General features: G+C 37.0%; 47 protein-coding genes, 1 tRNA gene and 1 rRNA gene (1 of these 49 cut by a window edge). 15 read left to right on the plus strand and 34 right to left on the minus strand.

Annotated elements, in window-relative coordinates; translation table 11 throughout:
- From H8B04_RS04455 to H8B04_RS04465, 4 genes are all read right to left on the minus strand, one after another.
- Nucleotides 1-74: the 5' portion of a mechanosensitive ion channel family protein gene (locus H8B04_RS04455; protein ID WP_190301582.1), read on the minus strand. The gene continues 1,240 nt to the left of window position 1, outside the view; only the first 74 of its 1,314 coding nucleotides appear in the window; it begins with the start codon at nucleotides 72-74; its stop codon lies beyond the left edge, outside the window.
- A gap of 147 nt (nucleotides 75-221) precedes the next feature.
- Nucleotides 222-989, minus strand: a complete 768-nt coding sequence (locus H8B04_RS17240; protein WP_262891405.1) for a dicarboxylate/amino acid:cation symporter — start codon at nucleotides 987-989, stop codon at nucleotides 222-224.
- Nucleotides 986-1,453 carry a dicarboxylate/amino acid:cation symporter gene (locus tag H8B04_RS17245; RefSeq protein WP_317170640.1) on the minus strand — a complete coding sequence of 156 codons (468 nt, stop codon included), beginning with the start codon at nucleotides 1,451-1,453 and terminating at the stop codon, nucleotides 986-988. The genes H8B04_RS17240 and H8B04_RS17245 overlap by 4 nt, the downstream gene beginning before the upstream one ends.
- A 210-nt stretch (nucleotides 1,454-1,663) precedes the next feature.
- A tRNA-Arg gene (locus H8B04_RS04465) sits at nucleotides 1,664-1,735 on the minus strand.
- Between the two features lie 195 nt (nucleotides 1,736-1,930).
- Here H8B04_RS04465 and H8B04_RS04470 point away from each other — a divergent pair.
- The 6 genes from H8B04_RS04470 to H8B04_RS04495 all read left to right on the plus strand — a co-directional run bounded on the left by H8B04_RS04470 (nucleotide 1,931) and on the right by H8B04_RS04495 (nucleotide 8,013).
- Nucleotides 1,931-2,563 carry a peroxiredoxin gene (locus H8B04_RS04470; RefSeq protein WP_165290390.1) on the plus strand — a complete coding sequence of 211 codons (633 nt, stop codon included), beginning with the start codon at nucleotides 1,931-1,933 and terminating at the stop codon, nucleotides 2,561-2,563.
- 61 nt (nucleotides 2,564-2,624) lie between these two features.
- Nucleotides 2,625-2,939, plus strand: a complete 315-nt coding sequence (locus tag H8B04_RS04475) for a thioredoxin family protein (protein ID WP_165290391.1) — start codon at nucleotides 2,625-2,627, stop codon at nucleotides 2,937-2,939.
- Nucleotides 2,920-3,177 (plus strand): DUF6952 family protein, encoded by a 258-nt coding sequence (locus H8B04_RS04480; protein WP_165290392.1) that lies wholly within the window; start codon nucleotides 2,920-2,922, stop codon nucleotides 3,175-3,177. The genes H8B04_RS04475 and H8B04_RS04480 overlap by 20 nt, the downstream gene beginning before the upstream one ends.
- A 340-nt stretch (nucleotides 3,178-3,517) precedes the next feature.
- The gene (locus H8B04_RS04485) at nucleotides 3,518-5,986 is read left to right on the plus strand and encodes a PIG-L family deacetylase (protein ID WP_190301583.1); all 2,469 of its coding nucleotides are present in this window, start codon (nucleotides 3,518-3,520) and stop codon (nucleotides 5,984-5,986) included.
- Between the two features lie 14 nt (nucleotides 5,987-6,000).
- Nucleotides 6,001-6,195 (plus strand): hypothetical protein, encoded by a 195-nt coding sequence (locus tag H8B04_RS04490; protein ID WP_165290394.1) that lies wholly within the window; start codon nucleotides 6,001-6,003, stop codon nucleotides 6,193-6,195.
- A 105-nt stretch (nucleotides 6,196-6,300) separates the two neighbouring features.
- Nucleotides 6,301-8,013, plus strand: coding sequence for a sodium:solute symporter (locus H8B04_RS04495; protein ID WP_190301584.1), 1,713 nt, complete (start codon nucleotides 6,301-6,303; stop codon nucleotides 8,011-8,013).
- Here H8B04_RS04495 and H8B04_RS04500 read toward each other — a convergent pair.
- The 8 genes from H8B04_RS04500 to H8B04_RS04535 all read right to left on the minus strand — a co-directional run bounded on the left by H8B04_RS04500 (nucleotide 8,010) and on the right by H8B04_RS04535 (nucleotide 14,036).
- Nucleotides 8,010-8,942, minus strand: a complete 933-nt coding sequence (locus tag H8B04_RS04500) for an N-acetylmuramoyl-L-alanine amidase (RefSeq protein WP_223815271.1) — start codon at nucleotides 8,940-8,942, stop codon at nucleotides 8,010-8,012. The two genes, H8B04_RS04495 and H8B04_RS04500, sit on opposite strands and share 4 nt — an antisense overlap.
- 11 nt (nucleotides 8,943-8,953) lie before the next feature.
- Nucleotides 8,954-9,943, minus strand: a complete 990-nt coding sequence (locus H8B04_RS04505) for a DUF3078 domain-containing protein (protein WP_190301585.1) — start codon at nucleotides 9,941-9,943, stop codon at nucleotides 8,954-8,956.
- An 11-nt stretch (nucleotides 9,944-9,954) separates the two neighbouring features.
- Nucleotides 9,955-10,716 carry a hypothetical protein gene (locus H8B04_RS04510; protein WP_190301586.1) on the minus strand — a complete coding sequence of 254 codons (762 nt, stop codon included), beginning with the start codon at nucleotides 10,714-10,716 and terminating at the stop codon, nucleotides 9,955-9,957.
- Between the two features lie 55 nt (nucleotides 10,717-10,771).
- A complete protein-coding gene (locus H8B04_RS04515; RefSeq protein ID WP_190301587.1) occupies nucleotides 10,772-11,626 on the minus strand; it encodes a glucosaminidase domain-containing protein in 855 nt (284 codons plus the stop codon).
- Between the two features lie 24 nt (nucleotides 11,627-11,650).
- The gene (locus tag H8B04_RS04520) at nucleotides 11,651-12,154 is read right to left on the minus strand and encodes a glucosaminidase domain-containing protein (protein ID WP_165290399.1); all 504 of its coding nucleotides are present in this window, start codon (nucleotides 12,152-12,154) and stop codon (nucleotides 11,651-11,653) included.
- Between the two features lie 22 nt (nucleotides 12,155-12,176).
- Nucleotides 12,177-12,812 (minus strand): O-methyltransferase, encoded by a 636-nt coding sequence (locus H8B04_RS04525; RefSeq protein ID WP_190301588.1) that lies wholly within the window; start codon nucleotides 12,810-12,812, stop codon nucleotides 12,177-12,179.
- A gap of 153 nt (nucleotides 12,813-12,965) precedes the next feature.
- Nucleotides 12,966-13,595, minus strand: coding sequence for a GTP cyclohydrolase I FolE (gene folE / locus H8B04_RS04530; RefSeq protein ID WP_165290401.1), 630 nt, complete (start codon nucleotides 13,593-13,595; stop codon nucleotides 12,966-12,968).
- A gap of 27 nt (nucleotides 13,596-13,622) precedes the next feature.
- Entirely contained in the window at nucleotides 13,623-14,036 is a 414-nt protein-coding gene (locus H8B04_RS04535; protein ID WP_165290402.1) for a 6-pyruvoyl trahydropterin synthase family protein, read from the minus strand.
- 53 nt (nucleotides 14,037-14,089) lie between these two features.
- On the opposite strand from H8B04_RS04535, the gene mqnB reads away from it, so the two are divergent.
- From mqnB to H8B04_RS04550, 3 genes are all read left to right on the plus strand, one after another.
- Nucleotides 14,090-14,698: a futalosine hydrolase gene (mqnB, locus tag H8B04_RS04540; RefSeq protein ID WP_190301589.1), complete on the plus strand. Its 609-nt coding sequence runs from the start codon at nucleotides 14,090-14,092 to the stop codon at nucleotides 14,696-14,698.
- 125 nt (nucleotides 14,699-14,823) lie between these two features.
- Nucleotides 14,824-15,810, plus strand: a complete 987-nt coding sequence (locus H8B04_RS04545) for a pyruvate dehydrogenase complex E1 component subunit beta (protein ID WP_165290404.1) — start codon at nucleotides 14,824-14,826, stop codon at nucleotides 15,808-15,810.
- A gap of 113 nt (nucleotides 15,811-15,923) precedes the next feature.
- Nucleotides 15,924-16,676 carry a DUF6263 family protein gene (locus H8B04_RS04550; protein WP_165290405.1) on the plus strand — a complete coding sequence of 251 codons (753 nt, stop codon included), beginning with the start codon at nucleotides 15,924-15,926 and terminating at the stop codon, nucleotides 16,674-16,676.
- Nucleotides 16,677-16,733: 57 nt separating this feature from the next.
- On the opposite strand, the gene gcvH is transcribed toward H8B04_RS04550, so the two are convergent.
- Nucleotides 16,734-17,114 carry a glycine cleavage system protein GcvH gene (gene gcvH, locus H8B04_RS04555; RefSeq protein WP_190301590.1) on the minus strand — a complete coding sequence of 127 codons (381 nt, stop codon included), beginning with the start codon at nucleotides 17,112-17,114 and terminating at the stop codon, nucleotides 16,734-16,736.
- Nucleotides 17,115-17,187: 73 nt separating this feature from the next.
- Between gcvH and H8B04_RS04560 the strand changes: the two genes are divergently transcribed.
- Entirely contained in the window at nucleotides 17,188-18,384 is a 1,197-nt protein-coding gene (locus H8B04_RS04560; RefSeq protein WP_190301591.1) for an anhydro-N-acetylmuramic acid kinase, read from the plus strand.
- Here the strand turns inward: H8B04_RS04560 and H8B04_RS04565 are convergent.
- The 13 genes from H8B04_RS04565 to gcvP all read right to left on the minus strand — a co-directional run bounded on the left by H8B04_RS04565 (nucleotide 18,381) and on the right by gcvP (nucleotide 33,891).
- Nucleotides 18,381-19,961, minus strand: a complete 1,581-nt coding sequence (locus H8B04_RS04565) for a calcineurin-like phosphoesterase C-terminal domain-containing protein (RefSeq protein WP_190301592.1) — start codon at nucleotides 19,959-19,961, stop codon at nucleotides 18,381-18,383. The genes H8B04_RS04560 and H8B04_RS04565 overlap by 4 nt on opposite strands.
- 21 nt (nucleotides 19,962-19,982) lie before the next feature.
- Nucleotides 19,983-20,645 carry a DUF2461 domain-containing protein gene (locus H8B04_RS04570; RefSeq protein WP_190301593.1) on the minus strand — a complete coding sequence of 221 codons (663 nt, stop codon included), beginning with the start codon at nucleotides 20,643-20,645 and terminating at the stop codon, nucleotides 19,983-19,985.
- A 1-nt stretch (nucleotide 20,646) separates the two neighbouring features.
- Complete coding sequence (locus H8B04_RS04575) at nucleotides 20,647-21,447, minus strand: phosphatidate cytidylyltransferase (RefSeq protein ID WP_190301594.1); 801 nt, start codon at nucleotides 21,445-21,447, stop codon at nucleotides 20,647-20,649.
- On the minus strand, nucleotides 21,437-21,661 hold the full coding sequence (locus H8B04_RS04580; RefSeq protein WP_190301595.1) for a putative signal transducing protein: 225 nt from the start codon (nucleotides 21,659-21,661) through the stop codon (nucleotides 21,437-21,439). Before H8B04_RS04580 ends, H8B04_RS04575 begins: the two co-directional genes overlap by 11 nt.
- Nucleotides 21,642-22,574, minus strand: a complete 933-nt coding sequence (locus H8B04_RS04585; RefSeq protein WP_190301596.1) for a CPBP family intramembrane glutamic endopeptidase — start codon at nucleotides 22,572-22,574, stop codon at nucleotides 21,642-21,644. The genes H8B04_RS04580 and H8B04_RS04585 overlap by 20 nt, the downstream gene beginning before the upstream one ends.
- 66 nt (nucleotides 22,575-22,640) lie before the next feature.
- On the minus strand, nucleotides 22,641-25,934 hold the full coding sequence (locus H8B04_RS04590) for a S41 family peptidase (protein WP_190301597.1): 3,294 nt from the start codon (nucleotides 25,932-25,934) through the stop codon (nucleotides 22,641-22,643).
- A 134-nt stretch (nucleotides 25,935-26,068) separates the two neighbouring features.
- Nucleotides 26,069-26,803 carry a zinc ribbon domain-containing protein gene (locus H8B04_RS04595; protein WP_165290414.1) on the minus strand — a complete coding sequence of 245 codons (735 nt, stop codon included), beginning with the start codon at nucleotides 26,801-26,803 and terminating at the stop codon, nucleotides 26,069-26,071.
- Nucleotides 26,803-27,900, minus strand: a complete 1,098-nt coding sequence (locus tag H8B04_RS04600) for a Nif3-like dinuclear metal center hexameric protein (RefSeq protein ID WP_190301598.1) — start codon at nucleotides 27,898-27,900, stop codon at nucleotides 26,803-26,805. The genes H8B04_RS04595 and H8B04_RS04600 overlap by 1 nt, the downstream gene beginning before the upstream one ends.
- A gap of 11 nt (nucleotides 27,901-27,911) precedes the next feature.
- On the minus strand, nucleotides 27,912-28,373 hold the full coding sequence (locus tag H8B04_RS04605) for a hypothetical protein (RefSeq protein ID WP_165290416.1): 462 nt from the start codon (nucleotides 28,371-28,373) through the stop codon (nucleotides 27,912-27,914).
- A 2-nt stretch (nucleotides 28,374-28,375) separates the two neighbouring features.
- The gene (locus H8B04_RS04610; protein ID WP_165290417.1) at nucleotides 28,376-29,125 is read right to left on the minus strand and encodes an alpha/beta hydrolase; all 750 of its coding nucleotides are present in this window, start codon (nucleotides 29,123-29,125) and stop codon (nucleotides 28,376-28,378) included.
- 18 nt (nucleotides 29,126-29,143) lie between these two features.
- Complete coding sequence (locus tag H8B04_RS04615) at nucleotides 29,144-29,854, minus strand: SAM-dependent methyltransferase (protein ID WP_190301599.1); 711 nt, start codon at nucleotides 29,852-29,854, stop codon at nucleotides 29,144-29,146.
- Nucleotides 29,855-29,900: 46 nt separating this feature from the next.
- A complete protein-coding gene (locus H8B04_RS04620) occupies nucleotides 29,901-30,914 on the minus strand; it encodes a PorP/SprF family type IX secretion system membrane protein (RefSeq protein ID WP_190301600.1) in 1,014 nt (337 codons plus the stop codon).
- Nucleotides 30,915-31,026: 112 nt separating this feature from the next.
- Nucleotides 31,027-33,891, minus strand: a complete 2,865-nt coding sequence (gcvP, locus tag H8B04_RS04625; protein ID WP_190301601.1) for an aminomethyl-transferring glycine dehydrogenase — start codon at nucleotides 33,889-33,891, stop codon at nucleotides 31,027-31,029.
- A gap of 317 nt (nucleotides 33,892-34,208) precedes the next feature.
- Between gcvP and H8B04_RS04630 the strand changes: the two genes are divergently transcribed.
- From H8B04_RS04630 to H8B04_RS04650, 5 genes are all read left to right on the plus strand, one after another.
- Nucleotides 34,209-35,123, plus strand: a complete 915-nt coding sequence (locus tag H8B04_RS04630; RefSeq protein ID WP_190301602.1) for a dimethylarginine dimethylaminohydrolase family protein — start codon at nucleotides 34,209-34,211, stop codon at nucleotides 35,121-35,123.
- The gene (gene ctlX, locus H8B04_RS04635) at nucleotides 35,123-36,040 is read left to right on the plus strand and encodes a citrulline utilization hydrolase CtlX (RefSeq protein ID WP_190301603.1); all 918 of its coding nucleotides are present in this window, start codon (nucleotides 35,123-35,125) and stop codon (nucleotides 36,038-36,040) included. Before H8B04_RS04630 ends, ctlX begins: the two co-directional genes overlap by 1 nt.
- A gap of 99 nt (nucleotides 36,041-36,139) precedes the next feature.
- Complete coding sequence (locus H8B04_RS04640; RefSeq protein WP_190301604.1) at nucleotides 36,140-37,075, plus strand: hypothetical protein; 936 nt, start codon at nucleotides 36,140-36,142, stop codon at nucleotides 37,073-37,075.
- Between the two features lie 88 nt (nucleotides 37,076-37,163).
- On the plus strand, nucleotides 37,164-37,535 hold the full coding sequence (locus H8B04_RS17415) for a ribosomal maturation YjgA family protein (protein ID WP_190301605.1): 372 nt from the start codon (nucleotides 37,164-37,166) through the stop codon (nucleotides 37,533-37,535).
- A 173-nt stretch (nucleotides 37,536-37,708) separates the two neighbouring features.
- A complete protein-coding gene (locus tag H8B04_RS04650; protein ID WP_190301606.1) occupies nucleotides 37,709-37,948 on the plus strand; it encodes a hypothetical protein in 240 nt (79 codons plus the stop codon).
- 18 nt (nucleotides 37,949-37,966) lie between these two features.
- Here the strand turns inward: H8B04_RS04650 and bshC are convergent, their stop codons facing one another.
- From bshC to rrf, 8 genes are all read right to left on the minus strand, one after another.
- The gene (gene bshC / locus H8B04_RS04655; protein ID WP_190301607.1) at nucleotides 37,967-39,556 is read right to left on the minus strand and encodes a bacillithiol biosynthesis cysteine-adding enzyme BshC; all 1,590 of its coding nucleotides are present in this window, start codon (nucleotides 39,554-39,556) and stop codon (nucleotides 37,967-37,969) included.
- Between the two features lie 160 nt (nucleotides 39,557-39,716).
- Nucleotides 39,717-41,030 (minus strand): nicotinamide mononucleotide adenylyltransferase, encoded by a 1,314-nt coding sequence (locus H8B04_RS04660; protein WP_190301608.1) that lies wholly within the window; start codon nucleotides 41,028-41,030, stop codon nucleotides 39,717-39,719.
- 68 nt (nucleotides 41,031-41,098) lie between these two features.
- Nucleotides 41,099-41,641 (minus strand): NUDIX hydrolase, encoded by a 543-nt coding sequence (locus H8B04_RS04665; protein WP_190301609.1) that lies wholly within the window; start codon nucleotides 41,639-41,641, stop codon nucleotides 41,099-41,101.
- Nucleotide 41,642: 1 nt separating this feature from the next.
- Entirely contained in the window at nucleotides 41,643-43,382 is a 1,740-nt protein-coding gene (locus H8B04_RS04670) for a phospho-sugar mutase (protein WP_190301610.1), read from the minus strand.
- Between the two features lie 90 nt (nucleotides 43,383-43,472).
- On the minus strand, nucleotides 43,473-44,111 hold the full coding sequence (locus tag H8B04_RS04675; RefSeq protein WP_190301611.1) for a hypothetical protein: 639 nt from the start codon (nucleotides 44,109-44,111) through the stop codon (nucleotides 43,473-43,475).
- Between the two features lies 1 nt (nucleotide 44,112).
- Nucleotides 44,113-44,982, minus strand: a complete 870-nt coding sequence (locus H8B04_RS04680) for an SDR family oxidoreductase (RefSeq protein WP_165290431.1) — start codon at nucleotides 44,980-44,982, stop codon at nucleotides 44,113-44,115.
- A 2-nt stretch (nucleotides 44,983-44,984) separates the two neighbouring features.
- Nucleotides 44,985-45,752, minus strand: coding sequence for an enoyl-CoA hydratase/isomerase family protein (locus H8B04_RS04685; protein WP_190301612.1), 768 nt, complete (start codon nucleotides 45,750-45,752; stop codon nucleotides 44,985-44,987).
- 507 nt (nucleotides 45,753-46,259) lie between these two features.
- Nucleotides 46,260-46,369 (minus strand): 5S ribosomal RNA (rrf, locus tag H8B04_RS04690).
- Nucleotide 46,370 lies beyond the last annotated feature (1 nt).

The raw sequence follows: 46,370 nt of genomic DNA on the forward strand, positions 1-46,370 counted from the left end.
GCAAGTTCAAATGTCCATTGGTAAATCTGACTGGTTGTCTGTTCGGTCGTGTTAATGATGTTTGTTTTTTCCATATTAACAAACAAATGTACAAAAAATAAACTAAATGGGGCTAGATAGGCTTCTAATGGGTACACAGCCCCTATTTTATCTTTTGCTTTTCCCTTAGTGATCCGGTATAGTTGTTGCTCCTTATAGCTCCTTTTCGTCCATTTCTACTGCTATTTATCGCCAATTTGCGGGGGATTGGCCTTAGCCGTACTAAACCTGTTCATCAATAATGCGACCATCGAATCTCCCGACACATCGGTCGCTGTCCGGAGCATATCCAATGGTCTGTCGACGGCAAATATCAGGGCGATACCGGCTGGATTGACTCCGATAGATTCCAGTCCGATTACCAGCATCAGGATACCGGCTCCCGGCACGGCCGCGGCACCGATAGAGGCCAACGTTGCCGTTGCTATGACACTTAGCTGTTGAGCGGTGGTCAGGTCGTATCCCATGACCTGCGCAATAAAGATGGCGGCGACACCTTGATACAGACAGGTACCGTCCATGTTGATCGTGGCTCCTATGGGCAAAACAAAGCTCAGCACATCTTTTCGTATATGCAGGTTCTCTTCTGCACACTCCATCGTTGCAGGTAGCGTAGCCGCACTCGAGCTGGTCGAAAACCCCAACAGTTGGGCGGGCAAAATAGCCTTGAAAAATTTGACGGGGTTCATTTTGCCAAAAAAATAGACAAACATCGTGTATACGCCATATACCAAAACCAATAGCCCGAGTACAACGGTAACAGCGTACATTGCCAAAGCTTTGAACATATCAATGGAAGGTGCCTCTGCAATGAGCGTAACAATAAGAGCGAATACAACACCATATGGAGCAAACATCATCATGATATCGACAATCTTCAATATGATGGCATTTCCGGTGTCCAATACGTTTTTTAACGTCTCTATCTGCTTAGCGGGCAACAATATCATCGCATACCGACCAGCAGGCTAAAGAATATGACCTGGAGCATATTACTGTTTGAGGTTGTCGCATGAAAAATGTTTTCCGGAACGATATCAATGAGTATCTGCAAGGGCCCTATGACTTCCTGTACTCCAGTAACTTGGTCTACCTTTTGCTGTACTTCGCCTCCAAACATTTGTAACATCTGCTCCCGGGTAGCTTCAGTTATAAAGCTACCGGGCTTAATAAGGTTAACCAACGCCAGGCCTATAGTAACAGCGATAATCGTTGTTAGTATGTACACGGCAAACGTACGAAGTCCCAAGCCGGAAAGCTGTGTTACATCTTTTAGATCAGAAACTCCTTTGATAAGAGATACAATGATAAGAGGGATAGCGATCAATTTCAACAGTTTGATGAAAATAGTACCAAAAGGCTTTATCCAGTCAATAACAAATTCTGCCCTCCTGTAAACTGGATACAGAGCCACCCTGTCAGTATGCCTCCTACAATACCTATCAGTATCTGGCAGTGCAATGCAATATTTTTCATATTTTCTCTTTTTTTGTTAGTGGTTATCTGTCAATGAAGTTACTGTCCTGTTTACCCCAAACCACCCGAAAGTAGTGAAGTAACCAAAATCAAGCTTCAAAAGGCTATAAACGCAAAAAAACTTCAAGTTTCCTTAAAGCTTTTTTAGTAGCCCCGAGCAGAATCGAACTGCTATCAAATGTTTAGGAAACATCTATTCTATCCGTTGAACTACGGGGCCAGCTAGGAAAATATACTGTTCAAAAATATAAAACGGCTCTTTCAAAAGCAACGTCAATCCAAAAATAAACCTCATAAAATCTACCAATATTTATGTAATTAAAATATAGAGTATATCAATACTATATAAGCAATAATTATACTTTAATATACTACTATTGATTACCTTTGCATCACATTAAAAGAAGATACTATTATGAGTTTTACAGGTAAAAATTTCCCTAACATTACAGTTGATGCTATTGATTACTTAGGTGACTATATTTCACTAAACATTTTCGAAAAAGCACAACAAGAAAACAAAAAAATCTTATTATTCTGGTACCCAAAAGATTTCACCTTCGTTTGTCCTACTGAATTACACGCTTTCCAAGCTGAGGTAGCGGAATTCGAAAAACGTAATACAATCGTTATCGGTGCTTCTTGTGATTCAAACGAAGTTCACTTTGCTTGGTTAAATACACCTAAAGATAATGGTGGTATCGAAGGTGTCGAATACCCTATTATCGCTGACACAAACCGCAACTTATCTAGCATCTTAGGTATTTTGGATGTTAAAGAAGTTGAGCACCCAGAATTCGGTTTAATCGCTGAAGGTTCTGCTGTAACATACCGTGCTACTTACTTGATCGACGAGACTGGTAAAGTATTCCACGAGTCAGTAAACGATATGCCTCTAGGTCGTAACGTAAAAGAATATATCCGTTTGATCGACGCTTACACTCACGTTCAAAAACATGGTGAAGTTTGTCCAGCAAACTGGGAAGAAGGTAAAGAAGCAATGAACGCTACACGTGATGGCGTTGCTTCATACTTATCTATGAACTAAGAAATTAGTAAATCAGAGAGGTGGAGTACTTCCACCTCTTATTCAAAAAATCCTTATTATTATGTTGCAAGAATTAGAAAACGACACATTACAAGACGTTGTAGCAAACAACGAAATCGTAATGGTACAATATGCTGCTTCATGGTGCGGAAACTGCCGTATTATGAAACCGAAATTCAAAAAAATGGCTTCTGAAAACGAGAATGTAAAATTCTTGATCGTAGATGCAGAGAAATTCCCTGAATCTAGAAAATTAGCTAATGTAGATAATTTACCTACTTTTGCGGCGTTCAAAAATGGCCAGTTGGTAAATCAAGTACAAACAAACAAAATCGACGGATTAATCGACTTATTAAATGAAGTTACCAGTAATTAAGCACCTTACGGAATTCATCGAACAAAACGATGCAGATTACGTATTGGAAACTATCGAAACATTAGAAGCGCTTACAGAAGTGCCTTCATTGAAAGATGAAGAATTGGATGTAATCGGCGAACTGATTTCAAATATGTACGGTGCGATCGAAGTTGATAAATTAATCAAAGAAGGTACACCGAAAAAAGAAGCTTTAAACATGTTTATGAAACGTGTTTTAGGGTCTATCGACAAATAAACAATATTAAAAAATTGTTCCTATCTTACTTGAAAAAAGATTTCCAGATTGCACATGTGTAAAACTCCTTCAATGTGGAAATTTTTTTTTACCTGAATAGATAGGAATTCAATCTTTTATACTACTTTTATAGTAGAGCTAAAATAACTCTCGCAGAGTTTACATCACATTCTATAAAATTGTGACTAGAACGCCAAAGATTTATTGAAGCACACTATTTAAGACTAAAAGATTTTTAATTGTTGTTGAAAAAGAGTTGAAGTAATATTTCAACTCTTTTTTCATTTTAACAATTCTGTTTCAATTTGTAGATTTTGCGATAAACCGATTATATTTAACTATGCGAAATATTTCCAATTACATCACCCTTATAGCTTTCCTACTCTTTCATTTTCAATCGGCAAAGAGTCAGACTGCTTCTAAATCCGCTAGCGATATTCAAATCGGCCTTCAAAAACTCAATACGCTCGGCTCGGTCTTGTATTTTGCAGCGCATCCCGATGATGAAAACACCAGATTGATCGCTTGGCTTGCTCAAGAACAAAAATATAGAACAGCTTATTTATCGTTGACCAGAGGTGACGGCGGACAGAATCTTTTAGGAACAGATTTGGGGATTAATTTGGGCTTGATTCGTACGCACGAATTATTGGCGGCTCGTTCAGTTGACAAAGGTGAACAGTTCTTTTCTTCGGCTTATGATTTTGGTTTTTCCAAAACCCACGAAGAGACTTTTCAATTTTGGGACCACGAGACAGCTTTACGTGAAGCGGTATGGATTATTCGTAAGTTCCAACCCGATATCATCATTACACGTTTTCCACCAGACAAACGTGGCGGACATGGCCATCACCAAGCCTCGGCCATTTTAGCGCACGAAGCTTTCCTAGCAGCAGCTGATAAAAACAAATTCCCTGAGCAACTAAAAACTTTAAGTACCTGGCAAGCAAAACGACTGATTTGGAATACCGCAAATTTCGGTGGACAAAACAATACTTCTGAAGATCAACTGAAGATCGATATAGGCCATTACAATGCTATTCTAGGTCAATCGTATGGTGAAATAGCCGCACACAGCCGTTCGCAACACAAAACACAAGGATTTGGCTCTGCGTCTTCGCGCGGTACTTCCTTTGAATATTTTGAACATGTAGCAGGAAGCAAAGCAAACAAAACTTTATTGGATGAGGTCGAAACATCTTGGCAAAGAATTCCCAATACGCAAACTATTCAACAGCTAATTACGAAGTTAAATACGGAATTTGTATCTGCACAACCACAAAAATCTGTTAATTATTTAATTAAACTTAAAAAAGCTTTAGAAGCTTATGTTATCGATACCAAAAATCCTTCAGCAGCCAACCATCGTTATTGGATAGCACAAAAGAAACAAGAAGTTCAGGACTTGATTATTGCCTGTGCAGGAATTTGGTGGGATGCATACAGCAATCAAAATCAACAAGTCGTAAATAAAGACTTCTCTTTTCAGGCAGAAGTAATTGTTCGCAATCCCGATATTCAGGCGGAACTTGTTAAAGTGAACGACCAAGATGTCAATCAACCATTACAAACCAATAATCTGTGGAGAGGCAATGCCAAAACAATCTACAAAAGCACTTCGCAGCCGTATTGGTTAGTACAACCGAACACTTTAGGAAAATTCAATATTCCTATTGAGTCAGTAGGCTATCCGACAAATCCTGCAGCTCCAAAGGCAACTTTTACTTTCAAAATTAATGGTGAACCTATTGCCTTATTTCAGGAAATCCAGCATCGTTATGTAGATCCGGTAAAAGGCGAAGTACATGATCCACTGGTAATGCTGCCCGAAATAACTGTAGAGGCTGCTTCTAATATTATTTTAAGCAAGAATCAAGAGGAAAAAAGCATTGAAATTACCTTCACACGTCACGATAATAGTAAATCACAATTTGAGGTGCAGCTTGCTCCACTCAAAGGTTGGAATATTTCAGCCAGTAATTTGACTCTTGATTTTGGGAAGGAAAATTCTATTACTAAAACTTTAATCTTAAAACCTACAGCTGCAAATAGCGAGAAAGTTGTTTTGACATTTAGTCACAGTGGAGAAGTTTTAAGACATATCAAAACACTTTCTTACGACCATATACCGACCATTACTTGGTTTCCTACTACTGAAATTATTTGCCAAAATGTACAATTGGAAAATTCGGTTAAAAATGTAGGCTATATCGCTGGCGCAGGTGATTTAATAGCAGAGGCTCTTCCTCAAATTGGCATCAACGTGACTACATTATCAGACAAAGATTTATCACTTAGCAACCTAAAACAATATGACGCCGTAATCATTGGCGTGCGCTATTTTAATGTTGCGAAGACCAGTGGAAATAACCTGAAAAAGCTTTTAGATTATGTAAAAGAAGGTGGTGTTGTTCTCTCGCAATACAATGTAAACGGCAGATTAACATCAGATAAGCTGGGACCTTATGATTTTAATATTGGGAGAGAGCGTGTCACAGAAGAAGACTCTAAATATAACTTCGATTCTGCTGATCCTGCTTTTTCTTATCCCAATAAAATCAACAGCAAAGACTTTGAAGGTTGGGTACAAGAACGTGGCTTGTATTTTGCTGAAAATATAAACAACAATTACAGAACTCCATTAAGTATGCATGATAAGGATGAAAAGCCTCATAATGGTTCTTTACTTATTGCAAAATACGGAAAAGGTAAATTTGTTTATACTTCCTTGTCGTTTTTCAGACAATTGCCTGCTGGAGTACCCGGAGCTTACAGATTATTTGTAAATTTGTTAACAAACGAAAAGTAAATTATCACAATAACATGGAAAATCAAGTAAACGATCAACCTTTAAATGTAAAAGGTCTTATTTTATTAATCGGAACTATCTTTGGTGCATTAATCTCTTTTGCAGCTTGTGGTTCTGTCTTAAGCCTTATTGGCGGATTAGTAGGCGGATTAATCGTAGCTACAATCTTTATTTCTGTAATTCTTCCACATAAAGAAAGTGATAGATAACAATATGCCACCTTTTGCACGTAGTTGGCGACAATTTTACTGGATAGTGGTTGTCTGGCTCGTCCTGTGCATATTAGGAATGTATTTATTTACACAATATTTCTCATGAGTATTATCGACTGGATAGTACTCTTTACTACCCTGCTTTTGATAGTTCTGTATGGAATCTACAAAAGCAGGAATATTAATAATATTGAAGGATTTCTACTTAGTAATCGCGAATTACCTTGGTACAATGTAGGACTTTCGGTCATGGCGACACAGGCTAGCGCCATCACATTTCTTTCCGCTCCAGGTTTAGCTTTTACTTCGGGAATGAGCTTTGTCCAATTCTATTTTGGACTGCCGCTGGCAATGATTGTTCTATGTGTCACTTTTGTCCCCATATTTCATAAGCTTAAAATTTATACCGCCTATGAATTCCTTGAAAAACGCTTTGACATCAAAACCAGATCCCTTACCGCTTTATTATTTCTTATTCAACGAGGCATTTCGACGGGAATAACCATTTTTGCTCCTTCCATTATTCTGTCCTCAGTATTGCATGTAGATGTATTTTATACGACTTTACTTATCGGCGGAATTGTCGTGTTATACACCACTTATGGAGGGACTAAAGCCGTTTCCTATACCCAGTTATTGCAAATGGGTATTATCTTCGGGGGATTACTTGCTGCTGGAATGATGGTGATACATTTTTTACCTTCAGAAATAGGCTTTGTAGAAGCGCTGCACATTGCAGGGGCATCCAATAAAACTAATGCTATAGATTTTACACTTGATTGGAACAATCAATATACGGTTTGGACAGGTTTAATCGGCGGCTTCTTCTTACAACTTTCCTACTTTGGAACAGACCAAAGTCAAGTAGGTCGCTATCTGACAGGATCATCAGTCCGTGAAAGCCGTATGGGTTTATTGATGAATGGACTTCTAAAGGTCCCGATGCAGTTTTGTATTCTGTTAATTGGGGTATTGGTTTTCGTATACTATCAATACAATTCCGCTCCGCTATTTTTTAATCCAACCGAAATACAAAAAATTGAAAACAGCGCGTATGGAGAAGAATACAAAAAATTGCAAGCAGAACAAGATTTTCTAACTCAGCAACGCGTACAAATATTAAATAATCTACATCAGGCTAAATCTGAAAACAAGGAAGAGCATATAAAAGAAAACCAAGAACATTTAAAGTCTATAAATAAACAATCAAATGCGTTACGCGAATCCGCAATAAGTTTAATTAAAGCTAATGACAGCAAAGCAGAAACGAATGATAATAACTACATTTTTCTTTCCTTTGTTACTTCTGTTTTCCCCAAAGGCTTAATCGGATTGCTCATCGCCATCATTATGCTTGCATCCATGGGAGCCACATCCAGCGCAATTAACTCGCTTGCATCTACCACCGTTATAGACATCTATAAAAGACTTATCAATAAAAATGCTTCTGAAAAAAATTACTTAAATGCTTCACGATTGTGCACATTTGGATGGGGCGTTTTTGCTATTATCGTCGCTTTATTCGCAAACAAACTGGGCAATTTGTTGGAAGCAGTTAATATTTTGGGGTCCTTATTTTACGGGACTATTTTAGGAATCTTTCTAGTGGCTTTTTACTTTAAGAGAATTCGTGGAAATGCGGTATTCTGGGCAGCAGTATGTACAGAAATAATCGTCGTTATCATCTGGATACAGGAAGTCATAGCCTTCCTTTGGTTGAATTTAATCGGATGTGTACTAGTTATTTTATTTGGGTACCTTTTTGAAGCGATATTTTCAAAGAAAGCTACAGTAACGAATTCGGAAGTAGACTAATAATACTTCCTATACAAATCGTATAAAACAGCTCTATCTCTAGCCGTCAAAACACCATTTACTTCCGTACGAATAAATTTACGTTTAAAAGCACGAATAGCGGCTTCTGGATTGCTCATATCGTAACCAATAATCTTGAGTGCGTCCGTGGGATTAAAAGCAGTAGGAGGCTCAGGAAGGAAATCTTCATTATACCACACACCGAATCCTTTTTCTGCCAATATTTTCCAAGGGAAATTGACATTAGGATCATCTTTACGTGTTGGCGCAATATCCGCATGACCAATAAAGTTTAATTGAGGTATTAGATATTTAGATTTTAGGGTATCTAACAACACCAAAAGCGAGTTTATCTGTGTTTCGGGAAAAGGTTCTCGACCATTATTATCCAGTTCAATCCCCAGTGACACCGAATTCATATCCGTAATCGTACCCCATTTGCTTTTACCTGCATGCCAAGCGCGGTCATAATCATTCAGCATTTGAATTACTTGCCCATCACGACCAATGACATAATGCGAACTGACTTTGGTATGTGCTAACTGAAACGTACGAACCGTTTGAGCCGTGCTATTTTGTGATGTATGATGAATAATAACATAATTAGGCTTGCGGTTGTCGTAATGAATAGCATTTGCCCAATCCGTGTTTTTATTGACACCCGCTCGCCTCTGCTCCATCAATTTTTCCTCGGGAGTCAATTCCTTAATAACTGGAATAGAAGGGAAATTAGGAAGCGTGTCCGCGCTAACTAGTAAGGTCGTGGTGCTTTCCCTTACAGACTTTGCTGATTCTTTAATAACCTGTGTTAAGGAATCTACTTTACTTTCAGTAGCCGCAATTAGTGGTTTCTGCTTCAGATCCTTCTTCGACCCACACGCACATAATACCGTTATTAATAACAATCCTAATCCACCCCACTTCATCATTTTTACACTTATTATCTAGGTAATGAAAACAAAATACCCAATGCTAAACCTTGATTATATTGTACTTTACCACTTTGGTCAGAATCGTACACCAAAATACCATTCGCTGTAACATTAACCAGTTTGGTTATTTTAGCTGTTAACGTAAGATCCAATCTATTATCAGGATCACTCAACTTTTTATAATCCGCGAACAAATTGTATCTAGCCTTAAGATTTAAATTTTTTGACAAATCACGATCTAAATTGGCCGTAATCTGAAAAGCGAGGTCATTACGAAAGTTTTCTCCTGGCTCCACACCATATACCGCACTTCCTCCCTCTTTAGGAGCGATTCTGTTATCTAATATTAAAGTTTGACGGGCAGTACCTGTACCAATACGAAGTGAAAATGTTTTATCAGGCTTATACTCCAAACCAAAAGACTCTGTAAAATATCCAGGTGCCATAAATGCGCTTATAGTATCAATTATTGCATCTTCCCCATCCACTTTTCCATATTTGTAACCTACATCAAACTGGGATTCAAAAGTAAATGAAAAATACAGCGCCCATTTTTCTGAAAATTTATGAGATAATTTATTATCCCAAAATATACGGTCGTTATTCTTTTTAGCTAACTGATCTTTGTTTTGAATCTTACCATATTTAAGATCTAATTCTGACACAAAATTGAAACGATCACGTGTATAATCGGCTTTATGCCAAAATAAACCCATCAAAGACATGGAATTTACACCTCCGGCATTCCAGTTATCACTAAAAGATGCTTGATTGGCATTCAATCCAAACTTTGTCCAATGCTTCCAATAATTAACCTCCAACCCCAACTTCGGAATAGGAACATTGATTTGCTTGATTGCATTTTCTTTAATTGTATCCGCATTGACAATCTTAGAATCTGGTTTCTCCCGCAAATCTTTAAGATTAACTTGTGCAAATGTGGGTGTGCCGAATAGTGACACCAATAGAGTTAGGACAAAAGTTAGCTTTCTTAACATAATATAAACGTCTAATTTTCCAAATTTAAATCAATTTCCTTCAAATCTGGTAATGGCTTAATATATGGTATATGTTTAAAATATTCGTATTTCGTTTTAATGTATTTTACCAATTGATATCTATCTGCTGTCAGTACAAAATTATACTCTGGACGATAACGTATCATAAAATTATCTAGAGGCTCACCCTCTAGTCCTGTCACCCCACGCACAAGTTCTCTCGAGAATACGATATCAATATAATTATCTTCGTACTCCTTTTGAAAATACTTCGTTAGTCTACGGGCATTCTTACCTTCTCGACTAAAATAATTGTATACCGCATCTATACTCAATCCTGCACCATTCTGACCCACAGAAACAAAATCTCCCGGATCCGCTAACCGATAAGCTTTATTATACTCCTCTCTACGACGAGCCAATATTTCCTCCGGAGAAACTCTACCCATTACTGTCACTGGAGCTATGGCTATAGTCTTTCTTTTTAAATTTATAATCAAAGCTTTGGCTCCTGCATATGAAATCGTATCGCCGTGATAATTTTCCTTATTAGCTATGATAATATCTCCAGGCTTTAGCCTCAGGTTAAACTCACCTTTACTGTTGTTATAAGTGTTCTCGCCTGTAGTTTTATTAACAATAAATACCTTTCCGATACGTTGCTTTGATTCCGCATCCAGCACCATCCCTCCTATACTTTCTTGAGCGATAGCCCAAGATTTGGGCAAACAACATAGCAATATAAATAGAATATGGTAGATATTGATTTTCACAAGGATAAAACTACATTATTATCCAGTAATTTACCACTCTCTTAACATCTTTTCACTATTTGCTAATTACTAAAAGCTGACCTAGAGAAAGATTTTCCGATGAAAGGTTATTTAATTGTTTAATTTGATCTACCGATACATTATATTGCTTTGATATGCTATATAAAGTATTTCCAGTTTTCACTTCGTGAATGACCATCCGTACAGGAGATTTGATTTGTTCTGCCTGCACCACTTCACCTTTCTCTTCTTTCTTCTCAATCGTTGTCTCAACTTTTACCTCGCGAGCTATTTTCTCTGATTTACTTTCTGGCAAATCATATTTATATAACTCATATCGCTCGATTAAATCAATTAACAACTCAGGATACCGAGGGTTGGTAGCATAACCAGCTTCTTTCAATCCATAAGCCCAACCTTTGTAGTCATTCTTATTTAAAGAGAATAATTTCTCATAGCGCTTACGTAATAAAAATTGCGAGTGATCTTTGAAGGACTGTTCTGGATTACTATACACCCGAAAGCAGTCATTCGGATTGTCATCCGACTTGGTCATACTTGGACCTGTCCAAGTGCCTCCACATTTGATCCCAAAATGATTATTTGCTTCTCTTGCCAGGGCAGAATTCCCATTTCCCGATTCCAAAAGCGCCTGTGCCAATTTGATACTGGCTGGAATGCCGTACTTTTCCATTTCAGCAATAGCGATGTCTTTAAATTGATCAATGTAAGATAATCCTGAAGTGGAAGTTGGTTTTCGTACGGAAGTATTTGTTGTTCCAGAGGAATTCCTATTGGATGTATTCGTCTGTGTCGAAGAAGGATTTTTTAATACTGTCGAAGATGAGCGTCGTGTCGCGCATGAACTCAATATTAAAGCTCCAAATAACAAATAAACAAGTAATTTCATTGGGGTTTTACGGTTACGGAAATATTACTGAAGTTTATCGTATTGATCTAAATTGTACCTATTTATAGTGCCAATCACATGTGTTTTCCAAGATTTCGTCTGTGAATATCCCGAACGAGCAATTCCGTTCACCCATGCTTGGCAATTTTTGAAAGAATACTTGTCAAATAAATGTTCTGTAGACTTTCTTCTTTTTAACAAATCGATAAAATCCTTATATGATTCCATGACGGAAGCATAGCCTTTATATGCAGATTTAATCTGTTTGCTATTGTTTTTTCCCTTAATTCCAAAGTGATTATTTAAGTGCTTGGCTATACGGCTATTGCCATATGCGCTTTCGTGAATAGCGACTGCCAAAATCACAGATGCTGGAACACCTGTTTCACGCATGAGTTGCTGTGCTACCTGTTTATGCTCGTTTATATAGCTTGTAGGACTAAATTTTTGTTGTCCAAATGTTGATGCTACACAAATTAAACATAAGATCATTATTAGCAACCCCTTGCTAATTAAAGATTTTTGCATAATCTCTTTTTTAGTTCAACCATTACTTTTTGCGCAACACAAAAAGCCCGTCTCTGATAGGCAGTATCAGTTTCTCCACACGAGTATCTGCTGCCAAAGTTTTGTTTAATTCTAAGACTTGTTTTGTTTGGTTGTCGGGATTCTCATCGAAAACCTTTCCTTTCCACAAAACATTATCTATCATTAAAATACCTCCAGAAGGAACACGATCTACTAACATGTCATAATAGATAAGATTTCTTTTTTTATCTGCATCTATAAAGACTAAGTCAAAATCTCCTTCCAATGTCGGAACAATCTCAAAAGCATCACCTATATGGTAATGAATCTGAGAAGAATAAGGCGACTGATCAAAGTAACCTTGCACGCGCTCTTGTTGCTCCTCGTTAATATCTATAGTATGTAATTCACCGTCAGTTTTCAGCCCTTCGGCCAGACACAAAGTAGCGTATCCTGTAAATGTCCCAATCTCTAAAACTCGCTTTGGAGACACCATTTTACTGATCATGGCTAATGCACGTCCTTGATAATGACCAGACATCATATGAGGCATAGTTTCCCTCAAATAGGTCTCTCTATTAATCTTTTTCAGTAATGCATTTTCTTCGTCACAAATGCTCTCCAAATAACTATTTATGCGCTCCTCGTTCTGAAACATAACCACAAAGTTAATAACTTATTTAAATTTCAGTCGATTTTTGTGCTATTACACAGACTTTAGATAATTGATTTAGTTTAATTTACGAATAAAAAAACCTGCATAATGCGTTTTATATGCAGGTTTTTAGGCTTTTAAATATGTATTAAAATACTAATCTAAAGATGCTGTGATTAATCTTAAAAATTCGGAGCGTGTAACATCATTTTGAAATGCTCCCGTGAAGGCAGAAGTAGTAGTAACGGAATTTTGTTTCTGTACACCACGCATTGCCATACACATATGTTTACATTCAATGACCACAGCTACTCCAGCTGGATTTAAAGTTTCTTGTATACAATCACGAATTTCATTTGTCAAACGTTCTTGCACTTGCAAACGACGAGCAAAAGCGTCTACCACACGAGGAATTTTACTTAAACCTACGATATGACCATTTGGAATATAAGCAATATGTGCTTTACCAAAGAATGGCAACATATGGTGCTCACACATTGAATAGACTTCAATATCTTTAACCACAACCATTTGGCTATAATCTTCTTCAAACATTGCGCTACGCAACACCTCGGCGGCATCAATATCGTATCCATGTGTCAAAAACTGCAAAGCTTTAGCTACACGTTCTGGAGTTTTGATCAGCCCTTCGCGTCTTGGGTTTTCGCCTAAAGCTTCTAAAATATCCGTATAATGATTTGCAATACGATCAACGTGCTGTTCATTATATTGGTCAATTTTTTTATAACCGTCCAATTCCTCATTGAAATCCGTAGGATTACTCATTTTATTGTATTTTGTTTGATTACTTTATTAATTGCCGAAATACTCGACGGAGTTATTTTCTGTTTCGTGTAGTCGTACACTATGCAAAAGGACATTATGCTGCTCAAAATGTGGTTTCAATTGATGAAAAATTTCTATCGCAATCACCTCTGTTGATGCCATTTTACCCTGCATAAAATCTACATCCAAATTGATATTCTTATGATCCAATTTATCAATAACATAGGTATTGATAATACTTTTCATGATTTTAAGATCAATTACGAATCCTGTTTCAGGATTTACTTCACCTTTCACAGTGACGTATAATTCGTAATTGTGACCATGCCAATTGGGGTTGGAACAATACCCGAAGACAGCCTCATTCTTCTGGGCAGACCATTCTTCCCGATGTAATTTATGTGCAGCGCAAAATCGCTCTCTTCGTGTGATATATATCATAAATACAAAGATACCTCAAAAAAATATAACTTAGCATTTCAAAACATAAGAAAATGAAGCCTTTGATTGTCGCTGCCACAAGATTTGAAATTTTGGACAATATACCGTTATTGGAAGAAAGAGAAGTTCCATATCTCATCACTGGAGTGGGGATGACTGCGACAGCATTTGCTTTGGGTAAATATTTAGCTTTAAATCTAGATATATCGCATGTACTTAATGTAGGTATTGCGGGTTCATTTGACAGGAAAATATCTCTGGGAAGTGTGGTATCGATTGGTTCCGACACTTTTTACGAACTCGGGGCAGAAGATGGGGAAACGTTCATATCTATTGATGATTTGTGCTTCGGAAAAGGCACATTTACTTCCCAGAATAATTTGATCTTAGACCTCCCAATCTATGATGCAATTACCGTAAACAAAGTACATGGCAATGAAAGCAGTATTAGTAAAGTAGCGGAAAGACTTCCAAATGTAAAAATTGAAAGTATGGAAGGTGCCGCGGTGTTCTTTGCCTGTGGAGAGCAAAATATACATTGCGCACAAATAAGAGCTATTTCCAATTATGTAGAAAAAAGAAATAAATCAGCCTGGGAAATTGACTTAGCCATAAATAATCTAAAAAATTGGTTAAGGAACTTCATCCTAAATAATTATTAAGTATTCGAAAAAGCTTATCTAAAAATGACAAATATCATCGCATTTCATCCCCTAATTTTGCGAAAATATCATTTTAAAATATTAGCTTTGCGTATTCTATAAAAATAAGACTATTTTACAGACTAATGAGAGAAATACAATTCAGAGAAGCACTTCGTGAAGCATTGAACGAAGAAATGCGTAAAGATGAAACTATATTTTTAATGGGGGAAGAAGTCGCTGAGTATAACGGTGCTTATAAAGTGAGCCAAGGTATGCTTGATGAATTCGGTCCTAAACGTGTTATTGATACTCCTATTGCAGAGCTTGGTTTCGCTGGTATTGCGGTAGGTGCTGCTACACATGGTCTTAAACCTATTGTAGAGTTCATGACATTCAACTTCTCATTAGTAGCAATTGATCAAGTTATCAACTCTGCTGCAAAAATTCGTCAAATGTCAGGTGGTCAATTGAGCTGTCCAATTGTATTTCGCGGTCCAACTGGTAACGCAGGTCAATTAGCAGCACAACACTCACAAAACTTCGAAAACTGGTATGCAAATACTCCAGGATTGAAAGTTGTCGTTCCTTCTAATCCGTATGATGCAAAAGGTTTATTAAAATCTGCTATCATTGATCCAGATCCAGTAATCTTCATGGAGTCAGAAGTAATGTACGGAGACAAAGGACCAGTTCCTGAAGAAGAATACTACTTACCAATTGGTAAAGCAAATATCATTCAAGAGGGTACTGATGTTACAGTAGTATCTTTTGGTAAAATGTTACCTCGCGTTGTAATTCCTGCAGTTGCAGAATTAGAAAAAGAAGGTATCAGCGTAGAATTAATTGACTTACGCTCTGTACGTCCAATTGATTATGCTACAATCTTAGAATCAGTTAAGAAAACAAATCGTCTAGTAGTGGTTGAAGAAGCATGGCCATTAGCGTCAATTTCTTCAGAAATTGCTTTCCACGTACAGAAAAATGCATTTGACTATTTAGATGCGCCTGTTACACGTGTTACTTCAGCAGACGTTCCTTTGGCTTACGCACCTACATTAGTAGAAGCTTCGTTACCAAGCATCGAAAAAGTTGTTAAAGCAGTAAAAGAAGTATCTTATTTGAAAAAATAAGCCGCTCTTAATAGATATTGAAAAAGGATAACTTAAATAGTTATCCTTTTTTTTTGCCCAATACAAAATCTATTTATCGGAAAATCATTATATTGTAGAAACAATTAAAAAATATGAGAAAATTAATCAACACACTTTTACTTTCCATTCTGGCATTAAGTGCTACCGCACAGCAAAAAATAACATTAAAATTAGCTCCAGAACTTAATAAGCCTGTAAAATATGAAATGGTAAATAAAATGGACGTGGAAGGTCCACAAACAGTAATGATGGATATGCTTATGCAAATGGATATGTCTTATTCCAAAGTTCAAGATTCACTATTAAATATTTCCGCAAAATATACGTATGTGAAGGTCGATATTGATGCAGGCCTCATGACTGCTACATATGACTCGAGCAAAGAGCCATCTACAGAAATGGAAAAAATGTTTGCTTCGCAATTCAAACCATTATTGGAAAATACATTGACTTATACGATGAACACTTTAGGTCAGATCAAAGAGGTGGACTTCCCTAATGTATCTGAGCAAATATTTGACAAATCATCCCTCAGCTCTTTAGGTACGACATACCCAAACCATAGCGTATCTATTGGAGACAGCTGGACAGCAGAAAATAAAATGGAACAGTTGGGTGTGAACGCAAAGTCTAAATTTACACTAACTGAAAAAAATGCTGAAGGATATAAAATAGAAAGTGTCGTTGATTTGGAAGACGCTACAGGTAATAAAGTAGGTACAACAACAGGCTACTTTATTGTAGATCCGAAAACTTTCGTGACCATCTCTTCTTCTACGGAAAGTAATATCTCCATGCAAGGAGCTACTATTAAAACCAAAACAGAATTAAAAGAAGTTAAATAAAAAATTAAAAGGGAGCATCAATGATGTTCCCTTTTAATTTATATCTAATACACAGAATTAAGCGTTAATTTCTGATTTGTATTCATCTGCAGATAAAAGAGCATCTATATCAGCTGGATTTGCTAATTTCACACGGATAATCCAACCTTCACCATATGGATCAGAATTCACTAATTCAGGAGATGCATCAATAGCTTCATTAATAGCCAAAACTGTAGCAGTAGCTGGCATGAAAAGATCAGACACAGTTTTTACTGCTTCGATTGTACCAAAAACATCATTAGCAGCTACTTCATCGCCAACTGTGTTGATGTCAACAAATACGATGTCACCTAATTCACGTTGTGCAAAGTCAGTAATACCAATTACGGCTTCATCACCTTCTACACGAATCCATTCATGATCCTTTGTGTATTTTAATTCTGCTGGAAAATTCATTTTATAATCGTTTTTTTTCAAAAATATCATTATCATTTGACAATAGCAAAAAGGAATATCTTAATTTTAGCGCATGAATAATCAAATTTTGAAGCTCTATACCATCAGTCAGAAAAACAATCGATTGATTTTGGGTCTTATGTCTGGAACATCTTTGGACGGTCTCGATATTGCCTTATGTAAAATAAAAAATACAGGAATTGACACCCAATTAGAGCTGATTCAGTTTGAAACTATTGATTATGAAGATGATTTTAGAAAGAATGTGCGCAAGATATTTGCAAAGCGACAAATCGATCAGCAAGAACTGTGTGGCATTAATGCTTACATTGGACAAGTACATGCAGAACTTATTAATAAAGCATTAGAAAAATGGAATATGGCGCCTTCAGAAATAGATTTAATTGCGAGTCACGGTCAAACGGTGTACCATGCTCCACAAATTTTAACCAAAGATTATTCCTTACCCAATAGCACCCTGCAATTAGGAGACGCCGACCATATAGCCGTAAAAACAGGTATTATTACAATTTCTGATTTCAGGCAAAAACACATTGCAGCAGGTGGCGAAGGTGCTCCTCTTGCCGCGTATGGCGATTATTTATTATTTACAGATCAAACAGAGAACCGCATTCTTTTAAATATTGGCGGAATTTCTAATTTCACATTCTTACCTCATGGCGCTTCTGAATTGAAAGCTTTTGCTACAGATTTAGGTCCAGGCAATACCATAATGAATCACTATATGAAGAAGCATTTCAATGTAGAAATGGATCGTGATGCGCTAATTGCTTCCAAAGGAGAAGTAAATTATGAATTACTGACAGCCTTAATGAAGGAGGAATTTTTGACATTAGAATTTCCTAAAACCACAGGTCCCGAATTATTCAATTTAGCCTATTTAGAAGAACTGCAGCTCTCAACAAATACAGGCAACCTTTCTAAAGAAGATGTTATGGCTACGCTCAATGCTTTTTCTGCACGAGCAATAATAGACGGAATACTTAAAGTATCTGAGGGATTAGATAATGTAGCAGTATACGTAAGTGGTGGTGGGTTACACAATCCACTATTGTTGCAAAATATTAAGAATGGATTACCGCAGTATAAGGTAACATCGATTGATGATATTGCTATGAATCCAGATGCTAAAGAAGCTTGTTTGTTTGCTGTATTAGCAAATGAAACAATAGCAGGATCACCTGATAATGTTAAAAACATAAAAGATTCTCCTGCTATATGTATGGGTAAAATTAGTTTACCGTATTAGTTTTTTGCTACTTGATATTCCCGTGAAGTGGTAAATGTTCTTCCAAACATATCACGCACGCGGAATTCTATAGTATGTTTGCCAACTGCTACATCCGAAGGAACCGCAGCCTTCCAGATGTGTGTGCTTAAGTTTGGATCATTAGGACGTAAACCTTTGAGTAAGGTTTCTGAAGTATCCCATTTCAAAACCTCTAACAACAAGTGCGGGTCATAAGTCTCTGTACGCTTCATCAGTACCCATTTTCCGCCATCCACACGATAGTCAATAGTATCTTTTTCACCGCCTAAATAATAATTGACATACATGCTGGCCTTCGAGTTTTTCTTTTTCTCCGTCACTTTTGGCAAAAAGATTCCCATTCTCTCGTCTTTTGGAGCATTGCTAACATGATAATCCAATTCATATTTATTGCCTTTGAAAGTTACTACAGCATATCCTTTTTTAGTTCCATCCACCATAGTGGTAGGCGGCACACCTTTTTCATCCAATTCGCCCGTATACCAGCTTCCGCTAGTTGTACCCACATTATAATGATGGTGAGGTTGCTCTTGTTGCCAACCCAACGTTTTATCGATGAAGATCTGCTTTTGATAATGCGTATGAGCGGACATTGAAAACGTATAAGGGAAATCCTTCAATACCTTAAATAAACGTAAATTATCTTCTTCACGAATAGCGTGTTTTCCATTATTTACTAGAGGAATATGTGCACAGATTACTACTAAATAATCTTTAGGTACATACTTCAAGTCATTTTCAATAAACTCTAACTGATCTTCGCGCAATCCGCCAATATATTTTTTAGCCGCATCCTGTCCCTGATACAATACATCGTCCAGAAACAAGAAATGGACTTTACCCTTGTTGAAGGAGTAATTATTGGGACCAAAATGCGCTTTAAAACTAACATCTGCTAAAGAATCACTTGGCACATCATAGTTCTCATCATGATTACCCATTACTTGATACCATGGCAAGCCAATATCTTTCATGACATTGATGTACGGATCAAACAAATTTGGATCATTACCAACCAAATCCCCCAAACTGATTCCAAACTCATAACCTTTCACGCCTTTTAGCTCCTCCACTACCCCTCTTTTGAGGTAATCGACTTCGGTCATATTGTAGACTTGTGGATCACCAAACACAATTATTTTATACTCCTCCTTCTCTTCTATTGGATACAATGGAAAATCTACAGACTTTGGTAGAGGACCGGTCGGATCCACACCTTTGTACTTTAATTTTGGAGCACCTTTAGGATTATGTATATAATAAAATTGAGGTAGGTTATTTTCATTTACAGGAGTCATATACCCCGAAGGTTTTACCACAAAAAGTATATTGTCTTCTCCGACAGGCAATTTATATTCCCCTTTGCTATTGGTTTGGACGACTTCTCGTCCATTGGATACGGCTACGTTCGGTAATACTTTTTCCTTCTTATCTCGCTTTCCATTTCTATTACTGTCTTCAAAGACTATCCCTTTGGCAAATTGCTGCGCAGAGGCCTCAAATGAACATAGAAATAAGCTTCCCCAAAAAGCATACTTTATTAATTTGTTTTTCATAATGATTAGTAGGTATTAAAATTAGATATCTATAGCTTCATGAATAAAATTTTTGAAAGGTAAGGTGCGTTGGAATATTTGTACAATGTCTTCTAATGCAAAAGCTTTCAAGAGATCACGATCTTCCAAAGGCTTGAATATGATAAAGCTCTTAAGCTTCAGATAATCTATTGCATCATTATCTTCGGAATATCCAGCTGGCGGACGAACCAACCTATCTTCTTGTGACAAATCAGCCACAGTCCAATTACCTGCAGATAAAGCTTGTTCGAAGGCTTCTAAATTATAGTCTATCTCCTGACGAATACTTTCCAAATGTTCTTTCTTTGGTCGCCAATACCCCACCGCAACAAAAGAATTGCTTGGACCAATATGGATATAATACTCTGGCCCATCCAGTTTACGTCCATCCACAGAAATCCCAGCAGCAAACCAAGTCTTGTAAGGAGACTTATCTTTTGAAAATCTTACATCTCTATAGATCCTAAACAAGCATTTTTTTGCTTGAATAGACTCATCAATATTCGGATCAAAAGCAGAAAGCTTATTAATCAAGGTTTGAATAAAAAGCTCTACGTTATCTTTTGCCTTCTCATAATCCTCTTTATGTGCATTGAACCATTCTCTATTATTATTCTCTTGTAGAGATTTCAGAAAATCAAAAGTAGAAGCTGCTATATTCATATTATTGTAGCATTAATAAAAACAAAAAGACTAAAGGTGCTGCTATTAATAAACCATCGAATCTATCCAACAATCCGCCATGTCCCGGTAAGATATTACCTGAATCTTTGACACCTAGACTGCGCTTTAGCATGGATTCCACCAAATCACCCAACGTACCGAATATGCCTATAATAGCTGCCATGGTAACCCATTCCCATTTCGCCAAAGAACCAAAATATTGCTCCAAATTTAACGCAATCAACATTGCAAATAGTACACCACCAATAAAACCCTCCCAGGTTTTATTAGGTGAAATACGCTCGAAAAGCTTATGTTTTCCAAAACTTCTTCCCGACAAATAAGCTCCAGTATCATTCGCCCAGAGAATAATCAAAAAACCTAAAGGAATATAGTAGTTAAAAGTGCCTGAAATAAAGCCTAAAGCCACAAAAAATAAAAATGGCAGACAGGCATAGATAATACCCAATATGGTATACGCAATATCATTAAAAGGCAACTTGCTCTTTTGATATAAACTCACAATAAAAATTGCAGCGAAAAAAGGGATAAATAACCAAACGAACTTAAATGGAATGTATCCTATACAATGAATGCCGATTAAAACCGACAAAACAATAGCAGACAACATGCCCAAAATAATATTAGGTTTATTGTCTTCGGATTTGACAATACCATAAAATTCATACAAAGCTCCAATACCGACTAAACTGAAAAATATGGTAAATACAACTTCACCCAATAGCAAAGCACCAATCAGAACAATGATAAAAAACAGTCCAGTAATTGCTCTAGTTAGCATTGTCCTCCTCCGTAAAAGATGCACTATTAATCAATACAGTAGCAATTGCTTCGTCTGATTCGTTTACATACAATTCTATTTTGCCAAATAAATAAGAAGAATCCTGCTTATTTATCAGAACAGCCGCTATATCATGTTCCTCCAACATTTGTTTCACAATTTCTGCTTCTAAAGCTTGTGTATACGTACGAACTTTAATCCAGCCCTTCTCCATAGTTAATATTTGATTTCGATTTTTTATAAAACAATAAAGCGATTGCTGCAGTCAGCAATAAACTGCCAAGATACACAAATATAGGGTAGTTATCGTAAGACTGTAGGTCTTCGAAAGACTTACCTTGGGTGGTATAATAATAAGCTAAAATGGTTACAGTAGCATTATTCACAAAATGCCCCACTATAGGAACCCAGATATTATTTGTCCAAATCAACATATAACCGAAAAATGCACCCAACAGTACTCGTGGAAAAAATCCAAAAAATTGCACGTGAATTGCACTAAAAATAATAGCGGTAATCCAAATTGCTAAATGTTGATTTTTTACGATTCGGTGCAAAATATGCATTACACTGCCTCGGAAATAATACTCCTCGGCAATTGCAGGAAATACTGCCATCACAATGATATTGATAAATAGCAATCCAATACTATCGACCATAACGAGGTTTCGTATCAAATCATTTGAAGCGTCTTCCTGCCTACGCATCCAGTTTTCCACGCCTTTAAGCCCTTCGGGCAAGGTTATATTCGCATTCCACTCCCCTATAAGGCCCATCATGGGACCAAAAGCCAATAGACCAGCTATAGCTAAAATATAGAATAGGTATTTATTCTTATTCTGCGAAGGAAAATAAAGGTTATAAGGTTCTCTTTTTTGAAGAAAGATCGCGGGAAGGTAAAATGTTCCAAATGTACTCGAAGCCAATAAAGCATAGACAAAAAATGGCGTATTCTGTAGAGCAGATAAATCACCTCCACTCGATAAAAAACTTTGCGCATTGGCGTTGGTCAACAAACCTAGCACAATAACTAAAATTTGAATACTTATACTACAAGCAAACGTCAGCAAGAGCAACAATAAAATAGACTGCCACGGCGAATGCTGTTTTTCCAAAAAATCAATCATTGGATAAAGTTATACAATATTTATTAATGAAAAAGGGACTTTTCAGTCCCTTTTATTATGTTTTTATTAATTGACACGAATTGGATCGGCAGGCTTCTTGATTTTCTTATATGGATATGTTTTCATTTCTTCTAGCAATAGTTGAACAGTTCTTTCCAATTGAGGATCTCTTCCTTCCAACAAATCCTTTGGCATCTGCTCCACAAAAATATCAGGTGCAACACCTTCATTTTCGATGATATAATTGCCTTTTAAGTCAAAAACACCAAAGTTTGGAGAAGTAATACTTCCGCCATCCAAAAGTGAAGGATAGCCAGAAATACCAACCAAAATACCCATGGTAGTACGACCAACTAATTTACCTAATCCTTTGTAACGGAACATATATGGCATCATATCGCCTCCAGAACCAGCATTTTCATTGATAATCATCGCTTTAGGACCATAAATACCGTTACCTGGTGTAGTAAACGATTTACCATCGCGGATCCCCCAGCCTGCAATTAAATCGCGAGACAATAAATCAATCACGTAATCTGCTACTGAACCACCTCCATTATTACGCTCATCCAACAACAATGCTTTTTTGTCCATTTGCGAGAAATAATAACGGTTAAAGTTGGTATAACCTTCTCTACCTGTATTTGGCATATAGACATAAGCAATCTGACCATTACTCAACTGATCAACTTTTTTGCGATTAGCTTCAATACGATCGGTTTGACGTAATTCTATTTCTTGTCCAAAAGAAATTGGTTTTACGACCACTTCACGCGCTCCATCTAACGAAGGCTTGCTGTTAATTTTCAACACTACTTGTTTGTCAACTTTATTTTCAAGCAATTTGTAAAGATTCACCTCTGGAGAAAGTTTAACTCCATTTACAGCTACGATGTATTGACCCTCTTCGATATTCAATCCAGGAGTAGCTAAAGGAGCCTTGAAAGAAGGATTCCATTCCAATGTGCTAAAGATCTTGTTAATCTTGTAGACACCATTTACATATTCTAAATCTGCACCTAATGTCCCTGTACTCACAGAAGGACTTGATGGTTGATCTCCTGGATAAATGTAAGCGTGCCCCACCACTAGTTCACCCATCATTTCATTCAACAAATAACCCAAATCCGAACGGTGATTTACATAAGGAACAAACTTCTCATATTTCGCTTTCACCGCTTTCCAATCCGCACCATGCATATTTTCAACGTAGAAATACTCTTTCTGCATCGCCCACACTTCATTGAAAATTTGTTTCCATTCTGCTGCGGGGTCTACTTCAATTTGAATATTGTCAATATTTACTTTGCCAGAATTAGGCGCTGGTTTTTGTCCTGCAGTTGCGATATAATAATCACGACCCGAACGATAAAGCATTTTCTTACCATCGGCACTTATCACAAATGGTCCTCCGTTTTCAACTAATGTTTTATCCTCAGCCTTTTCTAAATCATATGCACCGATAATTCCGCCTCTTCTGTAAATCAGGATATTCTCTACATTACCATCCAATGTATAATACCCTGGTTGCAATGGCAATGCTATAATACGTCTATTGATATTATCAAAATCGACTTCTAGTTTTTTCACCTCAGGTTTCGCTGGCGTTTCTGGCTTTTTAGTTGCAGATTTTTTATCGTTATTCTTTTCCTCTGTTTTCGGTTCCTCTTTTTTCTCCTCCTTTTTATCTTCTTTTATCGCTTCTTCATCGCTTTCGGTTTTGAAGATTGTAGGTGTCTTTTTGGACAATATAAAAGCATACACATTGAAAACGGGATTACGATCGTATGCTGACATGTGTAAACCAGAATTGCTTAACCCCACATTAGTACTTGCTGTAAAGAATAAATATTTACCATCTCTACTGAAAGTAGGCTGTCCAGCATAAGACATTCCATCCGTAACCTGTTGTGCAACTTTCGTGTTCAAGTTGTACATAAAGACTGCCGAAAGACCATTACTTAACGTCTTTTCATAGGCTAACCATTCGGAATCAAAAGACCAAGAAGGTGAAAAATTGTTTCTTGTTCTTCCGGTTTGCGAAGCTAATTTGTCCGAATCAACAGCAACTACTTTTTTGCTATCGATATCCACATAAAAAAGATTTAAATGGGCATCACAGTAGACTAATTTTTTGCTATCTGGTGACCATACAGGTTCAAAATAGAAAATGTCTTTACCTAAATCGATATAAGTCGGTTCTTCTACAGCTTTCTGATCACGCAAAACCAATTGATATTTACCATTGGCATCTGACAAATACGAAATCCATTTCCCGTTGGGTGACCATGCAGGAAACTTCTCATGGCTACCGGGTGCATTGGAAATATTACGCGCTTCCCCTTTTTCTTTTGGTACTGAAACGACCTCACCCCTAGATTGAAATAATACACGTTGGCCCGTAGGAGAAATGTTAAACTCGCGAATATCATCACGTACTTGTACATATTTCGAGCGTTTGTACATTGGGTCTGCCGCAATAGCAATTTTCAATGTATTAACTTTCTTACTTCCCGTTTCTAATAGGTGAATACGACCGGCTTGCTCGAAAACAAGTTCGTTTCCTCTTCCTTGCAACGTACGCACATCATAATCTTTGAAATTTGTAAGTTTTTCAACCTTTTTTGATTGGGTGTCATAACTGAATACATTTACCACCTTATCTCTGTCTGACAAAAAGTAAACTTTTGAGCCTAACCACACTGGTTTTACGTCATTGCATCTATCTCCTGGAATTACTTCCACATTCTTAGTCTGCGTATCAAAAACCCAAATCGAAACCATACCACCGCCGCGGTAGCGTTTGAAGGCTACACGATCGCGCTCAGTTGGATCAGAATTTTTGATATAAGCCCAATAACGGCCATCTGCCGAAGGGGATCCCTGAAAGGCTTCTGGCATCATCAATGGTATATCCACAGCCGAATTTGTGTTGGTTTTGTATAATCTCGAACTTAAAGAATACTGAAATTCACGAGTCGTCGTGAAATACACTTCATTATTATTCAACCAGCCACGAACTACGTCTGCTGCCGGGTGAAAAGTTATTCTTTTGGGTTCTCCTCCATACACCGGTATGGTATAGACATCATTATTTCCATCGTAATTTCCAGAGAAAGCAATTTGCTTGCCGTCTGGTGAAAATATAGGATTACTCTCTACCCCGGGATTGGTAGTAACCCGTCTTGGATTAGCGCCGTTTTTCTCAGCAACCCAAATGTCACCGCCATACACAAAGGTAAGATGCGTATCACTGATGCTTGGACTACGAAGTAAAAGGGTTTCCTCTTGTGCCTTGGAAGGAGAAATGCTGGTGATACTTAATGCGACACCGAGCATAATAGATAGCTTATTTAACATTTTATGGCAATATGTGGTTATTTAACTCAAATATAAATGAATTAAACAATAAGCTTTGGCATATAACCAATATGTTGCAAAAAAAAGAGGTAAAACCTTATCGATTTTACCTCTTCTTATTTCGAATTAATTTCTTAATCTTCAGATGAGATCTCTTCGTCTACTAAAATACGACCACAGTGCTCACAAATGATCAATTTTTTACGTTGACGAATTTCTGATTGCAATTGAGGCGGTATCTTGTTGTGACAACCTGAACAGCTATCACGTTCAATTGAAACCACAGCTAAGCCATTACGGTAAGAACCACGAAGCTTATTGTATACCTTCAACAAACGCTCTTCATTGTTTTGAGAAGCCGCTTCTGCTTTTTGCAATAATGCTTCTTCTTCGATTTGAGTTTCAGAAGCAATAGTTTCTAACTCTTGTTTCTTGATCTCTAATTCACCTTTAGCATAATCCAAGTTACCTTGCGCTTTCTCGTAAGCCTCAGTTTTGTTTTTAATTTCAAACTCAGCTTCTTTGATGCGTTTTTCGCAAACTTGAATTTCTAAACCTTGAATTTCGATTTCTTTAGAAATAGCGTCGTACTCACGATTGTTTTTTACTTCGTTCAATTGTCCTTCGTATTTTTTGATCGCTGCTTGCGCATCTTTGATCATATTTTTACGTTTTACAATTGAATCTTCTAAATCGTCTAATTCAACTCTGATTTTTTCAAGACGAGTTTCCAACCCAGCGATTTCATCCTCTAAGTCAGCTACTTCGATAGGAAGCTCACCACGTACTTGGCGAATCTTATCTATTTTGGTGTGGATCGATTGCAACGACCACAATGCCTTTAATTTTTGTTCTACGGTTTGTTCCATTAACTGTAGTATTTTATTGGATTTGTGTCTATTTCTGTCAATAGGACAGCAAAGTTAACAAATTTTTTCCGAATTATTTCTAATAATAATTCTTGCGTAAATTGTTCGGATTCATAATGTCCTATATCGGCAATGATAATATCATCTTCGGCATCGAAGAATTCATGGTATTTGTAGTCTGCGGTGATAAAAATATCCGCCCCAGAACGTTTAGCCTCATTTAATAGAAAGCCACCAGCACCGCCACAAACTGCTACCCTGGCAATTTTTTTGTCCAAAAGATGAGTATGACGAATAACATTCAATTTTAATTTATCTTTCAGATAAGCCAAAAAATCTTGAGCATCCATTGGCTCGGCCAAATTTCCGATAGCTCCCGATCCTACATATTGCAATTTATTATCCAAGGTAATAGTATGATACGCCACCTCTTCATACGGATGAGCCGCCAACATACTGACGATGACCTGTCTTTCGATTTGTGCAGGAAATATGACTTCAATTTTTGTTTCTTCTACACGTTCCTGTGTTCCGATCTCTCCGATTGCAGGATTTGCCCCAGCCAATGGACGAAATGTGCCGTATCCAGCCGTATTATAACTGCATTGATCGTAATCGCCTATACTTCCAGCCCCAGCTTCAAACAAAGCCTGACGAACCTCCTCCACATTAGCGCGTGGAACATAGACCACCAATTTCTTTACCAAACCTGATTTTGGACTTAAAATAGCTGTGTTTTCAAGCTCTAGTTTTTCTGCAATCTTTGAGCTCACACCTCCCAATACATTATCTAGATTTGTGTGGATCGCATACAAAGCAATATTATTCTTAATTGCCTTAATAACTGTACGCTCTACATAATTCTTGTTATTGAATTTTTTGAGACCTTTAAATACAATAGGATGATGCGAAATAATAATATCACAACCTTTTCCAATGGCTTCATCTACTACTTCTTCAGTACAATCCAATGAAATTAATGCCTTGCTCACCTCGTCATTAGGATTCCCTACGATCAATCCCGAATTATCATAAGATTCCTGATAAGCTAATGGGGCAATGGATTCTAAATATGCTGTAATTTCTCTAATTTTCATAAACGTTTGATCTAATCAAAATCAGTATAGTCTTGCTCCAACAATCGGTTAAATTCTCTAATTTTTAAAGAATATAACAACAGGGATATGGAGGAAAGAATAAAGATGATAAAAAATACAAATCCTGGTAATGGGAAATTTAATGCGAGAAAACTCCATGCGAAAATATTCCCATTCTTAAATGCTGGATTTTCTTCTACAGCGACTTTCTTGTCAAAGAATTCATTATTCAAGGAGTCACTAAATTTACGAGCAACAACGAAATTCCAATATATATTAAAGAATGGCAACAATAAAAGCCATACCTGTTCCGGATGAATACAGCGATTCTCTGCTTTTATTTTAATTAGTGAAGACCTTAATTGCCAGCATACAACAATTAAAAGAATCAAAAAACCTAGAAACGCGAGGGAAATAACAAATAAATACGGCTCTAATAATTTATACTCTGGGCTATTGATGATCTCTTCCATTATTACTTTTCTTCTAACAATATAGCGACTAACTCGTTTAATTTATCTATTTGAGGATTGTGTGAAGCTTCAAGCTCGACGATTTTCCAATTTCTTTTTTTAGCCTTTTCATAAAAAGAATAAAACTGATCTTTCTCTTTTCCACCTTTATTATTCTCATACGTGAAAATGTAAGTAATTGGACGCTTTGAAAGCTTTTCAGCAGAATAATTCAAAGGCTGCATAAAAGTTTTAATAGGGTGCGGTACATCACGTGGAGTCTTTGTCGTATCCTTAACCCAAGCCGGAACGACCACGCCATCTTTCACATCGAAAGAATTACCGGCAGTGGATTCATCCATGCCTAATGCCTGAACGGCAGACTGCCGTTCGTCTGGAACAATCGCATCCAAATAAATCACCTTCTTAATCCTTTCTGGAATACTGTCCGCGACGCCTGTTACCACCATTCCACCATAACTATGCCCTACTAGGATTACATCATTTAAGTTTTCGAACAAAATAGTATTAACGACATCTGTAATATGTGTCGTAAGATTCACTTCATTTTTATATAAATGATGACGCTCACCCAAACCAGTCATGGTCGGCCGGTAAACTATTTGTCCGTTTTGCTGCAATTGTTCTGCTGTATTCTTAAATTGCCATGCTCCACCCCACGCTCCGTGCACAATAACATAAGTGGATTGAGCGTACGAAACTGTAAATGTAAACAGGATCAAAAGCAGTGTGAAAAGTGTATGATGTCGCATAATTAAAAATACAAATAGTTAAGCAAACAATAAAAAAATAGCAGGTATCTTATGCAAATCTATAGTAGTACTTTTCCATTCTGCAATAGTTTTAGTTAGAATGATTTCATCCTTAGCGGTAAGATTCGCAGCAATACACAATTTGGTAGATGGCTTTCCTATACGCAATAATTCGGTCAAAAGCTGATTGTTCCGAAAAGGCGTCTCTATAAATATCTGTGTCACCTTTTCTCGTAAGCTTTGATTTTCCAAATCTTTAATCTTCTTTGATCGATCCCCTTTATCTATAGGCAAATATCCATGAAATGTAAACTTTTGCCCATTAAACCCGGAACCCATCAAGGCCAATAAAATGGAGCTTGGTCCCACCATTGGAATAACCTGAATTCCTCTTCTATGCGCTTCCATCACCACATCTGAACCTGGGTCTGCAACAGCTGGACACCCCGCTTCAGACATTAAGCCAAGATCTTTTCCTTTCATCACATGGGCAAATACTTTATTGTAATCCATTTTGTCACGCGCATGCTTCCCATAATCATGGATAGTGAGTTGACTTTGAGGAATAGTTAGTCCTGCAGCCTTTAAGAATTTGCGAGCTGTCTTCTCATTTTCCACCACGTACTCATCTATTTTATTGATGATATCATGATGAACCAATGTGTAAGATAATGGTTCTGCACCTTCTGAAAGTGGCACAGGAATTAAATAAAGTTTGCCTTGTTGCATATGCAAACCTAAAAAGAAAAGTCGAGATATAGGACTTTAGCGAGGGCTAAAAATATTTGGGCATAGGAAATCTGTTCATGGATTTTCCTAAAGAAACACCTAAGGAGATTTCATGTGTTCCATTATTCATGCCTGCAATTTTATTCAAACTATGCTCGAAGGAATAACCTATGCGCAGTTTAGAACTGGTATATAACTGTGTGAGCAATCCTATGGATTTATAGGAAGTGAATTTGGATAAAGGTAAATCGTCATACTCCCGATCGAATATTCTGGAACGAGAACGATATGCTGCTCCAATCCAAAACTTCTCATCAAATATCACCATCCCATTGATATCAAAAGCCGTAGGACCTATTAAATCGTCCTTAATCAAAATACTCGGTCTAAAGATCAACCCCTCTGAAACATTCAATGCGGCTCCCGTCATGATATATGCATGGGTATTCCTATACAATCCTTCCAAAGAATTTTGATTGTAAACAAAATCTTCGCGACTATCCGATCTAGAAAATAAATCATGTGCCGCAAAACCAATATAAAATTTCGGATGGTAATAAAATGCACCTAAGCGGATATCAGGTCGCCATGTAGTTATCATTCCGCGAGGAATGTAAGGATCATTTTCGTCAATATATACTAAATCATTTCCATTGAGGCTATATTGTGTGGCTCCTCCGGCGATTCCTAAACTCAAGCGCTGAGTGTCATCATCGTCTATTTGTAAACGTAGCGCATAGCTCACAAACATAGAAGTTGCAGATTGAACACCAATTTTGTCGTAAGCTAATTGCAATCCCGCGCCATGTCGCTTTCCTATAGGATCCAAGATACCATCTACAGAAGCATAACCAGACCTCGGAGCACCATTAATGCTTGTCCATTGCGAACGTATCCCCATTTGCGCAAACCACATTTCCTTATATCCCACATAAGCGGGATTAATCTGAGCAGCATTGAAAACATGCTGCGCAAAAGGAATATATTGCTGGGCTTTGGAAGTATTAAAGTGTACAATTAGCAATATATAAATAAGGATTATCCTACATCCAATTCTCATGGTTAACTTAAGTTTTCAAAATTGATATTAATTTTAAAGATAACATTTTAAAATAAAGAAAGGCTTGCAAAATTTTGCAAGCCTTTCACTTATATATGTAAGAGCAAATATATTATGCGTATTCTTCGATTGAAGGACAAGAACAGATCAACATTCTATCTCCTTGCGAATCATTCACACGACCTACTGAAGGCCAGAATTTAGCTACTTTTAAGTAAGGAAGTGGGTAAGCCGCCGTTTGACGTGAATAAGGTCTATCCCACTCGTCACCTGAAACTACCGCAGCAGTGTGAGGAGCATTTTTTAAGACGTTATTTTCTTTGTCTACTTCACCTGCTTCTACTGCAGCGATTTCTTGACGAATAGCAATTAACGCATCACAGAAACGGTCTAATTCTGCTTTTGACTCCGATTCTGTTGGCTCAACCATCAACGTACCTGCTACAGGGAATGATACTGTTGGCGCGTGGAAACCGTAGTCCATTAAACGTTTAGCAATATCACCAACCTCTACACCAAAGTTTTTGAAAGCACGACAATCTAAAATCATCTCGTGTGCACAACGACCATTCGCTCCTGCATAAAGAACTGGGTAGTGACCTTCTAAACGAGCTTTGATATAGTTAGCATTTAAGATAGCTGTTTTAGTAGCGTCTGTTAAACCTTCAGCACCCATCATAGCGATGTAAGAGTGAGAAATTAACAAGATAGAAGCCGAACCAAATGGAGCTGCTGACACAGCAGTGATTCCTTGCTCGCCAGAAACCTCTACCACCTTATGATTTGGTAAGAAAGGTACTAAGTGTGCTGCCACACCGATAGGACCCATACCAGGACCACCACCACCGTGTGGAATACAGAATGTTTTATGTAAATTCAAGTGACATACGTCAGCACCAATGAAACCAGGACTAGTTAAACCAACCTGAGCATTCATATTCGCACCGTCCATATATACTTGACCACCATTTTCGTGGATAATATTACAGATTTCGATGATAGTTTCTTCGAAAACACCGTGAGTCGACGGATAAGTCACCATCAAAGAATTCAAGTTAGCAGAATGCTCAATAGCTTTCTCTCTCAAATCTTCAACATCGATATTACCTTTGTCATCCGTTTTCACAACGACAACTTTTAGACCAGCCATAGAGGCTGAAGCTGGGTTAGTACCGTGTGCGGAAGCTGGAATCAAACAGATGTTACGGTGACCTTCGCCACGGCTTTTGTGATAAGCATCGATTACCATCAAACCTGCGTACTCACCTTGAGCACCTGAGTTTGGTTGGAACGACATTTTAGCAAAACCTGTGATTTCTGACAACCAATCATTCAACTCATTGATCAATTGCATGTAACCCGAAGTTTGGTCTGCTGGCGCGAAAGGATGTAAACCACCAAAACGAGCCCAAGTTACGGGAACCATCTCAGTTGTAGCATTCAATTTCATTGTACATGAACCCAATGGAATCATCGAGTGGCACAACGACAAATCTTTAGCTTCTAAAGATTTGATATAACGCAACATCTCATGCTCTGAATGGTACGAATTAAAGATTGGGTGAGTCAAATAATCAGTATTACGTGCCAATTCCGTTGGAATAGAAGTACCTAATTCATTTGCCAAATCTTCTAAATCCAAATCATCTTGTAATTTGCCTTTTACTTTAGCGAATACACGTACGATTGTTTCAATATCTTGGAAAGTAGTCGTTTCATCGATAGAAATTCCTACAGTTCCTTCGTTGTAATAGAAGTTTAATTCATTATTTAATGCCTCAGATTTCAAGCCATCAATTTCTTGACCTACGTTGAAACGTAATGTATCGAAATAAGTTTTGTTGACTTGCTCATAACCTAAAGCTTGGATAGCTTTATCAGCTAATTTAGCCAAATCATTGATACGAGTAGCAATGTTCTGAATGCCTTTCGGACCATGGTAAACCGCATAGAACGATGCCATAATCGCTAATAATGCTTGTGCAGTACAAATGTTTGAAGAAGCTTTATCACGACGGATGTGTTGCTCTCGAGTTTGCAAAGCCATACGCAATGCATATTCGCCGTTTGAATCTGAAGTCACACCAATGATACGACCTGGGATATTACGTTTGTAAGCATCTTTAGTCGCAAAGAATGCAGCGTGAGGACCACCAAAGCCCATTGGCACACCAAAACGTTGTGAGTTACCCACAACTACATCAGCACCCCATTCGCCTGGAGGCGTCAATAATGCTAATGACATTAAATCTGCAGCCACACATACTGTAATATTTTTAGCGTGTGCCGATTCAGCTAATTTTTTATAATCCGCCACTGTTCCGTCAGCTGCTGGATATTGAACAAAAACAGCAAATACATCATCCGCCAAATTCGCTTCAGTAACATCAGCCACTCTCAATTCTACACCAAATGGAGTAGCACGAGTAGTCAATACATCTAAAGTTTGAGGGAATACATTTGGAGAAACCAAGAATACATTCGCAGCTTTGTTTTTGCGCGCTGAATACAACATAAACATTGCCTCAGCAGCTGCAGTACCTTCATCCAACAAAGAAGCATTCGCAATTTCTAAACCTGTAAAATCAGAAATGACAGTTTGGAAATTTAACAAAGCTTGTAAACGACCTTGCGCAATCTCTGCTTGGTAAGGAGTATACTGTGTATACCATCCTGGATTTTCGAATACATTACGTTGAATAACACCTGGAAGAACAACATCATAATATCCTTGTCCGATATATGATTTGAAAACTTTATTCTTCTCAGCGATTTGTGCTACTTTCTCCAAATAAGCTACTTCGCTTAATGCATTTGGAAGATTCATAGCTTTTCTTCTGATCTGAGCTGGAACTGTTTGTTCAATCAACTCATCTAAAGAAGCTACACCCAAAAATTTTAACATCTCTTCGGTTTGTGCAGCACTTGGTCCGTTGTGACGGTCCTGAAACTTTTCTTGGTAATGTACGTTACTCATTTGCTTTATAATTGCAAGAACACTTAGTATTTAACAGTTTGACAAACAATTTCTTTCCCTTAACGAAAGCCTAAAGTTTGGTTGCGCAAAGATACAGAATTTTGAATACTTTTTGAAGGATTGTCCTCTTACCAAAAGATTTATTGTCATGCAAACGTTTGTTCGATTTTATTATTAAAAAACAATGCGATTCACAATAAATTTCAAAAATATTCACGTACAAATCATTTAGGTTGTGAAAATTACAAAAGTTTCTAACTATCAAATTCTTATACTGCTATTTAGTATTTTTGAACTACTTATTAACTCCAATTTATATGCTGAAACTTAATGTTAAAAACGAGACTGGAAAATTAAAAACTGTGGTATTAGGAAGAGCCGACAGCAATGGCGCTACGCCTAACGCCGAGGAGGCTTATGACCCAAAATCTTTAGAACATATACTTGCAGGAACTTATCCTACTGAAGAAGATATGATAAAGGAAATATCGGCTTTTGAAAGCGTGCTAAAAAAGTATGAAGTAGAAGTTTTAAGACCTCGACTTATTCCCAATTTAAATCAAATTTTTACACGCGACATTGGCTTTGTTATAGATGATTTATTTATCAAATCAAATATTCTCCCAGACCGCGCAGAAGAGTGGAATGCCATAGATTTTATTATCCAACAAATTGAAAAGGAAAAATTTATTGTTCCTCCAGAAGAAGTACATATTGAAGGAGGTGACGTAATAGTTTGGAATGATTATCTTTTTGTCGGCACATATTATGGGGTAGACTATTCTGAAATTAATACTGCGCGCACCAACCGCTTTGGAGTCGATTTCTTGAAAGATTTATTCCCTAAAAAAGAGGTTATAGACTGTGACTTGATAAAATCAATGACCAATCCTCGCGCCAATGCCTTGCATTTGGATTGCTGTTTTCAGCCCATAGGACTAGACAAGGGAATTATCTTTAAAGGTGGATTCCGCAACCCAAGTGATTACCACCGTATTGTCGAAATATTCGGAGAAGAAAACCTATATCACATTGATGCAGATGGCATGTACGAAATGAATTCCAATGTGTTTTCTATTTCACCCAAGGTTATTGTTTCTGAACAACGATTTGACAAACTCAATAATTGGTTAGAAGATCAAGGATTTATAGTAGAAAGAATCCCTTACTATGAGATCGGAAAACAGGAAGGCCTATTACGCTGTTCTACTTTACCTTTAATCCGTGAATAATGGCTCAGTCAACTAATTGTATCCTAATGGTTCGGCCAGCGGCCTTTCGCGCGAATGAAGAAACGGCAGTTAACAACTATTTTCAAGACACAGAGACAACAGAAAAGAACACCAATCTATTGGCGCAAGCTGAATTTGATAATGCAGTAAATATTTTGGTGAACGCAGGAGTAAAAGTTGTTGTAGTTGAAGATTCTGGAAAATTTGATACGCCAGACAGTATCTTCCCTAATAATGTCATTTCCTTTCATGGGGACAAGGCAATTCTTTACCCCATGTTTGCCGCCAATAGACAATGCGAAATTTTTCTTAATCATTTAGGCGTGCTAGAGAAAAATGGGATCCAGTTCAAGACGTTAAAAGATTATAGCATTTATACGGAGCAAGAACTTTTTTTAGAAGGAACAGGGGTATTAATCTTAGATAGGGTAAATAAAATTGCCTATTGCTCAATTTCTGAAAGAGCAAATGAAATCCTTCTTCCTATCTTTTGTGAAGATAATGACTATACTCCAATCGTATTTCACGCTACACAACAAGTGGAACAGCAGAGACTTCCCATTTACCATACCAACGTAATGATGGCATTAGGAACAGCGTTCTGTGTGATTTGTTTAGATAGTATACAGAATGAAGAGGAAAGAAAAGAGATTATATCAAACCTGGAAGCGACTAACAAGTCTATCATCTCTATTTCCGAAAAGCAAATGCACCATTTCTGTGGAAATATCCTTGAACTCAAAAATAAAGAGGAAGAAACTCTAATTGTACTAAGCGAACAGGCCTTTAATGTTTTTTCTGAAGAACAAAAAGAACAGTTACGGAGCTTTGGCAAATTAATTTCAATTCCCATTTACACCATTGAAAAATATGGAGGCGGCTCGATACGTTGCATGATCGCCGAAGTATTTCACTAATAAAGGCTTCTAATTTTAAAATTAGAGGGGGTAACAAACTCATTATTCTGTTGATATAATTGAAACAACAGAGTTAATAACCCTTTAAATTTTAAAATTATGAAAAAGCTTATACAATTATTCGGAATAGGAACACTCGTTTTCTCATCTATATCTTGTTCAAATGACACCGTTCAAGAGCCTATTTTCAGCCCCTCAGGCGATGCGCTAAGAGACTTATTTGCCAGTAACCTAGAATCAATTACCCAACACGACACTTTTGACGCGGAAGACAACTTTGTTTTTACCTCAGCAAAGGGTGTCAAAGTCTTTATAAATGGCTCCTGTTTGAAAAAGCAAAACGGTGATCCTGTCGTAGGCGAAGTTGATTTTTCATATATCGAGATTTTCGATAGAGGTACTATGCTAGTGACCAACAAACCTACAGTTGGTATTCAAGCTGGTGAACCGAAATTATTAACCTCAGGAGGGGAATTTCTGGTTAAAGTTACCCAAAATGGCGAAGAATTAATATCCGATTGCGGTTATTCTATCCATGCCCCTACAAGTATTACAGGAGGCACAGACCAAGATATGGAAGCTTTTGCAGGAAATATTGATGCCAACGGAAATCTAAGCTGGGAGAATATCACCCAAACTGTCGAAACTTGGACAGGCTTCAACCAAGCAATAAATGCCGACGCCTATAATGTGTTCTTAAATAATTTCGACTGGTTTAATTTTGACAAATTTGTTGATCTGGGGCAAGGATTTACGACCATCACTTTCCAAACACCTGCTGGATTTAATAACAGCAATAGTTATATTTTCATGGCTACGAAAACTCGTCCAAATTCCTTAGCATATGCCAATACTAGAATGCCAATCGGAGCAGAAGTATATTATATTTTGGTCACGGAACAAAATGGAGGATTTAAATATGCTGTAAAACCTGTCACTAGTATTACCGCAAATAGCACAGTAGCTTTTAATTTAGCTGAATTGCAAAATGGAACAATTCAACAAGTTATTGACGCGATTAACGACTTACCATAATCTATATATAATTCCCAAATTACAACTCTCCTCGCCTCCGGAGTTCTCTGACTTTGGAGGTTTTTTGTTTTTTACACTATATTGTATTATGCAAAAGAGGAGACACCTATATTTTATCCTTATTATTATCACAATTGCTCTCGGTTTGTTTTCACGCAAAATTGACTCTCTTCCTTTAGCAACTGGGGACGCGCTTTACGCCGTAATGGTGTATTTAGGATTTCGGTTTGTGTTTATTAGGAAACCTTTGTATTACGCACTCTTGTTATCAATTGTATTTTGCTTTATTATTGAATTCTTACAACTTGTACAATCTCCTCTTCTTATCGAAGCTCGAAATCATTCCTTATTAAGATTAGTCTTAGGCCAAGGTTTTCTTTGGTCAGATTTAATTGCCTACAGCATCGGGGCATTTGTGTGCTACCTTCTCGATAAAAAATTTATTTTTTCTAAAAAATAAATTTCAATTCAATTGAATCTGCACTAAACCTACGTAATATTTAAAAGTCATATTTATCGACTAAAAACAATATTATGAAATTACTAAAAGCCTCTTTCGTGTTAATTATTCTAGCAACTCTGTCTAGCTGTGGTGTCTATTATTCACAAGATTATACTTTAATAAAAATTGGTATGACAACAGAGGAAGTCATTGCTATAGCTGGAAAACCAATTCAAATAGTTGCAGCAAAAAAATATGATGATGGAATTTTAGAAATCTATGAATACCCGAGTCGTCCCTTTAGAACAGATACCCTATTGAATTGGTATCACTTTATTGATAATAAACTAGAAGAATGGGGACCAAAAGAACAATATATTACTTCGGATTATGATCGATATTATCAAAAACATAGAAATAACAGAAGATAGCCCAAAGCTTATCTTCCGTTAATACAATATTGTAAACTTGAAATCCAATGGATTGAAATGCTTAATCAATTCTTTGATTAAATCATCGCCATATTTAACATACAGCGTCGCGAAATTTTCTGAACGCTCTTGTAATCCACCATTTGGAAACAATTTGTCTTTAACTCGTTCTATTTGAATAAGCGCTTCCTCATGGTTGCGCTTATCTGCTTTCAACAATTTTTTTTCAAGATTATTAATAGCCTTCTTCAGCCTTGCTTTCACAGCTTCAGTACTCGGCGCCAGACTCGCATCGATTTTATGGGCACGCAATTTAATTTTACCAAAGATGGCATTAAACTCCATCCATTCATCACGTAGATTTAATCGATGTGTAGTATGTCTGCGTACATATTCATTCTGCAAAGCAGTAGTGGATTTGAAAATAGATTTAAACGTTAGGTCAAGTCGATAAATCTTACTTGCCACAGCATCGTCCGTAATCATCGCTGAATTACGCGGTACCAAAATAGGATAAGGCACTCCATATTGATCAAAATTAGCTTTAAACTGTAACCAATATACAATCTCCGCTCCCCCACCTATGTATGCCAGATTCGGAAGAATAACCTCCTGATACAATGGTCTCATGACTACATTCGGGCTAAATCTTTCTGGATTATTGGCTATTTCCTGTTTTATTTCCTCTTCTGAAAAATAAATTTCTCGATGCAAGACTTCGAAGCGTCCATCTTCGTTTTTGACGATACGCTCTCTAAATTCATCCGTTAAATAGAAAAAATTACATTCTCGGGCATGAACCTGCGTTGAAAAATCCTTTTCTTCTAATTCTTTTGTTGTTTTTGAAATCGCTTGGAAACTTTTCTCTTCAAGAATGTCTTCTTGAATAATTGGTGCAAAAACTTCTTTCAACTCTTTAAGATCCGCATCGACGATAACTAATCCATATTCTTTGAACAAAGCATTCGCTAACACACGTGTTGCATCTGCTAAATTACGACCTCGCAAATATGCTTCCTCTACAATATTCGCCAACTTAGTCGAGTTGTCGGACAAGCCCAGCATGCCAATATACTGACGGACAACCGCATCCATAGAACTGGTATCCATCTTACCTGTCCCCGAAATACCTGGCACATCCCATATTATTTTTTTGCCGTAAACAAGTGTATTGTTTATTTCAGCAAAATCATGATCTTCAGAAGCCATCCAATATACAGGCACAAATTCTTTGTCTGGATATTTGCCTTTTAAATCTTTTGCTAATCGAATAGCACAAGCTATTTTGAAAATAAAATAGAGCGGACCAGTGAAAATATTCAACTGATGCCCAGTCGTAATCGTGAAAGCATTGGATTGAGCTAATAAATCAATGTTTTTCGCCACTTCTGGAGCATCCTGCAATAAATCCCCATATTGAGACTTGAGCGATGAAACCAACACATCTCGATGAGCAAAATCGGCTTTTAATGCTATTTGCTTTTCAAAGCCTTCGTAGTTCGGATTATTGCCATAATAAGGTTTTAATCCTTCATCTCCAGCAAGATAAGCTAGTAATGTCTTAGAGAAACTATTTGTATCCTTATACTCAATGTAAGTTGCTTTCATCCAACAGAATTATTTTCACCACAAATGTATAGTAATTGGGTATACAATTTACAGAAAAATGCAAAAAGCACTATGACGTAATAGAATTATAGCGAAGATTTGACAAAAGAAATCCCGAAAGCGATACCTTCGGGATTGTTATTTATATGAAGAAAAACAGTTATACTGTTTTCACGTATTTCTCGTCGTAATTTTCAATATCAATAATATACTGATTCTGAATTAAGAAATCATATAAAGGTTTTGCTTCTTCCGAAACTTTTAGATTTTTAGTGGTGATAATTTCGTTTGCTTTCTTGTCCAGATATGGATAAGCATACAATTTAACATTTTTACTAAACATCCCTGAAATATATGACAACAATTCATTTGTATAGTTTTCTTTGCTGTAATTGTCCGAATTGAAGATATTACGCAAGTTCGAAACGTTTGTTGCAATACCAACATTGTTTGGCTTGAAAGTTTTGAAAAATTCCGCTAAGTGATTGTTACGTCTAAAGTTGGATACCAATATATTATTTCCTGTAGCACATAATTCTTCGGCACGATCCGCAAAATACTTTAAATCATCAATTGTTAAATCAGATTCTTCATCCAATACATTACCCATCAATACCTCAATCAGGACGACGGTGTTTTGAGGTTTTGCATTAGTATTTTTCTTGAATTGTTCCACCGCTTGGTTAAACAAGTCAAAGTTTGGCAACGATTTTTGGCGATATTTAGTACGCAATACTACGATATCTTTTCGGTACAAGAAGTCTTTGATTTGAGCAGCTTTACCATCTGGTTTGAAAATCGCCGCATTAGAGAAGCCTTTTGCAATAAGGTATAAATTCACCAGTCGCTCATTTACATTCTCAAAAACAGGACCTTCTAGCTTTATCAAATCAATTTCTACCGCTCCTACAGATAAATTGTCCACCAAAGATTCAATCATCACCTGTGGATCATTCGCATAATAATAAGCCGCAAATACCAGATTAACACCTAATATACCTAAAACTTTGGACTGCAGTCTATTGTCCGAATCCAACAAACGAACGTGCATAATGATGTCATTAGTAGGACCATCAACCTCCGATTGAAAACGAATACCTAACCAGCCGTGTGGATCATTTGTTTTGGTAAAATTTAGGGTAGTTACAGTATCTGCGAAGGCAAAGAATCTTTTATTATCGTATTTTTCAGTGTGTAGTCTTTCTGTCAGGAGGGTAAATTCGTGCGCTAACATTTTGCGTAACCTTGTCCTACTCACATATCTTCCCGACTCTTCCGCGCCATATATTGCGTCCGAAAATGCCATATCGTAAGCTGACATCGTCTTTGCAATAGTTCCTGAAGCAGCTCCCGCTTCAAAGAAATTACGCGCTACTTCCTGTCCAGCTCCAATCTCCGCAAATGTCCCATAGATAGCTGGATCGAGGTTAATTTTCAAAGCCTTGCGCTTTGTTTCGAATATCTCTCTTGCCATGCTGCAAAGATAAAAAAATGAGTTTAATTAATTAGATAAACAATCTTTATAACAAAAATGGGCTTACTTTATAGTAAACCCATTTTTTTGAAGGTATAAAATAATGCCGCACTATGTAAAGCTTGCCCAATTTTGTTATCAAACAAAAATTGCCTAGCCTTCTCAATCGACATTTCTACCACCTCTATGTCTTCAGAATTGTCTAGCTCCTGCTCTTGAATCTTTTTACCACCTGTAAGTAAATACGTGTAGGTCAAATTGCCACTTGTGGCAGGATTAGCATACAATTCACAAATATATTCTATAGTATCAAAAGCATATCCCGTTTCTTCTAGAAGCTCTCTGCGTGCTGCAGCCTCTAGTTCTTCTCCTTCCTCCACTACTCCTGCAGGAAGTTCGACCATGATTTCGTCTGCTCCATGACGATACTGACGGACAAAAAGAACCTTTTGGTCTTCGGTAATAGCCACCATGTTCACCCATCTCGGGTATTCTAAAACATAATATTCATCTTTTATATTTCCATTAGGCAACTCCAGTTTATCGACACGTAAAGTTGCCCAAGGTCGTTGAATAATGTATTTAGATTCTAAAAGTTTCCACTTTTGCATATTATCCTTTTACAATATCAGCCATAATATTTTCTACTTTCTGCTCCAACTTGGCAGAGATAGTTTCATAATTAGAAGCATCAACTAAAGCTTCTCTCACCGAACAGTAGAATTTTATTTTTGGCTCAGTACCAGAGGGTCTTGCCGAAATGACGTCACCATCAACTGTAATGAATTGTAATACATCTGATTTTGGTAAATCAATTTCAGACGTTTCGCCTGAAACGATATTTGTCGCTACACGATTCTCGTAATCGCGAATTTCTTTTACTTCTACCCCACCTAAAGTTTTTGGAGCATTAGCGCGCAAATCAATCATCATTTGTTTAATTTCGTCCGCACCAGCTTTACCTTTTTTCGTTAAGGAAATTAATTTCTCTTTGTAAAATCCATGTTTTACATAAAGCTCCTGCAATACTTCGAAAAGTGATTTGCCTTGACATTTGAAATAAGCTGTCATCTCCGCAATAAATGCACATGAATTTACCGCATCTTTGTCTCGAACTAAATCACCAACCAAATATCCGTAACTCTCTTCACCTCCAACTAAATAGTTCTCTTTTCCTAATAACTTTGTGATTACTTCACCAATAAATTTAAATCCAGTAAGCGTTTCATAAGATTTCACACCATATTCTGCTCCGATATCTGATATCAAATTCGTCGTAACGATTGTTTTAACGATGTAGTCATTGTCTTTCAATTCGGCTTTATCTTTTTTAGAGGAAAGCACATAGTATGTTAACAAGCTTCCGATTTGGTTACCATTAATCAACTCATAGTCCCCTTTTGGATTTCGGATAGCCACACCTACACGGTCAGCATCTGGATCGGTCGCCATGATAACATCTGCTCCTAGCTCTTGACCACGCTTCTTAGCGATAGACATCGCATCTTCTTCTTCTGGGTTTGGATACACTACTGTTGGGAAATTTCCATCAGGTTTTGATTGTTCTTCCACCACAGTAACATTGGTGAAACCCCAAGCTTCTAAAATTTTAGGGACTACTGTGATTCCTGTACCATGAATCGGAGAATACACAATTTTTAAATCTTTTTGTGCTTCTACCGCTTCTGGGTGAATACTTAATCTCTTATTTGCCTGTACATAGATGTCGTCAAACTCTTCACCTACTACAGTAATATTTGCGTCAACTCTTTCGAATTTTATTTCCGAAACAGATTGAATAGCATTTACTTCTGTAATCACATTTTTGTCATGTGGCGCTACAAGTTGACCTCCATCATTCCAATATGCTTTGTAACCATTGTACTCTTTTGGATTATGAGATGCAGTCAACATTACACCACCTTGGCAATTGAAATGTCGTACTGCAAAAGATAACATTGGTGTAGGACGCAATTGCTCAAACAAAAACACATGAATATCATTAGCTGAAAATACATCTGCTACAAGATGACCAAAAGACTGAGAGTTGTTACGGCTATCATACGACACAGCAACTTTGATCTGTTGATCTGGGAATTGCTTTTTCAAATAGTTTGCTAACCCTTGTGTCGCTTTACCAATTGTATATTTGTTCATTCGGTTCGAGCCCACACCCATAATGCCGCGTAAACCACCTGTTCCGAATTCTAATTCTTTATAGAAAGAATCTAATAATTCTGTTTCTTCATTGTTATCAATCAGTTGCTGAACTTTTGCAACTGTTTCTGAATCGTATTCAGCTGTTAACCATTGGTCTATACGAGATTTGGTTTCTTGGTCTAGAGTGCTCATATATAATTTTCTATGTACTTTAATTAATTAACAATTTATTAAAAATATCTGATAATGTGAATGTTGATTTAGAAAAAATTTACCAATATTTTAAGCGTCACATCCTGCATATGCTCTATCAAGAGTCGTTACATACCATGCTCCTTTATACTTTCGAACATGAAAAATTAAAGGTTGATCAGCGGTCACAATAACACGGTAACTTTCTTTTTCTGAAACTTCAATCCTAATTAAATCTTCTTCCGAAAATTTATCCTCATCAAACTCATCTTCGAATGCAGTTATATTTGACAATTGGTTGGGATGAGCGGTTGTATCACATATAAAACCCTCTTTATTCCATTTTTCTGTTCCACAGTCGTAAGAAGGAAGTTTTTCAAACGTTAGCGCAAATTCAGTATTCAAATCAGGATATGCAAAAACCTCTGGCACGGGATGAGCAAAATCCAGACTATCCATTTTTACAAAAGTGTCGGATGCCCCTGGACGATAGATTATGTATATCCCCAATTCTGGATGAATCAACGCATTAGCCTTTGCGTTGTCTTTGCTTGCATACGCTCTTACGAAACGGGTGATAACTTCGGACAACTGATTTTGTTCCTCAATAGTTACAGGCACTACCACTGTTACAGAATCTTTTGACACTATTTTTTCTGAATTTTTTCCTTGATTACAACTGACGGTTAAGGTTAGTAGAGCAAGAAGCCCTATCCATATATTTCGCATATTACTTATTATTTTCACGAATAGTTTTTTCAATGTAATCCCACATTTCTGCAGGAATTGCTTCCATTCCATTCATCTGACCAGCACCTTGAAGCCATTCACCACCATCAATAGTAATGACTTCGCCATTTATATATCCCGCAAAATCAGATACTAAAAACGCTGCCAAATTAGCCAGTTCTTGATGCTCACCTACACGTTTCAAAGGAACTCTATTTTTGAAATCAAACTTAGCCGCCAAATCTCCTGGCAATAACCGATCCCAGGCTCCTTTGGTAGGAAATGGTCCTGGAGCTATGGCATTACTTCGAATCCCATATTTTCCCCATTCAGCAGCTAAAGAACGTGTCATTGTCAACACACCTCCTTTTGCCACTGCCGAAGGTACAACATAACCTGAACCTGTAAAAGCATAAGTAGTAATTATATTCAAAATATTTGCCTTTTTATTACTTTCGATCCATTTTTTACCAAAAGTAAGGGTACAATTAGCGGTTCCTTTTAGCACAATATCTATAATAGTAGAAAAAGCATTCGCTGATAATCTTTCGGTTGGAGAAATAAAATTCCCTGCTGCATTATTTACTAACACATCGACACCTCCAAAGGTATCGACTGATTCCTTATAAAGCTTTTCGACATCTTCAATATTTCGTACATCACAACTTATTGCCAAGACAAAATTATTAGTCTTCTTTTCAATCTCCTTTGCCGTTTCTGACAATACATCTAATTTACGACTCGTGATCACCACATTGGCTCCCAATTCGGAAAAATAGGTAGCCATTGCCTTACCTAAGCCTGTACCGCCCCCCGTTACCACAATCGTTTTGCCTGATAACGCATCTTCGCGTAATGCTCCTTGTACCATAGTTATGCTTTTTTCTGCGTTAAATTTTCAATAATTGTTTTCAAAATAGCTCGCGTACTCGGTCTCCACCATTGCTCTAACACTTGACGAATTGTTTCTGTTTGATCTTTCTCAAATTCAGCTATTAAATGAGCTCTAAAATTAAGTTTAGAAGTACGCCAAGCATTCTTTTCAAATTGTGTCAACGACTTAATTTTACGCATAGCTAAATTTTGAATGCGATTAAAAGCAACAACCTCATCCACAAGACCAATCTCTTTAGCTTCAGAAGGTTTGAAAAGTTTTCCTTCCAACAAACTTCTGTAAGCCGTCCCCTCTCCTAACCAAAAACTATACAATTTAAAAATACTTTCGGGTACTATAATCCCAACAGGTACTTCATTCAGTCCAATAATAAACTCCCCATCCGCCATCAATCTATAATCACAACAAATCGCCATTACACAGCCTCCCGCTGGACTATGTCCTGTAATAGCTGAAACAGAAGGCTTTGGAAAAGCTACTAATTTGTGTAATAAAGTAATAAAAGCTGTCCAAAAGTTTCGCATTTCAACTTCGTCGTACTGATAAAGCGTAATGAGATCGAGACCCGAAGTGAAGAAATTCTCTTTACCACTTAGGATCAAGCCTTCAATCGCAGGGTCATCATTCGCTCGCTCTATGGCTTCGATAAGTTCCTGAATCATTTCAATATGCATAGCGTTCGATTTTCCACGATCCAACATAATGTGGAATATATGATCTTCTACTTGGGTTTTGATGAAATTCATAAGCTTATAATTTGAAAACAAATTAAGGAAATTTCGCGACAATCTACTGTTGAAGATCCTTAATGTAATACCTATTTAAATCATATTAATTGATTAAAAATTTATCAAAATAATGGTAAAATTTTTAATCATTTTTAATTTATTGATCAAATTTTATATAATTTCCACAAATCTAACTTCTTGCCGTATGTCAATAAATAAATATAATGAATTGGAAGTCCTTACTCGTCTTAAGAATGGCGATGAAGAAGCTTTTGCTATTATTTATTCACGATATGCAGAAATCCTTTAGTTTTTTTAGAAAAATTCAACTTATCTACCCCAGATGTGGAGGATTCCATTCAAACAACTTTTGTAAAACTATGGGAGAATAAGCAGAATACTATAAATGTTAGGAATAGAAAGTGGTATCCTAAAATATAATCTAGGAAAGAAAAAATAAATTCTCCAAACGCAACAAAGCCTTATCACGATATGTGATAAGGCTTTGCTTTGTTGTTTAATAAAAGAAGGCACCGACCTACTCTCCCACCTGTTACGGCAATACCATCGGCTCGGGCGGGCTTAACTGCTCTGTTCGGAATGGGAAGAGGTGAACACCGCCGATATAGGCACCCA

It is taken from the genome of Sphingobacterium litopenaei (assembly GCF_014692495.1).
GTDB lineage: Bacteria > Bacteroidota > Bacteroidia > Sphingobacteriales > Sphingobacteriaceae > Sphingobacterium > Sphingobacterium litopenaei.

Bases quoted from the DNA above. Each gene is read 5' to 3' on its own strand.
- H8B04_RS17240 (WP_262891405.1), bottom strand. From the start codon at position 989: ATGATATTGTTGCCCGCTAAGCAGATAGAGACGTTAAAAAACGTATTG.
- H8B04_RS04470 (WP_165290390.1), top strand. From the start codon at position 1,931: ATGAGTTTTACAGGTAAAAATTTCCCTAACATTACAGTTGATGCTATT.
- H8B04_RS04475 (WP_165290391.1), top strand. From the start codon at position 2,625: ATGTTGCAAGAATTAGAAAACGACACATTACAAGACGTTGTAGCAAAC.
- H8B04_RS04480 (WP_165290392.1), top strand. From the start codon at position 2,920: ATGAAGTTACCAGTAATTAAGCACCTTACGGAATTCATCGAACAAAAC.
- H8B04_RS04485 (WP_190301583.1), top strand. From the start codon at position 3,518: ATGCGAAATATTTCCAATTACATCACCCTTATAGCTTTCCTACTCTTT.
- H8B04_RS04490 (WP_165290394.1), top strand. From the start codon at position 6,001: ATGGAAAATCAAGTAAACGATCAACCTTTAAATGTAAAAGGTCTTATT.
- H8B04_RS04495 (WP_190301584.1), top strand. From the start codon at position 6,301: ATGAGTATTATCGACTGGATAGTACTCTTTACTACCCTGCTTTTGATA.
- H8B04_RS04500 (WP_223815271.1), bottom strand. From the start codon at position 8,942: ATGATGAAGTGGGGTGGATTAGGATTGTTATTAATAACGGTATTATGT.
- H8B04_RS04505 (WP_190301585.1), bottom strand. From the start codon at position 9,943: ATGTTAAGAAAGCTAACTTTTGTCCTAACTCTATTGGTGTCACTATTC.
- H8B04_RS04515 (WP_190301587.1), bottom strand. From the start codon at position 11,626: ATGAAATTACTTGTTTATTTGTTATTTGGAGCTTTAATATTGAGTTCA.
- H8B04_RS04520 (WP_165290399.1), bottom strand. From the start codon at position 12,154: ATGCAAAAATCTTTAATTAGCAAGGGGTTGCTAATAATGATCTTATGT.
- H8B04_RS04525 (WP_190301588.1), bottom strand. From the start codon at position 12,812: ATGTTTCAGAACGAGGAGCGCATAAATAGTTATTTGGAGAGCATTTGT.
- folE (WP_165290401.1), bottom strand. From the start codon at position 13,595: ATGAGTAATCCTACGGATTTCAATGAGGAATTGGACGGTTATAAAAAA.
- H8B04_RS04535 (WP_165290402.1), bottom strand. From the start codon at position 14,036: ATGATATATATCACACGAAGAGAGCGATTTTGCGCTGCACATAAATTA.
- mqnB (WP_190301589.1), top strand. From the start codon at position 14,090: ATGAAGCCTTTGATTGTCGCTGCCACAAGATTTGAAATTTTGGACAAT.
- H8B04_RS04545 (WP_165290404.1), top strand. From the start codon at position 14,824: ATGAGAGAAATACAATTCAGAGAAGCACTTCGTGAAGCATTGAACGAA.
- H8B04_RS04550 (WP_165290405.1), top strand. From the start codon at position 15,924: ATGAGAAAATTAATCAACACACTTTTACTTTCCATTCTGGCATTAAGT.
- gcvH (WP_190301590.1), bottom strand. From the start codon at position 17,114: ATGAATTTTCCAGCAGAATTAAAATACACAAAGGATCATGAATGGATT.
- H8B04_RS04560 (WP_190301591.1), top strand. From the start codon at position 17,188: ATGAATAATCAAATTTTGAAGCTCTATACCATCAGTCAGAAAAACAAT.
- H8B04_RS04565 (WP_190301592.1), bottom strand. From the start codon at position 19,961: ATGAAAAACAAATTAATAAAGTATGCTTTTTGGGGAAGCTTATTTCTA.
- H8B04_RS04570 (WP_190301593.1), bottom strand. From the start codon at position 20,645: ATGAATATAGCAGCTTCTACTTTTGATTTTCTGAAATCTCTACAAGAG.
- H8B04_RS04575 (WP_190301594.1), bottom strand. From the start codon at position 21,447: ATGCTAACTAGAGCAATTACTGGACTGTTTTTTATCATTGTTCTGATT.
- H8B04_RS04580 (WP_190301595.1), bottom strand. From the start codon at position 21,661: ATGGAGAAGGGCTGGATTAAAGTTCGTACGTATACACAAGCTTTAGAA.
- H8B04_RS04585 (WP_190301596.1), bottom strand. From the start codon at position 22,574: ATGATTGATTTTTTGGAAAAACAGCATTCGCCGTGGCAGTCTATTTTA.
- H8B04_RS04590 (WP_190301597.1), bottom strand. From the start codon at position 25,934: ATGTTAAATAAGCTATCTATTATGCTCGGTGTCGCATTAAGTATCACC.
- H8B04_RS04595 (WP_165290414.1), bottom strand. From the start codon at position 26,803: ATGGAACAAACCGTAGAACAAAAATTAAAGGCATTGTGGTCGTTGCAA.
- H8B04_RS04600 (WP_190301598.1), bottom strand. From the start codon at position 27,900: ATGAAAATTAGAGAAATTACAGCATATTTAGAATCCATTGCCCCATTA.
- H8B04_RS04605 (WP_165290416.1), bottom strand. From the start codon at position 28,373: ATGGAAGAGATCATCAATAGCCCAGAGTATAAATTATTAGAGCCGTAT.
- H8B04_RS04610 (WP_165290417.1), bottom strand. From the start codon at position 29,125: ATGCGACATCATACACTTTTCACACTGCTTTTGATCCTGTTTACATTT.
- H8B04_RS04615 (WP_190301599.1), bottom strand. From the start codon at position 29,854: ATGCAACAAGGCAAACTTTATTTAATTCCTGTGCCACTTTCAGAAGGT.
- H8B04_RS04620 (WP_190301600.1), bottom strand. From the start codon at position 30,914: ATGAGAATTGGATGTAGGATAATCCTTATTTATATATTGCTAATTGTA.
- gcvP (WP_190301601.1), bottom strand. From the start codon at position 33,891: ATGAGTAACGTACATTACCAAGAAAAGTTTCAGGACCGTCACAACGGA.
- H8B04_RS04630 (WP_190301602.1), top strand. From the start codon at position 34,209: ATGCTGAAACTTAATGTTAAAAACGAGACTGGAAAATTAAAAACTGTG.
- ctlX (WP_190301603.1), top strand. From the start codon at position 35,123: ATGGCTCAGTCAACTAATTGTATCCTAATGGTTCGGCCAGCGGCCTTT.
- H8B04_RS04640 (WP_190301604.1), top strand. From the start codon at position 36,140: ATGAAAAAGCTTATACAATTATTCGGAATAGGAACACTCGTTTTCTCA.
- H8B04_RS17415 (WP_190301605.1), top strand. From the start codon at position 37,164: ATGCAAAAGAGGAGACACCTATATTTTATCCTTATTATTATCACAATT.
- H8B04_RS04650 (WP_190301606.1), top strand. From the start codon at position 37,709: ATGACAACAGAGGAAGTCATTGCTATAGCTGGAAAACCAATTCAAATA.
- bshC (WP_190301607.1), bottom strand. From the start codon at position 39,556: ATGAAAGCAACTTACATTGAGTATAAGGATACAAATAGTTTCTCTAAG.
- H8B04_RS04660 (WP_190301608.1), bottom strand. From the start codon at position 41,030: ATGGCAAGAGAGATATTCGAAACAAAGCGCAAGGCTTTGAAAATTAAC.
- H8B04_RS04665 (WP_190301609.1), bottom strand. From the start codon at position 41,641: ATGCAAAAGTGGAAACTTTTAGAATCTAAATACATTATTCAACGACCT.
- H8B04_RS04670 (WP_190301610.1), bottom strand. From the start codon at position 43,382: ATGAGCACTCTAGACCAAGAAACCAAATCTCGTATAGACCAATGGTTA.
- H8B04_RS04675 (WP_190301611.1), bottom strand. From the start codon at position 44,111: ATGCGAAATATATGGATAGGGCTTCTTGCTCTACTAACCTTAACCGTC.
- H8B04_RS04680 (WP_165290431.1), bottom strand. From the start codon at position 44,982: ATGGTACAAGGAGCATTACGCGAAGATGCGTTATCAGGCAAAACGATT.
- H8B04_RS04685 (WP_190301612.1), bottom strand. From the start codon at position 45,752: ATGAATTTCATCAAAACCCAAGTAGAAGATCATATATTCCACATTATG.